General features: G+C 67.7%; 52 protein-coding genes, 1 tRNA gene and 1 pseudogene (1 of these 54 only partly in view). 35 read left to right on the forward strand and 19 right to left on the reverse strand.

Annotated features, from left to right (window positions below):
- Positions 1–629: 629 nt before the first annotated feature.
- Positions 630–1,616 (forward strand): hypothetical protein, encoded by a 987-nt coding sequence (locus AB0M67_RS07640; protein WP_365743735.1) that lies wholly within the window; start codon positions 630–632, stop codon positions 1,614–1,616.
- Between the two features lie 113 nt (positions 1,617–1,729).
- On the opposite strand, the gene AB0M67_RS07645 is transcribed toward AB0M67_RS07640, so the two are convergent.
- The 3 genes from AB0M67_RS07645 to pdhA (AB0M67_RS07655) are packed head-to-tail and all read right to left on the reverse strand — an operon-like array spanning position 1,730 to position 5,363.
- Positions 1,730–3,184, reverse strand: a complete 1,455-nt coding sequence (locus AB0M67_RS07645) for a dihydrolipoamide acetyltransferase family protein (protein WP_365743737.1) — start codon at positions 3,182–3,184, stop codon at positions 1,730–1,732.
- 14 nt (positions 3,185–3,198) lie between these two features.
- Positions 3,199–4,179 (reverse strand): alpha-ketoacid dehydrogenase subunit beta, encoded by a 981-nt coding sequence (locus AB0M67_RS07650; protein WP_365743739.1) that lies wholly within the window; start codon positions 4,177–4,179, stop codon positions 3,199–3,201.
- Positions 4,180–4,181: 2 nt separating this feature from the next.
- A complete protein-coding gene (pdhA, locus tag AB0M67_RS07655) occupies positions 4,182–5,363 on the reverse strand; it encodes a pyruvate dehydrogenase (acetyl-transferring) E1 component subunit alpha (protein ID WP_365743741.1) in 1,182 nt (393 codons plus the stop codon).
- Positions 5,364–5,687: 324 nt separating this feature from the next.
- Here pdhA (AB0M67_RS07655) and AB0M67_RS07660 point away from each other — a divergent pair, with 324 nt between their 5' ends.
- The 3 genes from AB0M67_RS07660 (at position 5,688) to AB0M67_RS07670 (ending at position 8,084) form a co-directional block, all read left to right on the forward strand.
- Complete coding sequence (locus AB0M67_RS07660) at positions 5,688–6,344, forward strand: response regulator transcription factor (protein ID WP_365744445.1); 657 nt, start codon at positions 5,688–5,690, stop codon at positions 6,342–6,344.
- 99 nt (positions 6,345–6,443) lie between these two features.
- Positions 6,444–6,860 carry a pyridoxamine 5'-phosphate oxidase family protein gene (locus AB0M67_RS07665; RefSeq protein ID WP_365743743.1) on the forward strand — a complete coding sequence of 139 codons (417 nt, stop codon included), beginning with the start codon at positions 6,444–6,446 and terminating at the stop codon, positions 6,858–6,860.
- Positions 6,861–7,064: 204 nt separating this feature from the next.
- Positions 7,065–8,084 (forward strand): phosphotransferase, encoded by a 1,020-nt coding sequence (locus tag AB0M67_RS07670; RefSeq protein ID WP_365744447.1) that lies wholly within the window; start codon positions 7,065–7,067, stop codon positions 8,082–8,084.
- Between the two features lie 33 nt (positions 8,085–8,117).
- Here AB0M67_RS07670 and AB0M67_RS07675 read toward each other — a convergent pair whose 3' ends face one another.
- Positions 8,118–9,770: a protein kinase gene (locus AB0M67_RS07675; RefSeq protein ID WP_365743745.1), complete on the reverse strand. Its 1,653-nt coding sequence runs from the start codon at positions 9,768–9,770 to the stop codon at positions 8,118–8,120.
- A 392-nt stretch (positions 9,771–10,162) separates the two neighbouring features.
- On the opposite strand from AB0M67_RS07675, the gene AB0M67_RS07680 reads away from it, so the two are divergent.
- From AB0M67_RS07680 to AB0M67_RS07705, 6 genes are all read left to right on the forward strand, one after another.
- Positions 10,163–11,878: a protein kinase gene (locus AB0M67_RS07680; protein WP_365743747.1), complete on the forward strand. Its 1,716-nt coding sequence runs from the start codon at positions 10,163–10,165 to the stop codon at positions 11,876–11,878.
- Positions 11,879–12,026: 148 nt separating this feature from the next.
- On the forward strand, positions 12,027–12,650 hold the full coding sequence (locus tag AB0M67_RS07685) for a hypothetical protein (RefSeq protein ID WP_365743749.1): 624 nt from the start codon (positions 12,027–12,029) through the stop codon (positions 12,648–12,650).
- A 160-nt stretch (positions 12,651–12,810) separates the two neighbouring features.
- A complete protein-coding gene (locus AB0M67_RS07690) occupies positions 12,811–13,518 on the forward strand; it encodes a PadR family transcriptional regulator (protein ID WP_365743751.1) in 708 nt (235 codons plus the stop codon).
- 290 nt (positions 13,519–13,808) lie between these two features.
- A complete protein-coding gene (locus AB0M67_RS07695; protein ID WP_365744449.1) occupies positions 13,809–14,525 on the forward strand; it encodes an ABC transporter ATP-binding protein in 717 nt (238 codons plus the stop codon).
- Complete coding sequence (locus tag AB0M67_RS07700; RefSeq protein WP_365743753.1) at positions 14,522–17,371, forward strand: ABC transporter permease; 2,850 nt, start codon at positions 14,522–14,524, stop codon at positions 17,369–17,371. Before AB0M67_RS07695 ends, AB0M67_RS07700 begins: the two co-directional genes overlap by 4 nt.
- A 191-nt stretch (positions 17,372–17,562) precedes the next feature.
- Positions 17,563–18,105, forward strand: coding sequence for a bacterial proteasome activator family protein (locus AB0M67_RS07705; RefSeq protein ID WP_030350912.1), 543 nt, complete (start codon positions 17,563–17,565; stop codon positions 18,103–18,105).
- 65 nt (positions 18,106–18,170) lie between these two features.
- Here the strand turns inward: AB0M67_RS07705 and AB0M67_RS07710 are convergent, their stop codons facing one another.
- The 7 genes from AB0M67_RS07710 to pdhA (AB0M67_RS07740) all read right to left on the reverse strand — a co-directional run bounded on the left by AB0M67_RS07710 (position 18,171) and on the right by pdhA (AB0M67_RS07740) (position 26,336).
- Positions 18,171–19,160, reverse strand: a complete 990-nt coding sequence (locus tag AB0M67_RS07710; protein ID WP_365743755.1) for an NAD(P)H-quinone oxidoreductase — start codon at positions 19,158–19,160, stop codon at positions 18,171–18,173.
- A gap of 82 nt (positions 19,161–19,242) precedes the next feature.
- On the reverse strand, positions 19,243–20,298 hold the full coding sequence (locus AB0M67_RS07715; RefSeq protein WP_365743757.1) for a potassium channel family protein: 1,056 nt from the start codon (positions 20,296–20,298) through the stop codon (positions 19,243–19,245).
- 20 nt (positions 20,299–20,318) lie between these two features.
- Positions 20,319–21,701, reverse strand: coding sequence for a molybdopterin molybdotransferase MoeA (locus tag AB0M67_RS07720; protein WP_365743759.1), 1,383 nt, complete (start codon positions 21,699–21,701; stop codon positions 20,319–20,321).
- The gene (locus AB0M67_RS07725) at positions 21,698–22,573 is read right to left on the reverse strand and encodes an NTP transferase domain-containing protein (RefSeq protein ID WP_365743761.1); all 876 of its coding nucleotides are present in this window, start codon (positions 22,571–22,573) and stop codon (positions 21,698–21,700) included. The genes AB0M67_RS07720 and AB0M67_RS07725 overlap by 4 nt, the downstream gene beginning before the upstream one ends.
- Positions 22,574–22,699: 126 nt before the next feature.
- Positions 22,700–24,133 carry a dihydrolipoamide acetyltransferase family protein gene (locus tag AB0M67_RS07730; RefSeq protein WP_365743763.1) on the reverse strand — a complete coding sequence of 478 codons (1,434 nt, stop codon included), beginning with the start codon at positions 24,131–24,133 and terminating at the stop codon, positions 22,700–22,702.
- A complete protein-coding gene (locus tag AB0M67_RS07735; protein ID WP_365743765.1) occupies positions 24,133–25,137 on the reverse strand; it encodes an alpha-ketoacid dehydrogenase subunit beta in 1,005 nt (334 codons plus the stop codon). The genes AB0M67_RS07730 and AB0M67_RS07735 overlap by 1 nt, the downstream gene beginning before the upstream one ends.
- Positions 25,134–26,336, reverse strand: coding sequence for a pyruvate dehydrogenase (acetyl-transferring) E1 component subunit alpha (gene pdhA, locus AB0M67_RS07740; RefSeq protein ID WP_365743767.1), 1,203 nt, complete (start codon positions 26,334–26,336; stop codon positions 25,134–25,136). Before pdhA (AB0M67_RS07740) ends, AB0M67_RS07735 begins: the two co-directional genes overlap by 4 nt.
- A gap of 269 nt (positions 26,337–26,605) precedes the next feature.
- Here pdhA (AB0M67_RS07740) and AB0M67_RS07745 point away from each other — a divergent pair, with 269 nt between their 5' ends.
- Complete coding sequence (locus AB0M67_RS07745; protein ID WP_249951684.1) at positions 26,606–27,064, forward strand: Lrp/AsnC family transcriptional regulator; 459 nt, start codon at positions 26,606–26,608, stop codon at positions 27,062–27,064.
- Positions 27,065–27,165: 101 nt separating this feature from the next.
- On the opposite strand, the gene AB0M67_RS07750 is transcribed toward AB0M67_RS07745, so the two are convergent.
- Together AB0M67_RS07750 and AB0M67_RS07755 are read right to left on the reverse strand one after the other, a co-directional pair.
- Positions 27,166–27,771 carry a TetR/AcrR family transcriptional regulator gene (locus AB0M67_RS07750; RefSeq protein ID WP_365743769.1) on the reverse strand — a complete coding sequence of 202 codons (606 nt, stop codon included), beginning with the start codon at positions 27,769–27,771 and terminating at the stop codon, positions 27,166–27,168.
- The gene (locus AB0M67_RS07755) at positions 27,768–29,288 is read right to left on the reverse strand and encodes a 3-hydroxyacyl-CoA dehydrogenase (RefSeq protein ID WP_365743770.1); all 1,521 of its coding nucleotides are present in this window, start codon (positions 29,286–29,288) and stop codon (positions 27,768–27,770) included. Before AB0M67_RS07755 ends, AB0M67_RS07750 begins: the two co-directional genes overlap by 4 nt.
- 267 nt (positions 29,289–29,555) lie before the next feature.
- Here AB0M67_RS07755 and paaN point away from each other — a divergent pair, with 267 nt between their 5' ends.
- On the forward strand, positions 29,556–31,286 hold the full coding sequence (paaN, locus tag AB0M67_RS07760) for a phenylacetic acid degradation protein PaaN (RefSeq protein ID WP_365743772.1): 1,731 nt from the start codon (positions 29,556–29,558) through the stop codon (positions 31,284–31,286).
- A 101-nt stretch (positions 31,287–31,387) separates the two neighbouring features.
- Here the strand turns inward: paaN and AB0M67_RS07765 are convergent, their stop codons facing one another.
- From AB0M67_RS07765 to AB0M67_RS07775, 3 genes are all read right to left on the reverse strand, one after another.
- Positions 31,388–32,155, reverse strand: coding sequence for a TrmH family RNA methyltransferase (locus AB0M67_RS07765; RefSeq protein ID WP_365743774.1), 768 nt, complete (start codon positions 32,153–32,155; stop codon positions 31,388–31,390).
- Between the two features lie 51 nt (positions 32,156–32,206).
- The gene (locus AB0M67_RS07770) at positions 32,207–33,460 is read right to left on the reverse strand and encodes an HTTM domain-containing protein (RefSeq protein ID WP_365744451.1); all 1,254 of its coding nucleotides are present in this window, start codon (positions 33,458–33,460) and stop codon (positions 32,207–32,209) included.
- A 122-nt stretch (positions 33,461–33,582) separates the two neighbouring features.
- The gene (locus AB0M67_RS07775; protein WP_365743776.1) at positions 33,583–34,290 is read right to left on the reverse strand and encodes a DUF5819 family protein; all 708 of its coding nucleotides are present in this window, start codon (positions 34,288–34,290) and stop codon (positions 33,583–33,585) included.
- 155 nt (positions 34,291–34,445) lie between these two features.
- On the opposite strand from AB0M67_RS07775, the gene paaA reads away from it, so the two are divergent.
- The 5 genes from paaA to AB0M67_RS07800 are packed head-to-tail and all read left to right on the forward strand — an operon-like array spanning position 34,446 to position 38,081.
- Positions 34,446–35,426, forward strand: coding sequence for a 1,2-phenylacetyl-CoA epoxidase subunit PaaA (gene paaA / locus AB0M67_RS07780; RefSeq protein ID WP_365744453.1), 981 nt, complete (start codon positions 34,446–34,448; stop codon positions 35,424–35,426).
- Positions 35,423–35,713 carry a 1,2-phenylacetyl-CoA epoxidase subunit PaaB gene (paaB, locus tag AB0M67_RS07785; protein WP_365743778.1) on the forward strand — a complete coding sequence of 97 codons (291 nt, stop codon included), beginning with the start codon at positions 35,423–35,425 and terminating at the stop codon, positions 35,711–35,713. The genes paaA and paaB overlap by 4 nt, the downstream gene beginning before the upstream one ends.
- Positions 35,710–36,441, forward strand: coding sequence for a 1,2-phenylacetyl-CoA epoxidase subunit PaaC (paaC, locus tag AB0M67_RS07790; RefSeq protein WP_365743780.1), 732 nt, complete (start codon positions 35,710–35,712; stop codon positions 36,439–36,441). The genes paaB and paaC overlap by 4 nt, the downstream gene beginning before the upstream one ends.
- A complete protein-coding gene (gene paaD / locus AB0M67_RS07795; RefSeq protein ID WP_365743782.1) occupies positions 36,435–37,016 on the forward strand; it encodes a 1,2-phenylacetyl-CoA epoxidase subunit PaaD in 582 nt (193 codons plus the stop codon). The genes paaC and paaD overlap by 7 nt, the downstream gene beginning before the upstream one ends.
- Positions 37,017–38,081, forward strand: coding sequence for a 2Fe-2S iron-sulfur cluster-binding protein (locus AB0M67_RS07800; protein WP_365743784.1), 1,065 nt, complete (start codon positions 37,017–37,019; stop codon positions 38,079–38,081).
- 78 nt (positions 38,082–38,159) lie between these two features.
- On the opposite strand, the gene AB0M67_RS07805 is transcribed toward AB0M67_RS07800, so the two are convergent.
- The 3 genes and pseudogenes from AB0M67_RS07805 to AB0M67_RS07815 all read right to left on the reverse strand — a co-directional run.
- Entirely contained in the window at positions 38,160–38,504 is a 345-nt protein-coding gene (locus AB0M67_RS07805; protein WP_365743786.1) for a rhodanese-like domain-containing protein, read from the reverse strand.
- Positions 38,505–38,679: 175 nt separating this feature from the next.
- Positions 38,680–39,537, reverse strand: coding sequence for a J domain-containing protein (locus AB0M67_RS07810; protein WP_365743788.1), 858 nt, complete (start codon positions 39,535–39,537; stop codon positions 38,680–38,682).
- An 82-nt stretch (positions 39,538–39,619) separates the two neighbouring features.
- Positions 39,620–39,979, reverse strand: a pseudogene (locus tag AB0M67_RS07815) (DUF2252 family protein); the annotation flags it as partial.
- Positions 39,980–39,983: 4 nt separating this feature from the next.
- Here AB0M67_RS07815 and AB0M67_RS07820 point away from each other — a divergent pair.
- From AB0M67_RS07820 to AB0M67_RS07905, 18 genes are all read left to right on the forward strand, one after another.
- Positions 39,984–41,741, forward strand: coding sequence for a recombinase family protein (locus AB0M67_RS07820; RefSeq protein WP_365743790.1), 1,758 nt, complete (start codon positions 39,984–39,986; stop codon positions 41,739–41,741).
- A 433-nt stretch (positions 41,742–42,174) separates the two neighbouring features.
- A tRNA-Lys gene (locus tag AB0M67_RS07825) sits at positions 42,175–42,247 on the forward strand.
- Positions 42,248–42,330: 83 nt separating this feature from the next.
- Entirely contained in the window at positions 42,331–42,678 is a 348-nt protein-coding gene (locus AB0M67_RS07830) for an HNH endonuclease signature motif containing protein (RefSeq protein ID WP_365743792.1), read from the forward strand.
- Between the two features lie 201 nt (positions 42,679–42,879).
- Complete coding sequence (locus AB0M67_RS07835) at positions 42,880–43,320, forward strand: phage terminase small subunit P27 family (RefSeq protein WP_365743794.1); 441 nt, start codon at positions 42,880–42,882, stop codon at positions 43,318–43,320.
- Between the two features lie 163 nt (positions 43,321–43,483).
- A complete protein-coding gene (locus tag AB0M67_RS07840) occupies positions 43,484–45,034 on the forward strand; it encodes a terminase large subunit (protein ID WP_365743796.1) in 1,551 nt (516 codons plus the stop codon).
- Between the two features lie 34 nt (positions 45,035–45,068).
- Entirely contained in the window at positions 45,069–46,409 is a 1,341-nt protein-coding gene (locus AB0M67_RS07845) for a phage portal protein (RefSeq protein WP_365743798.1), read from the forward strand.
- Positions 46,402–47,061: an HK97 family phage prohead protease gene (locus AB0M67_RS07850; protein ID WP_365743800.1), complete on the forward strand. Its 660-nt coding sequence runs from the start codon at positions 46,402–46,404 to the stop codon at positions 47,059–47,061. The genes AB0M67_RS07845 and AB0M67_RS07850 overlap by 8 nt, the downstream gene beginning before the upstream one ends.
- The gene (locus AB0M67_RS07855; RefSeq protein ID WP_365743802.1) at positions 47,061–48,263 is read left to right on the forward strand and encodes a phage major capsid protein; all 1,203 of its coding nucleotides are present in this window, start codon (positions 47,061–47,063) and stop codon (positions 48,261–48,263) included. Before AB0M67_RS07850 ends, AB0M67_RS07855 begins: the two co-directional genes overlap by 1 nt.
- A gap of 70 nt (positions 48,264–48,333) precedes the next feature.
- On the forward strand, positions 48,334–48,702 hold the full coding sequence (locus AB0M67_RS07860) for a hypothetical protein (protein ID WP_365743804.1): 369 nt from the start codon (positions 48,334–48,336) through the stop codon (positions 48,700–48,702).
- A gap of 18 nt (positions 48,703–48,720) precedes the next feature.
- A complete protein-coding gene (locus AB0M67_RS07865; protein WP_365743806.1) occupies positions 48,721–49,143 on the forward strand; it encodes a hypothetical protein in 423 nt (140 codons plus the stop codon).
- Positions 49,144–49,157: 14 nt separating this feature from the next.
- On the forward strand, positions 49,158–50,147 hold the full coding sequence (locus AB0M67_RS07870) for a phage tail tube protein (RefSeq protein ID WP_365743808.1): 990 nt from the start codon (positions 49,158–49,160) through the stop codon (positions 50,145–50,147).
- A 442-nt stretch (positions 50,148–50,589) separates the two neighbouring features.
- On the forward strand, positions 50,590–50,865 hold the full coding sequence (locus tag AB0M67_RS07875) for a hypothetical protein (protein WP_365743810.1): 276 nt from the start codon (positions 50,590–50,592) through the stop codon (positions 50,863–50,865).
- Between the two features lie 216 nt (positions 50,866–51,081).
- Positions 51,082–53,271, forward strand: a complete 2,190-nt coding sequence (locus AB0M67_RS07880) for a phage tail tape measure protein (RefSeq protein ID WP_365743812.1) — start codon at positions 51,082–51,084, stop codon at positions 53,269–53,271.
- A gap of 40 nt (positions 53,272–53,311) precedes the next feature.
- Positions 53,312–54,178, forward strand: coding sequence for a hypothetical protein (locus AB0M67_RS07885; RefSeq protein ID WP_365743814.1), 867 nt, complete (start codon positions 53,312–53,314; stop codon positions 54,176–54,178).
- Position 54,179: 1 nt separating this feature from the next.
- Complete coding sequence (locus tag AB0M67_RS07890) at positions 54,180–55,172, forward strand: hypothetical protein (protein WP_365743816.1); 993 nt, start codon at positions 54,180–54,182, stop codon at positions 55,170–55,172.
- A gap of 57 nt (positions 55,173–55,229) precedes the next feature.
- Positions 55,230–56,267 carry a hypothetical protein gene (locus AB0M67_RS07895; protein ID WP_365743817.1) on the forward strand — a complete coding sequence of 346 codons (1,038 nt, stop codon included), beginning with the start codon at positions 55,230–55,232 and terminating at the stop codon, positions 56,265–56,267.
- Positions 56,257–57,072: a hypothetical protein gene (locus AB0M67_RS07900; RefSeq protein WP_365743819.1), complete on the forward strand. Its 816-nt coding sequence runs from the start codon at positions 56,257–56,259 to the stop codon at positions 57,070–57,072. The genes AB0M67_RS07895 and AB0M67_RS07900 overlap by 11 nt, the downstream gene beginning before the upstream one ends.
- Positions 57,073–57,084: 12 nt before the next feature.
- Positions 57,085–57,252 carry the 5' portion of a hypothetical protein gene (locus AB0M67_RS07905; protein ID WP_365743821.1) on the forward strand. Its footprint extends 96 nt past the window's final position, so only the first 168 of its 264 coding nucleotides appear in the window; it begins with the start codon at positions 57,085–57,087; its stop codon lies beyond the right edge, outside the window.

Raw genomic sequence — 57,252 nt, forward strand, 5'->3', positions numbered from 1 at the left:
TGGAGGGTTGGGTGTCCAGGGTGAAGCGAAGCGCAATCGGCGCAGCCGACGCGACGAAGGAGCGCCCTTGACGCCCAACCCGCAACCGCGAAACTGAAACCTAGGGGCGGCCCCCACCCGCCATCAAACCCTCCGGCCCACCCCGGATACCTCTTGGTCCTCACCCGCAGCTGAAGTCGAACCGCCATCAGCGGGGCATGAATCCCAGCCCACCCCCTGACCGTCAGCCGCTTTGCCGGGGCCGGGCCACCCCACTCCACTCCCGCGCAGACCACCCACCGGCCAGCAGGCCGGGGGCGGACCCCCGGCACATGGGAGCTTCCCCGCTCCCCCCCCATCACCACGACGCCGACGCCGACGCCCTCGCCCTCGGTCCGTTCTCGAACGCACGCCCTCCCAATCACCCTATTGGACAACGGTCTTACTCATTGGATTCCCCCAAGAGAAACGGCGCCCAGCCCCTATTTCCCGCACTCGAACTGCGAGCCGAATTCTCGCCGTAGACGGTTCGACGATTACCCCTCCATGTCGGCGTGGCAGTGCCGGTGGCGTGCGCAGGTATGCGTCACTCTGAGCCTTGGGCCGCGAAGATCGTCGGCCATGAGGAACATTCCTGCTGGAGGTAGAGAGTGTCAAGACAGCTTCTACGGCTGAGAGTTCTTGCCGTCGCGGCTCTGGTTCTGTCAGGCCCTTCGGTTGCTCCGGCCGCTGCGGTATCCCCCTGGTCCGTCGGCACGAGCGTCCAGGCGCAGACCGTCCGCACGAGTCCGGCGGCCGACGAGGATCCCGGCTTTGCCAAGAGGCGCCAAGAAGCCCAGGCCAAGGGGCTCATCGACGCCGACGGCAGGGTCCCGGGAAGTCAGCGTCTGGGGATCCGGGCGTGGCCGCACGATGACACCGGATACCGTATCCACCCCCGGGACCTGGCGTTTCTCGGGCTGACGCGGCAGCAAGTCGACTGGTGGCGCCGCTACCAGGCACCCTTGGGGACGACTCCGAAGCAGTTCAAGGACATGTCGTCGTCTCTGTCCAGGGTCCTGTGCTCCGACTGCAAGCGTCCCCAGGACTACGACGTACGGCTCCAGGGATCATGGGCGTTCTTCTTCTCGGGCCGCCACAAGAACTTCCCGACCGAACAGGAATTGGCCGGACAGCCTCTGGCGCTGGAAAGGCTCCGGACGTGGATGGGCTCCACACCTCCCAGCGAGCGACCGGCACGCCGTCCATTCGAAACGTTGTACAAATTGGGGGTGCTCGATGAGAACGGCCGGCCGGCCGGACCCAGCGACGGCGACTTCCAGATCTCATCCGATGTGATGGTGGCCGCGGCCCGGCAGAAATGGGATGAGCTGAGGGACGCGGGAAAGCTCACTGATGAAGATCTCCGAAAGGGGTTCATTCATCAGAAGTACAGTTTCGTGAACCGGACGGCGGTTCGGGAGGCATTCCCGGATCTTGAGAAGTGGGCGACCATGTGGGAGGAACGATTGGGGCGTGGTATCGCGCCTTCACTGTTCCCCAGCTCTGGACCTCCCAACAAGTCGCAGGTGGGGACCGGGGTATCCACTCATTTCCGGGCCTCCGACTGGGTGGTAGCGGTCTCGCCGAAGAGCTGACCCTGGTCCGGGCGATCACGTCCGGTTCGGCGGGAGGCCGCGAGAACCGAGGAGCCCCACGGCCGTGTGCGCGCCGTGGGGCTCCGTCGTCGGGGCGCTCGGGCCCCGTGCTGCTATGCCCAGGTGATCAGGCGCTTCGGCTGTTCCAGGATCGCGGCGATGTCCGCCAGGACCTGGGAGCCCAGTGCGCCGTCGACCAGACGGTGGTCGAAGGAGAGCGCCAGTGTGGTGACCTGGCGGGGCTTCACCTGGCCCTTGTGGACCCACGGCTGGAGCTTGATCGCGCCGACCGCGAGGATCGCGGACTCGCCCGGGTTGAGGATCGGCGTACCGGTGTCGACGCCGAAGACGCCGACGTTGGTGATCGTCACCGTGCCGCCCTGCATGGCCGCCGGAGTCGTCCTCCCCTCACGGGCCGTGGACACCAGCTCCCCCAGCGCTTCGGCCAGTTGAGGCAGCGTCTTGTCGTGCGCGTCCTTGATGTTCGGGACGATCAGCCCGCGCGGGGTCGCCGCCGCGATGCCCAGGTTGACGTAGTGCTTGAGGACGATCTCCTGGTTCGCCTCGTCCCAGGCCGCGTTGACCTCGGGGTTCCGCTTGATCGCGACCAGCAGCGCCTTGACGACGAGGAGCAGCGGGTTGACCCGAAGGCCCGCCATGTCCTTGTCGGACTTCAGCTCCTCGACCAGCTTCATCGTGCGCGTCACATCGACGGTGATGAACTCCGTGACATGCGGCGCGGTGAACGCGCTGCCCACCATGGCCGCCGCCGTGGCCTTCCGTACGCCCTTGATCGGGATACGGGTCTCCCGGCCGGTCGCCGCGCCGGTCGCCTGGGCCGCCGCCGGTTCGGCGACCGGAACCGGAGCGAGAGCCCCCGGAGCCGGAGCCACGACCGCCGGTTCGGTGGCCACAGCGGCGGCCGTCGCCGCGTGGACGTCCTCGCGCGTGATGATCCCGCCCGGACCCGTCGGCGTGATCGCCGCCAGGTCCACACCGAGGTCCTTGGCGAGCTTGCGTACCGGAGGCTTGGCCAGCGGACGGGAGCGCGTGGGCGGAGGCGTGGACGGGGCCGCGTGCCCGTTCATCTCCGCCTGAATGGCCGCGGAGGCCGTCTCCGCGGCCGTCGCCTGACCCGGCACCGAGGCGCCGGGAGCGCCCCTGCGCGCGCGCCGCTTCGTGGACGCCTCGGCGACCCCGTACCCGACGAGGACCGGCGTACGCCCGGCCGGCTCGGCGGGCTCGGCCGGTTCCTCGGCCACGACAGCGGCGGCAGCGGGAGCGTCAGGCGCCGGTTCGGCGCTGCCCGGTGCCACGTCCACCGAGATGATGGACGCGCCGACGTCGACCGTCGTGCCCTCCTCGAAGCGCAGCTCATGCACCACCCCGTTGTACGGAATGGGCAGTTCCACAGCCGCCTTGGCGGTCTCGACCTCGCACACCACCTGGCCGTCGACGACGGAATCGCCCGGCTGTACGTACCACTTGAGGATCTCGGCCTCGGTGAGCCCCTCGCCCACGTCGGGCATCTTGAATTCGCGATAGCGAGTGGAAGTGTCAGCAGTCATGGTCACAGCACTCCTCAGTACGCGAGCGAGCGGTCGACGGCGTCGAGCACCCGGTCCAGGCCCGGGAGGTACTCGTCCTCCAGCCGGGCCGGCGGATACGGCGCGTGGTAGCCGCCGACCCGCAGCACCGGGGCCTCCAGGTGGTAGAAGCACCGCTCCGTGAGGCGCGCGGCGATCTCCGCGCCCGAGCCGTAGAAGACCGGCGCCTCGTGCACCACGACCAGCCGGCGCGTCTTCTCCACCGACGTCTGGATCGTGTCGAAGTCGATCGGGGACATCGAGCGGAGATCGACGACCTCCAGCGACTTGCCCTCCTCCTCGGCCGCCGCGGCGGCCTCCAGACAGACCTTCACCATCGGGCCGTACGCCGCGAGCGTCAGGTCCGTACCCTCCCTGGCGACCCGCGCCCCGTGCAGCGGACCCGGAATGGCCTCGGCGTTGACCTCGCCCTTGTCCCAGTAGCGCCGCTTGGGCTCGAAGAAGATCACCGGGTCGTCGCTCTGGATGGCCTGCTGCATCATCCAGTACGCGTCCGACGCCGTGGACGGCGAGACGATCTTCAGACCCGCGACATGCGCGAAGAGTGCCTCGGGGGACTCGCTGTGGTGCTCGACCGCGCCGATGCCGCCGCCGTACGGGATACGGATCACGACGGGCAGCTTGATCTTGCCCAGCGAACGGGCGTGCATCTTCGCGAGCTGGGTGACGATCTGGTCGTAGGCGGGGAAGACGAAACCGTCGAACTGGATCTCCACCACCGGCCGGTAGCCGCGCAGCGCGAGCCCGATGGCCGTGCCGACGATGCCCGACTCGGCGAGCGGGGTGTCGATGACGCGGTCCTCGCCGAAGTCCTTCTGCAGACCGTCCGTGACCCGGAAGACGCCGCCGAGCTTGCCGACGTCCTCGCCCATGATCAGGACCTTGGGGTCGGTCTCCAGCGCCTTGCGGAGCGACTCGTTGATCGCCTTGGCGATCGGGAGCTTCTGTACGGCCATGGCTACTTGCCCTCCCCGGCGGAACCACTCTGGGTGTCCTCGAACGACGCCTGGTACGCGGCGAACTGCGCGCGCTCCTCGTCGACGAGCGCGTGCCCGTCGGCGTAGACATGGTCGAAGATCGCCATGGGGTCGGGGTCGGGCATGGCCCGTACTACGTCTCGTACCCGCTTTCCGAGGGTCTCGCTCTCCTCGTCCAGAGCCGTGAAGAACGCCTCGTCGGCATGGCCCTCCCGCTCCAGATACCTGCGCAGCCGCAGGATCGGGTCCTTGGCCTCCCAGGCCTCCCGCTCCTCGTCCGCGCGGTACTTGGTCGGGTCGTCGGAGGTGGTGTGCGCGCCCATCCGGTAGGTGAAGGCCTCGACCAGCATGGGCCCCTCGCCCCGGCGGGCCCGCTCCAGCGCGGCACGGGTCACGGCGAGACAGGCCAGTACGTCATTGCCGTCGACCCGTACGCCGGGGAAGCCGTACCCCTGTGCGCGCTGGTAGAGCGGCACCCGGGTCTGCTTCTCGGTCGGCTCGGAGATGGCCCACTGGTTGTTCTGGCAGAAGAAGACCACCGGCGCGTTGTAGACCGCGGCGAAGGTGAACGACTCGGCGACATCGCCCTGGCTGGAGGCGCCGTCCCCGAAGTACGCGATCACGGCCGAGTCCGCGCCGTCCTTGGCGACGCCCATGGCGTAGCCGGTGGCGTGCAGGGTCTGGGAGCCGATGACGATGGTGTAGAGGTGGAAGTTGTTGCTGCTGGGGTCCCAGCCTCCGTTGTTCACACCACGGAACATGCCCAGCAGATTCGTCGGGTCGACGCCGCGGCACCAGGCCACGCCGTGCTCACGGTAGGTGGGGAAGACATAGTCGTCGTCGCGCAGGGCGCGACCCGAGCCGATCTGCGCGGCCTCCTGGCCGAGCAGTGATGCCCACAGTCCCAGCTCGCCCTGGCGCTGGAGCGCCGTGGCCTCGGCGTCGAAGCGGCGGGTCAGGACCATGTCGCGGTACAGCCCGCGCAACTCCTCCGGGGTCAGATCGATCCCGTAGTCCGGGTGCTCGACCCGCTCGCCCTCGGGGCTGAGCAGTTGTACGAGCTGGGGCTCAGAACTCTGGGGCTGCGGCGTCCTTTTGGCGCTTGCGCGCTTGGTGCCGCCGCTGCGTCGCGGTTTGCGAGCGGCAGTGCTCTCCACGGTCACGTGCTTGCTCCTCCGTCTGTCCGGCTCCCGGGATCCGCCGGGTACCAGTGCGGCTCGCCTGTGTCCGCCGCGTGCACGGGGTGGGTGCGACCCGGCCGGGACAGGCGTGACAGGTGCCCCGGCGAGCGCCCTGTCACAGGCACGTTACCCAGTGGGGGGCACTCCTGCGAAACCCCTTCTGACCTGCAATTTTGCTTGGATTTCCAAGTAAATCGCCAAAGCCTGGAACAACCACTGGTCACAGCCTTGCAGGCCGCCGGAACAACGGCACGTTATCCCGCTGATCTGCGGCAGGGAAGGGGTGAATGTGTGAGACTGGATTCTGTGTACAAGGACGGAAAAATTACGGTATTCCTTGTTGATGACCATGAAGTGGTCCGCAGGGGCGTCTTCGAGCTCCTCTCCGTCGAGGACGACATCGAGGTCGTCGGGGAGGCCGGTACGGCGGCGGACGCGACGGCCAGAATCCCGGCGACCCGGCCCGATGTGGCGGTGCTCGATGTCCGGCTGCCGGACGGCAGCGGCGTGGAGGTCTGCCGGGAGATCCGTTCGCGGGACGAGTCCATCAAGTGCCTGATGCTCACCTCATTCGCGGACGACGAGGCGCTTTTCGACGCGATCATGGCCGGGGCCTCGGGTTATGTACTGAAGGCGATCCGCGGCAATGAGCTGCTGACGGCGGTGCGTGACGTGGCGGCGGGGCGGTCGCTGCTCGACCCGGAGGCGACGGCGCGGGTGCTGGAGCGGCTGCGTACGGGCAACACCCCGAAGGACGACAAGCTGGCCGGCCTCACCGACCAGGAGCGCAGGATCCTGAATCTGATCGGCGAGGGCATGACCAACCGCGCGATCGGCGCGGAGCTGCATCTCGCCGAGAAGACGATCAAGAACTATGTCTCCAGCCTGCTCTCCAAGCTGGGGATGGAGCGCCGGTCGCAGGCGGCGGCGTATGTGGCGCGGCTCCAGGCGGAGAAGCCCTGACGTACCGCGTCGGACCCGGTCCTAATCGGGACCTACGTCCCGTTCATCCGGGGCCGCCTCCTCTGTTGGAGGGGTCTTCGGTAACGGACAGTGGACAATATGTTCACCGAGGAACTCCGAGCCATCGATCTGCTCAGCCGGGTGTCATACGGGCGGGTGGCGACGAGTATGCGCGCGATGCCGTTCGTGGCGCCCGCCCGCCATGTCGTGGCCGGCGGATCCGTACTGCTGCGCATGCACGCGGGCCTCGGATACCACCGGGCGTGCGGCGGCGGCGTGGTGGCGTACGGCGCGGACAACTTCAGCAGCGACGAGATGGACCAGTGGTCGGTCGAGTTCACCGGAACCGCCGAGATCGTCGAACCGACGGCCCCTGAGCTTGAACTGTTCGGCACGGGCCCGCACCGCGTGGACGGTGAACCATTCGATCCGGTCTATATACGGCTTACGCCCCAGTTCGCCACCGTACATACGCTCGACTATTCCCTGGAGCGACGAAGCGAACACGTTGCGTGATCTAACATCTGACAAGTGCCGCGCTCATATGAATTCGCCGCACCTGCTGCGACCGCCGTGATCCCCATTCCCGCGCCTGCCGCCGCTCGTGCATCTCGTACCGTGCTTCCCCCCGTACATCCCTCCGCACCACCGCTCCGCTCCGCACCACCGCACCCTTCCGCCCCGCTCCACCCTTCCGCCCCGCCTCACCCCTCCGCCCCACTGCACTCCACCCTTCCGCTCCACGCCCCCGCTCCCCCCGTCCGGACGCTCCTCCGCCACTACCGGGACGCGGGCGAGCCGCTCTCCTGCGAGCCCGTCGCCCAAGGACTCCTCAACCGTGGCTACCGACTCCGCACCACCCGGGGCGCCTACTTCCTCAAGCACCATCTGGACGGCGACCGCGACTCCATCAGCCGCCAGCACCGCGCCACCCAGCGGCTCCAGGCGCTCGGCGTGCCCGTCGCCCCGCCCGTCGAGAACGCCGACGGCGACACCGTCACGGTCCTCGGCGGCCACTGCTACGCCCTGCACCCCTGGATCGACGGACGCCATCGCGACGGCGCGCAGCTGTCCACCAGCGGGTCGGGGCACCTCGGGACGCTCCTCGGGCTCGTGCACACCTGTCTGGAGCGGGTGATGGAGCCGGATCCGCCGACGCTCGCGTATGTCAGCCCCGACCCCGCCGACACCTTCGACCTCATCGATGAACTGCTCGCCCTGGCCCGCGGCCGTACCCGCAGGGACGTCTTCGACGCGCTGGCCGAACACCGCCTGCTGGAACGCCGGGACCTGCTGGAACTCCATGCCCATCGCCGGCCGCCCCCCGGCGCGGAACCGGCCACGGGCTGGGTGCACGGCGACTTCCACCCGCTGAATCTGCTCTACCGGGGCGACGAACCGGTCGCGATCATCGACTGGGACCGGCTCGGTGTACAGCCGCGCGCCGAGGAGGCGGTACGGGCCGCGGCGATCTTCTTCGTCCGGCCGACGGGCGAGCTGGAGCTGACGAAGGTACGGGCGTACGCGCGCGCCTACCGCCGGGCGGCCGGAGCCCGCGCCTCCGAACTCGCAGCGGCCGTGCACCGGGTGTGGTGGGAGCGGCTCAACGACTTCTGGATACTGCGCTGGCGCTACCAGCTGGACGACCGAAGGGCCGACCCGCTGTTCGCAGCGGTGTCGGCCCTCGCGGTGTGGTGGACGCGGGAGTACGAGGCGGTACGCGAGGCCTTCGCCGGCTGATCCCGTCTCAGGGAGCGGCGCACGGCCCGCCGGTCAGGGAGTGGTGCCTCCGCCGGCGCCGGCGGAGGCACCGGTGATGGCGCCGCCGGGGGCGCCATTGCCCGTGGTCGTGCCACCGTCGGCGGCGCCACCCTCGGTCGTGCCACCGTCGGCGGCGCCACCCTCGGTCGTACCGCCGTCGGTCGTGCTCCCGTCCGTCGTACCGCCGTCGGAGGTGCCCCCGTCCGACGTGCCCGTGTTCGTCCCGCTGCTGGAGCCGGTCGAGCCCGTCTCCGAGGGGGGCGTCGACGGGTCACTCGACGATTCGGAGCCGCTCGGCGACTCCGACGGCGTATCACTCGGCTTGTAGCTCGGCCAGTGGTCGTCGCCTCCCGTGGAGGTGTCCGTCTCCGTGGTGTCCTCGCTCGGTGAGTCCGAGGGCGAGGGGGAATCGCTCGGCGTCGACTCGCTCGTGCTGACCGACGGCTTGTTCTCCGACTTGTCGCCGGTGCCCGTTTCGCCGATGCCCTGAAGCGCGTAGGCCACCCCCGCCACGATCGCGATCACCGCGAGCGCCACGAAGAGCCACATCTTGCCGCGGCCCCGGCCGTTCTGGTAGCCGCCGTCGTACCCGCCGTCGTCCGGGTTCTTCGGCGGCAGGATCGGGCCCTGTGAGGTGTCGCCGTGCGGCGGGTGACCCAGCGCGGTCGTCGCGGCCATACCCATCGCCGGGGTGTTGCCGCCCATGTGCGGTTCGACAGCCCCGGTGTTCCACGTGCCCGTATGGCTGCCCTGCTGCTGGAGCATCTGCATGCCGTACTGGATCAGCCCGCGCATCTCCTCGGCACTCTGGAACCGGTCGTCCGGCTCCTTCGCGAGCGCGCGCATGACCAGGCCGTCCAGCTCCGGCGGCGCCACGTCCGAGACCTCGGACGGCGGGACCGGGATGTCCTGGACGTGCTGGTAGACGACCGAGAGCGGGGTCTCGCCGGTGAAGGGGGGCCGCAGCGCGAGCAGTTCGTAGAGCAGACAGCCCGTGGCGTACAGATCGCTGCGGTGGTCGACGGCCTTGCCCAGCGCCTGCTCGGGCGAGAGGTACTGCGGCGTGCCCATGACCATGCCGGTCTGGGTCATCGTCGACTGCGCGCCGTGCAGGGCGCGCGCGATGCCGAAGTCCATCACCTTCACCGCGCCGGCGTCCGTGATGATCACGTTCGCGGGCTTGATGTCCCGGTGCACGATGCCGTGCTGGTGCGAGTAGGCGAGCGCCTCAAGCACCCCGGAGACGATGATCAACGCCTGCTCGGGCGGCGGGGCCTCCGCGCTGACCAGCAGATCGCGGATGGTGCGGCCCTCGACCAGCTCCATCACGATGTACGGCACGGTCTGGCCGTTGACGGTGTCCTCGCCCGAGTCGTACACCGCCACCACCGCGTGGTGGTTCAGCCCGGCGACCGACTGTGCCTCGCGGGTGAAGCGGGCCTTGGAGACCGGGTCCTCGGCGAGATCGGCCCGGAGCAGCTTGACGGCGACGATGCGGCCGAGCCGTACGTCCTCGGCCGCGAACACCTCGGCCATGCCGCCACGGCCCAGACGGTGGGTCAGGCGGTAGCGGCCGTCGCCGACCATTCCGCCGACCAATCCGTTGTCGCCCCAGGAGTCCGCCGCATCCGGCACTCCGCCGCCTGCTTCGGGTTCGGGTGCCATCAGTCCTCGCCGTCGTTTCTGTCCGCGGAGCGACCGCGCGCGCGGTCCGCGGTATGTCTGTGTGTCTCAGGGGATGTCTCAGGAGTGGCTATGCCACATCACGCTACAGCCTCCGTGTGACACGCCGGTCCAGGATGGACCGGTCATGAAACCCGTTCACTTACCGCCCATGCAAATTCCATGCGTTTCCTGTAACGCTTCCGAGACGCTTGTTGTGCGTACGGTCACGGAACGGGCACCCGGCTTGACGTGTCAGTGCCCTGGGGCAGACTTGGCGCGTATTCGCGTAACCGCGAGATCTCCGATAACGCGGGATCTCCGGCAACGGAATCCTGGACAACGGGTCATCGCGTGGCACCACCGCGTCAGCGTGCCGAGGGGGAAGCACAGTCATGAGCCAGGACGGCGCACGGGGCCGCTATGCGGGCGGTTCGGTCGCGGGTGGCCGGTACCAGCTTCGCGACCTGCTCGGCGAAGGCGGCATGGCGTCCGTATATCTGGCGTACGACGTGGCCCTGGACCGTCAGGTCGCGATCAAGACCCTCCACACGGAGCTGGGGCGCGAGCAGTCCTTTCGCGAGCGCTTCCGCCGTGAGGCCCAGGCCGTGGCCAAGCTGTCGCACACCAATATCGTCTCCGTCTTCGACACCGGCGAGGACACGCTTCACGAGAGCGGCTCCGCCGCGGGCTCCGGCGCGCTGATGCCGTACATCGTCATGGAGTACGTCGAGGGGCAGCCGCTCGGCTCCGTACTCCAGGCGGATATCGCGCGGTACGGCGCGATGCCGGCCGACAAGGCGCTGAAGGTGACGGCCGATGTGCTGGCCGCGCTGGAGACCAGCCATGAGATGGGGCTGGTCCACCGGGACATCAAGCCCGGCAACGTGATGATGACCAAGCGCGGCATCGTCAAGGTCATGGACTTCGGCATCGCGCGCGCCATGCAGTCGGGTGTGACGTCGATGACACAGACCGGCATGGTCGTCGGTACGCCGCAGTATCTGTCGCCCGAGCAGGCGCTCGGGCGCGGTGTCGACGCGCGCTCCGACCTCTACTCGGTCGGCATCATGCTCTTCCAGTTGCTGACGGGCCGGCTGCCGTTCGACGCGGACTCGCCGCTGGCGATCGCGTACGCGCATGTGCAGGAGGAGCCGGTCGCTCCGTCCAGCATCAACCGTTCGCTCACCCCCGCGATCGACGCCCTGGTCGCGCGGGCGCTGAAGAAGAACCCGAACGAGCGCTTCCCGAGCGCGGAGGCGATGCGCGACGAATGCGCGCGGGTGCTGCCCGGCGGGCAGGCGGGCGCGCCGGTGATCGTGCAGGGCGTGCCGCCGAACAGCGGCGCGGGCGTGGGCTCCGCGGTCTTCCCGCCGGTGGACCAGCCGCCCCAGGGGGCGCCGAGCGGGCAGGGCGTACAGACGCCGTACCAGCCGGGTGCTTACGGACCGCCGACGCCCGGCCCGGCGCAGCCGCCGATGCAGACGCCCGCGCCGACGCACACACCGGGCCCCGGTACCGACCCCGGCTACGGCTATCCGCAGCCCCCGCAGCCTCCGCAGCCCGCGTACCAGTCCCCGTCGCCGGCTCCGCGGCCGTACACGATCTCACCCCAGCCCCAGACGGCACCCGGTTACGGGGGACATGGCGGGGACGGCCGGCGTGACGGCCGACGCAACACGCCGGTCGTCGTGGGCTCGATCGCGGTCGCGGTCCTCGCGATCGGCGGGCTGCTCCTCGCGCTCTCGATGAACAAGGGCTCGGACGACAACACGAACGCGGATCCGGGCACCAGCGACTCCGCCGCGCCGGTCGCGGGCCACCGGGACCCGGAGCGGAACCGCACCATCGACGCGTCGAAGTGCTCGGACGCCTCGGAGGACGGCCTCGACCCGACCAAGGTGACGGTCCCCGACCTGCGGTACAAGGACATCCTCTCGGTGAAGGACTGCCTCCGCGCGGCGGGCTGGACCTGGTCGGAGCCGAAGAAGCAGAACGACGGCACGCAGGCCGAGGACATCGTGATCGGCCAGTACCCGCGGCCGGGTGCCGCCGTGCTACCCGAGGAGCAGGAGTTCGAGCTGACGATCTCCACGGGCGACCCGGAGTAGTACGCGCTCCGCGGGGGCCAGGAGTAGCAGTCGCTCCGCGGGGACTCGGAGTAGTACTCGCTCCGCTGGGCGACCCGGAGTAGTACTCGCGACGGACGGACCGATCGTCCGGGATGCCGGAGTTGTCCCCCCATGTGACGCTGGATCGGTGACTCCAAGGTTCCGCACCTCTTGCGCGATCGCGGTCGCGTCCCTGTTGCTGACCGCACCAGCCGCGTACGCCGAGGAGTCCGCCCCGCCCCCGCCGCGCGCGTCCATCGCCCCGGAGCCCGATGGTTCCTCGCTGGCCGGGCGTCTCGCCGGGGAAGGGAAGACGCGGCCGGGCAGGCCACCGGAGCCGGATGCCGAGGACGCGACACCCGAGGACGTGGGCCCGAGCGCGAGTGCGGAGAGCCCGCACAGCGCGGACCCCGCGCGGCCCGGCCGACCGTCCTCGCCGGCGAAGCCGCCCGCCCCCTCCCGTAAGCCGTCGCCCTCCTCCGACGCCGCGAAGCCGTCCGCCTCCGCCCCCGCGCGCACGGACGAGGAGGCGGCGGACGAGTGGGACGCGGTCGACGAGCCGGGGGAGGCCCGCCGGCCGCCGGAGGAGCGGGCGGACCCGGGCGAGCCGACGCCGGCCGGCTCCACGCCCCCCAACGACGCCCGCAGGCCGGACGCGACGGCTCTCGACAGATCGACCACGCGGCCGGTTCCCGTACTGACCCTGGGCGCCGGAATCACACTGCTCGGCCTGGGGCTCGGCTTTCTCGGGCTGCGCCTCCGGCGCCGCTGACACCGCGTCGGCGGCTCTCGATGCCTCGCTACGGCGTCTCCGCGATCTCCCGCCCCCGGTGATCCTCCGGCGGTCCTCCGGCGGTCCTCCTTATGGCGTACTTATGAAGTCCGTCTCAGGTCGCTTGCGGGCCAGGACTTACGCGGTATACATACTGAGTATGTCCATTCGCCACGGGCTTCTCGCCCTCCTCGAACGCGGTCCGCGTTACGGCTCTCAGCTCCGTACGGAGTTCGAGTCGCGCACCGGTTCCACCTGGCCGCTCAACGTCGGCCAGGTCTATACGACCCTCAGCCGGCTGGAGCGCGACGGCATGGTCACGCAGGAAGGCGAGGACAAGGCGGGTCACGCGCTCTACGTGATCACGGAGACAGGCCGCGCGGAGCTGCGGTCCTGGTTCCGTACGCCTGTCGACCGCGCGAGCCCGCCCCGGGACGAACTGGCGATCAAGCTCGCCATGGCGGTCGGGGCTCCGGGGGTCGACGTCCGCGAGGTCATCCAGTCGCAGCGGCATCACACCATCCAGGCGATGCAGGACTACACGCGGCTGAAGGCACAGGTTCTGGAGGCTGTCCCGACCGACCGGGACGAGGTGGCCTGGCTCCTCGTCCTGGAACAGCTCATCTTCCAGACCGAGGCCGAGGCCCGCTGGCTCGACCACTGCGAAGTGCGGCTGATCCGGCTCGCGATGGCTTCGGGGCAAAACGGCGAGACCTCGGAGACGCCCTCGGGGAATCCGGACGCCGGGTCCACGCCCGTGTCCGCCCCCGCGACCGCGTCCGCCTCGGCTTCCGCGCCGGCCTCCTCCGCACCGGCTTCCGCACCGGCTTCCGCGTCCGAACGGTCCGCCGGCTCGACGGCCGGCTGACCGCCGTAGCGGAACATCACCGCCCTCGGCTCCGGCCGCCACCCGAATCATCCGGCCGGGGCCCATGGGCCTCCTGGGGCTGACCGCACCATCTCCCGCCCCACCTCACCCGTCATACCGAACCGCTCGTACGTGCGCGTACGCCCAAAGGGGGGACCCTCATGGCTCGCAAATCACATCAGCCACACCAGTCACAGCCGTCACATCGATCGCCGCAGCAGCATCAGTCGTCGCAGCAGCACTCGTTGCAGCAGTCGCAGCAGTCGCAGCAGCAGTCGTCGCGGCGGCCCGTGCTCCAACTCCAGGAGCTGACCCGCGTCCACGGCAGTGGCGCCACCGAGGTGCACGCGCTGCGCGGGATCAACCTCGATGTGTTCCCCGGCGAACTGGTCGCGGTCATGGGCCCGTCCGGCTCCGGCAAGTCCACGCTGCTCACCATCGCGGGCGGCCTCGACAGCCCCACTTCGGGCCGGGTGATCGTCGAGGACACCGACATCACCACCGCCGACCGCAAGAAGCTCGCGGCCCTGCGCCGCCGCAGCATCGGCTATGTCTTCCAGGACTACAACCTGATCCCCGCGCTCACCGCCGCCGAGAACATCGCGCTGCCCCGCGAACTCGACGGCGTCTCCGCGCGCAAGGGACGCGTCGAGGCCCTGGCCGCGCTCCGTGAGATGGGGCTGGAGGAGCTTGCCGACCGGTTCCCCGACGAGATGTCCGGCGGCCAGCAGCAGCGGGTGGCGATCGCCCGCGCCCTGGTCGGCGAACGGCGTCTGGTCCTCGCGGACGAGCCGACCGGCGCCCTGGACTCCGAGACCGGCGAGTCCGTACTCGCGTTGCTGCGCACGCGCTGCGACGCGGGCGCGGCCGGCATCCTCGTCACCCACGAGCCGCGCTTCGCGGCCTGGGCGGACCGCGTGATCTTCCTGCGGGACGGTGCGGTCGTCGACCAGACGCTGCGCAGCGAGGCCGACTCGCTGCTGACGGGCCAGGCGGCCGAGCTGTGAAGAACTGGTTCCACTCCTGGCGCGCCGCGGTACGGATAGCCCGCCGCGACGCCTGGCGCTTCAAGGGACGCAGCTTCCTCGTCCTCGCCATGATCGCGCTGCCCATCCTCGGGGTGAGCGCCTTTGATCTGACCGTGCGCAGCTCGCAACTCTCCACCACGGAGAGCCTGAGCCGCGACATCGGCCGGTCCGACGCGCGGATCACCGACCCCTCGTTCGCCGGTGAGCCCCTCAATCAGGACCCGACGGGCGACCAGTACGCGCCGGTGGGCGATTTCGAGAACAAGCCGTGGCCCGATGGTCCCGCGGACATCGAGAAGGCCATCCCGGCGGGCTCCACGGTCCTGGAGGACACGGTCGGGTCCGGAAAGCTGCACACCACGCACGGGCTGCTGCACACCGAGATCCGTGAGCTCAAGGCGTCGGACCCGATGGCCCGGGGCATCATGCGTCTCCTCGACGGCCGCTTCCCTGAGAGGGGCGGCGAGGTCGCCGCGACCACGCACTTCCTGGAGTCCAGCGGGCTGCGGGTGGGCTCGAAGCTCACCGCCCGGGGGCTCGACGCCGACTACCGGATCGTCGGCGCGTACGAACTCCCCAGCTCCCTCGACACCGACCAGGTCAACGCGCTTCCCGGCGCGTTCCTGGCTCCGCTCGACAAGGCGCTGAAGGCCGACGATCTGCCGGGCACCTCCCCGACCACGACGCAACTGATCAGCGTCTCCGGTGGTTTCACGTGGAACATGGTGCGGGAGGCCAACGCCAAGGGTGTCATCGTCACCTCACGTGCCGTACAGCTGAACCCGCCCGCCGACTCGGACATCCCGCTCTACCAGCAGGAGGGCTGGGAGAGGTACGAGGAGAGCACGGCGGCCAAGACCGCCGCGATGGCCGCGCTCGGCACCGTCGTCGGTCTCGCGATGCTGGAGATCTGTCTGCTGGCGGGGCCCGCCTTCGCGGTCGGCGCCCGTCGCTCGCGCCGTCAGCTCGGCCTGGTCGGGGCGAACGGCGGCGACCGGCGTCATATCCGGGCCATCGTGCTCGCCGGCGGTCTGGTGATCGGTGTCGCCTCGGCCGTCATCGGTACGGTCCTCGGTGTCGCCCTCACCTTCGCCCTGCGTCCGGTACTTGAGGACTACATGGGGCAGCGCTTCGGCGGCTTCGAGATCCGGCCGCTGGAGCTGATCGGTATCGCGGCGCTCGCCGTGGTCACCGGTCTGCTGGCCGCGATCGTGCCGGCGGTCACCGCCTCCCGTCAGACCGTCCTGGCCTCGCTCACCGGCCGGCGCGGGGTGCGCAAGAGCAGCAGGGTGCTGCCGATCCTCGGACTGATCGCGTTCGTGCTCGGTGCCGCGATCGCGCTCTACGGATCGACGATGACCGAACAGTTCGCGATCGTCGCGGGCGGCAGTGCGCTCGCCGAGCTGGGTGTGGTCGCGCTGACACCGGCCCTGGTGGGTCTGTTCGGCCGGATCGGCCGCTGGATGCCGCTCTCACCGCGGCTGGCGCTGCGGGACGCCGTACGCAACCGGGGGCGCACGGCCCCCGCCGTGGCCGCGGTGCTCGCCGCGGTCGCGGGCACGGTCGCGGTCGCCACGTACTCCGCGAGCATCGACGCCCAGGGCCGGGCCGGGTACACGCCTCAGCTGCCCCACGGTGCGGTCTCCGCCATGCTCGACGAGGGCGGCGGCCGGGATGTCCCGACCGTCCGTACGGCCGTCCAGAAGAATCTGCCCACCGAGATACGGGCCGATGTGGACCGGATCTCCGTCGGGAAGCCAGGCTGCTCGATGTTCAGCAGCGGGGAGGGCTGCGGCCGGTACGAGGTGGTCGTACCGAAGGCCAACCAGTGCCCCCTGTGGATGACCAGCGGGACCGAGGACCCCTCGGAGAAGTTCAGCAAGGCCGAGCGGCGCAAGCTCACCAAGGACTGGCGCTGCAAGGAGAACGAGGTCTACCTCAGCGTCGAGGGCGGTGTACTGATCGGGGACGCCAAGCTGCTGGCGGTCCTCGGGATCAAGGACGCGGGCGCCGAGAAGGCGCTGGCGGACGGGCGGATCGTCTCGTTCGACAAGCGGAACGTCGACACGAACGGCAAGATCGGCATCCGCCTGGTCACCGACATCGAGGCTGCCGACGCGGCCATCCAGAAGGGCAAGGATTCGCCGGGCGTCGTCAAGTCCCTCACCGCGCACCAGGTCGCGGGGGCGCCCAACGCGTACGGCGTCTCGATGATCCTGACCCCGGACACGGCGAAGGCGGCGGGCTTCAGCACCGTCCCGCTCGGCGCGTACTACTCGACCAGCGCCATGCCGAGCGACGCCCAGAAGCAGAAGCTGGACGGCGAGCTCGCCAAGACCGGCAGCGATGTGAGTCTCCATATCGAGGGCGGCTACACCAGCGAGAACAACATCGTGCTGCTGGCGCTGACCGTCTTCGCCGGGCTGATCACCATCGGTGCCGCCGGTATCGCCACCGGTCTTGCCCAGGCCGACGCCGAGGCGGACCTCAAGACACTCGCCGCGGTCGGCGCCCCGGCGCGGGTCCGCAGGACGCTCAGCGGGTTCCAGTGCGGGGTGGTGGCCGTGATGGGTGTGGTGCTCGGCTCGGCGGCCGGGGTGCTCCCGGCGATCGGGCTACGGCTGACGGACCGACGCGGCCAGTGGAAGTGGTACCAGCAGGCGCTCGACGAGGGCTGGGGCGCCGTCAGCCCACCGAACGCGCCGATCGTGATCCCCTGGGGGACGCTGGCCGCGCTGCTGATCGCCGTCCCGCTGGGCGCCGCGATCCTGGCGGCGCTGGTCACCCGCTCGCACCGGGTGCTCGGCCGCCGGGCGGCGACGTAACCCCACGGGCTCGCCCGCTGACCGCGTGATCCCCGTATCCGTGGTCCCGGCGCAGGGCCGTGGTCCCCGCGCAGGGCCGTGGTCCCCGCGCAGGGCCGTGATCCCCGTATCCGTGCCCCCGTACGAAGGTCATCCGCCTTCGTACGGGGGCACGCCATGTGGTGACGCACATGTGCGAGACAATGGGCCGCATGGAGATGCCGAGGAACGAACGGTCGCAGGAGAGCCCCCACGTCCTCGTGGTGGGACAGGACGGGATGGCGCTCGGCGGCGGTGGAACCGACGACGGCGCACGCGAGATTCCGGTGACGGAGATGGTCGAGCAGCCCGCGAAGGTCATGCGGATCGGCAGCATGATCAAGCAGCTTCTGGAGGAGGTGCGCGCGGCTCCCCTGGACGAGGCGAGCCGGGTACGGCTCAAGGAGATCCACGCCGGCTCGGTGAAGGAGCTGGAGGACGGCCTCGCCCCCGAACTGGTCGAGGAGCTGGAGCGGCTCTCGCTCCCCTTCACGGACGAGGCCATTCCCTCCGAGGCGGAACTGCGTATCGCGCAGGCACAGCTGGTGGGCTGGCTGGAGGGCCTCTTCCACGGGATCCAGACGGCGCTGTTCGCCCAGCAGATGGCGGCCAGGGCCCAGCTGGAGCAGATGCGCCGCGCGCTGCCGCCGGGGTCGGTCCAGGAGGACGACGGGGAGCAGGGACACGGGGCGATCCGCTCCGGCCCGTATCTGTAAATCTCCGGCTGCCTCTGTCCGGCGCGGCCCGGCGCACCTTGTGGTGTGCCGGGCCGCGGACGTGTTCAGGCGCTCGCTGGTGTGAGCAGCAGGATCTTGCCGATGTGCGTGCTCGCCTCCAGGGCGCGGTGCGCCTCGGCCGCCTCCGGCATCGGCAGCGTGCGGTCCACGATCGGGCGGACCTGCCCGTCGGCGATCAGCGGCCAGACATGCTCCCGTACGGCCGCGACGATCGCCGCCTTCTCGGCGAGCGGCCGGGCGCGCAGCGAGGTCGCCGTAATGGCCCCGCGCTTGCTCAGCAGGGCGCCCAGATTGAGCTCGGCCTTCACTCCGCCCTGGAGACCGATCACCGCCAGCCTGCCGTTCACGGCCAGGGCCCGTACGTTCCGTTCCAGATACTTCGCGCCGACGATATCGAGAATGACATCCGCGCCCGCGCCGTCCGTGGCCTTGCGGATCTCCTCCACGAAGTCCTGCTCGCGGTAGTCGATGAGGATGTCCGCGCCCAGTTCGGCGCAGCGCGCCAGCTTCTCGGGGCCGCCCGCCGTGACCGCGACCCGCGCGCCCACCGCCTTGGCCAGCTGAATCGCCATCGTGCCGATCCCGCTCGCCCCGCCGTGCAGCAGCACCGTCTCGCCCGGCCGCAGATGGGACACCATGAAGACGTTCGACCAGACCGTGCAGGTGACCTCGGGGAGCGCCGCGGCCGTGGTCAGGTCCAGGCCGCGCGGTACGGGAAGCAACTGCCCGGCCGGGACGGCGACTTTCTCCGCGTACCCCCCGCCGGCCAGCAGCGCGCACACCTCGTCGCCGACAGCCCAGCCCGAGACCCCGGCGCCCAGCGCGGCGATCGTGCCCGCACACTCCAGGCCGGGGTACGGGGAGGAGCCTGGCGGGGGATCGTAGAAGCCCTGCCGTTGCAGCAGGTCCGCGCGGTTGACGGCGCTCGCCGCCACCTCGACGAGCACCTCGCCCTCGCCGGGTACGGGATCGGGCACTTCGGCCCATACAAGCGCCTCGGGGCCACCGGGTTCCGGAATCGTGATCGCATGCATGGCCGCGAGGCTACTCCGGCGGGCCGTCGAGCGGGCCGCTGAGCGGGCTGCCACGCGGGGCGCGAGAGGGCCCCGGGTACGGTCAGTTCGAGTTGTCCGGCGCCGAAAAGCTCTGCGCCCGGACGATGGTGATCAGACGGTCGGTCAGCTGGAGCGGGCTGGCGGCGGGGTCGTCGTACCCCATCAGCCGGTGGCCGCGCAGTACGCTCACCACCAGATCTTCCGTCTCCCGTACGTTCCGGCCCACTTCCGCCTTTATGACGGGGCGTTCGATGATGTCGAGACCGCTGCCCTGCTGGATCAGATCCTCCATCACCGTGCCCGCGCTCGGACTGAGCACGGACAGCCCCAGCAGCCGGCCGGCCGCGCTGGCACTGGTGATGACCGCGTCGGCCCCGGACTGGCGCAGGAGCGGTGCGTTCTCCTCCTCGCGCACGGCGGCGACGATCTTCGCGCCACGGTTGAGCTGACGTGCGGTCAGCGCCACCAGCACGGCCGTGTCGTCGCGCTGGGTGGCGATAACTATCTGACGCGCCCGCTGCAACTCGGCGCGGATCAGCACATCGCTCCGGGTCGCGTCGCCGATCACGCCCACGAACCCTTCCGCGTTCGCCGCGTCGATGACCTTGTTGGACGGATCGACGATAACGATCTGTTCCTTCTTGAGACCCGTGGCACAGAGGGTCTGCATCGCCGAGCGTCCCTTGGTGCCGAAGCCGACGATGATGGTGTGGTCACGCAAGTTGGCCCTCCAGCGGTTCAGCCGCCACTCCTCCCGGGTGCGCTCCGTGAGCACTTCGAGAGTGGTACCGACCAGGATGATCAGGAAAAGCACCCGCAACGGGGTCACCAGCAGCACATTGACGAGCCGCGCGCTGTCGCTGTACGGGACGATGTCGCCGTACCCCGTCGTCGAGAGCGTGACGGTCGCGTAGTAGACGGAGTCGAGGAAGTCGACCGATTCATCCGCGTTGTCGTGATAGCCCGTTCTGTCGAAATAGACGATGAAGACCGTCACGGCGAGGACGAACAGCGCCATCAACAGCCGTCTGGTGACCTGACGCAGTGGCTGTACGGCGGTACGGCGCGGAAGCTTCACCCGCGCCGAGACGAGATGTTCGTCGGCATGCCTGGCCATCGCATCATGGCCGGGAAGTTTCACGTGAAACACCCTCCATCGACCGATGCCGCCCACGGCAGGTCGAGAACTTCCAGTTCGTCTCCGGGCCGCGCGCCGCCCGGCGGCACGACCACGAGTCCATCGGCAGCGGCGATACCGCGCAGCATGGCGGGACCGTTGAAGTGCAGCGGTACGAGGCCCTCGTCATGGTGCACGAACGGCACCAGCCGCGTGTCGTACGGATGGCCGTGCACCGCGTCCCGCAGCGGTGCGCGATACGGGGGCCGGAGCGCCCGGCCCGCCAGCGCGTGCAGCAGGGGCTCGGCGAGCGTCAGCAGCCCGGAGACCGCCGCGAGCGGGTTACCGGGCAGCCCGACCAGATGCCCTCCCGATGACAGCCGGGCGAGCAGCATGGGATGCCCGGGCCGTACGGCGACCCCGTCGACCAGCAGCTCGGCGCCCGTCTTGTGGAGCACCGGGTGGACATGGTCGACCGGTCCTGCGGCCGTACCGCCCGTGGTGAGGACGAGATCCGCCGTGGATCCGGTGATCGCGCGGCACAGCGCCCCCGCGTCGTCGCCGATCCGACGGGTGGCGATCACCTCCGCGCCGAGCGTACGGAGCCAGGGGGCGAGCATCGGCCCCAGCGCGTCGCGGATCAGCCCGTCGTGGGGCAGCCCCTCGGTGAGCAGCTCGTCGCCGAGGACGAGTACCTCCACGCGCGGGCGCGGAACGGTGAGGAGCTCGTCATAGCCGGCCGCCGCCGCGAGCCCCAGCACGGCGGGGGTCACCACGGAACCGGCGGGCAGCAGCCGGTCGTCGGTCCGGCACTCCTGGCCACGCGGTCTGATGTCCTGCCCGTGGATCACCTCGCGGTCGGCATGGAGATTGCCGTGGCTGTCCATAACGGCGTGCTCGCTACGGACCACCGCGGTCGTGTCGGCGGGGATACGGGCGCCGGTGGCGATGCGTACGGCCGTGCCGTCCTGGAGCGCCGCCGCCGTCCCCTGCCCGGCCAGAATGCCCAGGTCGTCGGCACCCCGGCTGCCGGGGTCGCCGGCCGTCGCCCCTTCCCGCGGCGAGCCCTGGACAGGGCGCACGGACCAGGGGCCCGGCCCCGAGACCGCCCAGCCGTCCATGGCTGAGGTGTCGAACGACGGCAGATCGGTGAGTGCGGTGAGCGGCTCGGCGAGTGCCCGGCCCACGGCCTGGTCAAGGGGTACGGAGACGGCACGGGCGGCCTGGACCGCCCCCGCGGAGCGGGCCGCGAGGGCGCGGGCAGCTTCCCACGTCTCGGCGTCGTGCCGAGCGGTCATGGCGGAGCCGGTGCCATGGCCCGGCTCCGTGCTGTGCCCTGACTCTCCATGGACCAGAGCCAGGGCGTCGTCGAACCCGTCGACCTCGCGGTCCTGGGCCGTCATCCGGCGTCGGCCCCCTTGGCGTCCGGTCCGTCGGTGCCCTCCGTCTCGTCCGTCCAGCGCACGGCGAGCGCCGCGGCCTTGCGGGCGGCCTCGGCGACCGCTTCGGGACCGTCCCCGCCGGCCTTGGCCGCCGCGTAACCGACCAGGAAGGTCGTCAGCGGCGCGGCGGGCCTGGCGACGCCGTGCGCGGCGTCGCGGGCGAGATCGAGGAGTACATGGGTGTCGACATCCAGCTCGATGCCGAGTTCGTCCTTGACTGCGATGATCCATTCGTCCAGCACGGCTCCATGCTCTCTGATCCTGGCCCGCGCTGTGGAGATGTCTTCCCAGGTGTCGCAGTCGAAGGAGGCGAGCGGATCGGCGTCGAGCCGGGCGAGGTCGAGTTCCCCCACCAGCAGCCGGAGCGGCAGGCCGGGCAGGCTGCCGTACTCGGTGGCGAGAAGGGCCAGTTCACGGCGGAGCGGTTCGGCGCGGTAGGCGGCGACCAGCGGCTGGTCACGGCCTTCGGCGTCGGTGAGCAGCGCCCCCTCCCGGCCGGTTGTGTCCAGCGTCTCGATCAGGCGGCGCACCGTCGGCTCCCCCAGGAACGGCAGATCCGCGGAGAGTACGACCACGGTCTCCGCCTCGGCGCACCGCACCCCCGCGTCGAGCGCGGCGAGGGGCCCGCCGCCGGGCGGATCCTCGCGCGCCCAGCGCACCGGCCGCGCCGTGGGCCGCCTGCCGCCCACGACGACGGTGCGGGCGGCCCCTTCACAGGCCGCGAGCACCCGGTCGAGCAGCGAGCGGCCCCCGACGCGTACCCCTGGCTTGTCGGCGCCGCCGAGCCTCTTGGCGGCACCTCCGGCGAGCACGATGGCGTCATACGCGGTCATGGCTGAAGTATGGGCCGAGACCGGCCGCCCGAAGCACCCGAGGTGGCTTGTTCTTCGGGCGGACACCTCACTACTTCGGGCGGACACCTCGCTGGAGACCGTTGCGGTACTAGGCCCTGTCCGGTTCTAGAGCGTGCGCAGCAGCACCGCCGGCTGTTCGACACAGTCCGCCACGTAACGCAGGAAGCCGCCCGCCGTACCGCCGTCGCAGACGCGGTGGTCGAAGGTGAGCGACAGTTGGACGACCTGACGGACCGCCAGCTCGCCCCCGTGCACCCAGGGCTTGGGCACGATCCTGCCGATCCCGAGCATCGCCGCCTCGGGGTGGTTGATGATCGGCGTCGAACCGTCGACCCCGAACACTCCGTAGTTGTTGAGAGTGAATGTCCCGCCGGTCAGCTCGGCCGGCGTGAGGGTGCCCGCCCTGCCCGCCTCGGTCAGCCGCGCGAACTCGGCGCTCAGCGACTCCGCCGAGCGGGCGTGCGCGTCCCGTACGACGGGGACGACCAGGCCACGGTCGGTCTGTGCGGCGAAGCCGAGATGGACCTCCGGCAGGCGCACGATCTCCCGGGCGGCCATGTCCACGGTGGAGTTCAGCTCGGGGTGGCGGGCGAGGGCCGCCGTGCAGATCCGGGCCATCAGGGCGAGCAGCGAGATCTTGGCCCCGCCGGCCGCGTTCATCGCAGTACGCGCGGCCATCAGCTCCGTCGCGTCCGCGTCGACCCAGCAGGTCGCGTCCGGGATGTCATGACGGCTGCGGGTGAGCTTGTCCGCGACCGCGCCACGTACGCCCCGTAGAGGCACCCTGGTGACGCCGGGCCGCGCGGACGGGGACGCCCCAGCCGGGACCGGATCCGGAGCCATGGTCGGGACCGGAGCCGGAGCCGGGGCTGAGGCCGGTGCCGGGACGGCGGATGGTGCCTGTGTGGCGCCGCGGCTGATCGCCTGCTCGACATCGCACCGCAGGATCAGCCCGTCCCGCCCCGATCCCGTCAGCTCCCGCAGATCGAGGCCGTGCTCCCGGGCCAGTCTGCGTACCAGCGGGGAGACGACCGGCACGGCCCCGGCCGCGCTGTTGACCGGTTCATGAACGGGGGCGGTGACGGCGGAGGACGCGCTCAGCGGCGCCCGGCGGACCCGGCGCCGACGGGCCACCGGCGCGCCCGTGCCGTACCCGACCAGCACATTGCCCGATGTCTCGGTGGAGGCCGAAGCCGGAGTGGCGGCAGGCGCGGAGGCCGCGGCTGGCGCCCGAGCCGGGGCTGGGGCCGGGGCCGGGGCGGCAGCCGTCGTCGGCGCGTCGGCCGGTTCCGACGCTCCGACCGCCACCGTCAGCAGCGGCGCCCCGACCGGCAGCTCCGAGCCCTCTTCGCCGTAGCGCGCCGTCACCACGCCCCCGTAGGGGCAGGGCACCTCCACCATCGCCTTGGCCGTCTCGACCTCGACCACCGGCTGATCGATGGCGACGACATCCCCCACCGACACCAGCCAGCGGACGATCTCGGCCTCGGTCAGCCCTTCCCCGAGGTCCGGCAGTTTGAATTCCAGCACCTGGGCCATCAGCTCTCCGTCTCCCACTGGAGTCGCGCGACCGCGTCCAGCACCCGGTCCACTCCCGGAAGATGGTGCCTCTCCAGCATGGGCGGCGGATAGGGAATGTCGAATCCGGCCACGCGCAGCACCGGCGCCTCCAGGTAGTGGAAGCAGCGCTCGGTGACCCGGGCGGCGATCTCCCCGCCGGGGCCGCCGAAGCCGGTGGACTCGTGGACGACGACCGCGCGCCCGGTGCGGCGTACGGACTCCGCGACCGTCTCGTCGTCGAACGGCACCAGTGAGCGCAGATCGACCACCTCCAGGTCCCAGCCCTCGGCACGGGCCGCCTCCGCCGCCTCCAGACAGACCGGCACGGAAGGACCGTAGGTGATCAGCGTGGCGCTGCTGCCCCGGCGCCGCACGACGGCCCGTCCGATCGGACCGACCTCGGCCGGCTCGTCCGGCGACCACTGGGCCTTCGACCAGTAGAGCCGCTTCGGCTCCAGGAAGATCACCGGATCGTCGGAGGCGATCGCGGCCCGCAGCAGCCCGTACGCGTCGTCGACCGTCGCGGGCGTCACGACATGGAGGCCAGGGGTCGCCATGTAGTACGCCTCCGAGGAGTCGCTGTGGTGCTCGACCCCGCCGATCCCGCCGCCGTACGGCACCCGCACGGTGATCGGCAGCGGCATCGCACCCCGCGTGCGGTTCCGCATCTTCGCCACATGGCTGATCAACTGCTCGAACGACGGATAGGCGAAGGCGTCGAACTGCATCTCCACGACGGGCCGCAGCCCGTACATCGCCATCCCGACGGCCGCCCCCAGGATGCCGGCCTCGGCCAGCGGCGTGTCCGTACAGCGGTCGTCGCCGAACTCGGCCGCGAGCCCGTCGGTGATCCTGAAGACCCCGCCGAGCGTGCCGACGTCCTCACCGAGGACATGGACGGAAGGGTCCGCGGCCATCGCGTCGCGCAGTGCGCGCCGCAGGGCCTCCGCCATGGTGGCGGGCTTCACCGCGACAGTGGTCATCGCGCCTCACCGGATCCTTCCGCGCGTCCTTCCGCGGAGCCTTCCCCGGAGCCTTCCTCGGCCGATGCCTCCAGCTCGGCACGGAGCTGGGCCGCCTGCTCGCGCAGCTGAGCGGTCTGATCGGCGTAGACATGCGCGAAGAGGTCCATGGGATCGAGCACCGGCTCGGCGTTCATCCGGTCACGCAGCCGCGCCGCCATCGTCTCGGCGGCCTCGGCGGCCTCGCTGATGCCGTCCTCGTCGAGCACCCCGCGCGCGGTCAGCTCGTGTTCGAGCAGCCTTACCGGGTCGTGCGCGCGCCAGATCTCGACCTCGTCGCCCGCCCGGTAGCGCGTGGCGTCGTCGGCGTTCGTATGGGCGTCGATGCGGTAGGTCAGAGCCTCCACCAGCGTCGGTCCCTCGCCGCGCCCGGCACGTGCCAGGGCCTCGCCGAGGACCGTGTGCACCGCGACCACGTCATTGCCGTCGACCAGTCGGCCCGGCATGCCGTAACCGACGGCCTTGTGGGCCAGGGAGGGCGCCGCGCTCTGCTTGGCGAGGGGCACGGAGATCGCGAAGCCGTTGTTCTGGACGAGGAAGACGACCGGGACCCGCCACACGGCGGCGAAGTTCAGCGCCTCGTGGAAGTCGCCCTCGCTGGTGCCGCCGTCGCCCACGAGGGCGAGCGCGACCACATCGTCCCCCTTGAGCCTGGCCGCGTGCGCCAGGCCGACGGCGTGCGGCAGCTGCGTGGCCAGCGGTGTCGACAGCGGCGCGATCCGGTGCTCGTGCGGGTCGTAGCCGGTGTGCCAGTCGCCGCGCAGCAGCGTCAGTGCCTGTACGGGGTCCAGCCCGCGCGCCACGGCCGCGAGGGTGTCGCGGTAGCTGGGGAAGAGCCAGTCCTGCTCCCGCAGGACCAGCGCGGCGGCGATCTGGCAGGCCTCCTGGCCGGTGCTCGACGGGTAGACGGCGAGCCTGCCCTGCTTGGTGAGCGCCGTGGCCTGCGTGTTGTACCTGCGCCCGCGGACCAGCTCGGCGTAGAGCCGGAGCAGCAGGGCGGGGTCGGCCCCGGCCGCGGCGTCCGTACCCAGCACGCGGTACGGCTCGGGGTCGGGCAGCAGCGGGGCGGGGTCGGTGAGCGGCCGCCACGCCGGGGGCGGGTGCGGCAGGTGGCCCGCGGCACCGGGCAGTTCCTGGACCGACGTACTGCTCTTCTTCACGCGTGCACCTCCTCGTGGGAGTGGGCGAACGGGTGCCAAAATGTGGCACGCCTCACCTACCGATTGTTCGGTCGTCAGGGCATTTTGGCTACACGCGGCTCCAGCCTGTGGACAAACGGTTCTCCACAGCTTGGGATGGACGCAGGCCGTCCACGGCGCGGAGGCGAGGAGACAGGGGAGCTGAACAAATGGCCGACGGCATCGACCGGGAGATCGACGGGGTGGGGATCAGACCCGGCACCGAAAGAGGCGGCGGCGGTACGGAATCCATGCTTCCGGCGCGTCCGCTGGACGCCATCGACCAAGACATTCTGCGCATCCTGCGGGCCGACGGCCGCGCGTCGATACGGTCGGTCGCCGAGCGCGTCCATGTCTCGCGCGCCAACGCGTACGCCCGGATCAACCGGCTGATCGACGACGGCGTGATCCGCGGTTTCAGCGCCAGCGTCAACCATGAACGCGCAGGCCAGGGCGCGTCCGCGTACATCACGCTGAAGATCGTGCAGAACTCCTGGCGCACCGTGCGCGAACAGCTCCAGGAGCTGCCGGGGGCCACCCATATCGCGCTGGTCAGCGGTGACTTCGACGTACTGCTGCTGGTGCACGCCCCGGACAACCGCTCCCTGCGGGAGCTGGTCCTGACCAGGCTCCAGTCCATCCCCGAGGTGCTCTCGACCCGCACGCTGCTGGTGTTCGAGGAGACGGACCTGAATGGGCCCCCTCCGTAGAAGCCGAACCGGAGATGCCCCTCCGGAGGAGTAGAAAACGGCCCCCTCTTAAAGAGGAGGCCGTTAACGGATAACAGGGTCCGAGGTTCGGAACGGGACCGCTACGGGCCCAGCTGGAGGTCGGTCCGCAGCCCGTCGAAGGCGAGCCGTACGACCGCCTCCGCCACCTGGTCGCGGTCATAGCCGCCGGGCGCGTGCGGCCGGTACCACTCCACCAGCGAGTTGACCATGCCGAAGAGCAGCCGGGTCGCCAGCCTGATGTCCATGTCGGCGCGCAGATCACCGTCCGCGGCGGCGGCCTTCAGCAGATCGGCGACCCGCTGGTCGAATTCGCGGCGCCGCTCCATCGCCCAGCGCTCGGTCTGGGTATTGCCCCTGACCCGCAGCAGCAGCGTCACATACGGCAGCTCCGCGATCAGCACCTCGACCGTACGGCGGGTCACGTACTCCACCCGTCCGATGGCCCGTCCGTGCGTCGCCCCCTCCTCTTCGAGGATCCCGAAGAGGCCGTCCAGGGCACGGCTGACCGCACGGCGCAGCAGCTCCTCCTTGCCCACGACGTGGTGGTATATCGAGGACTTGGAGATCCCGGCCGCCTTGGAGAGATGCTCCATGGAGGTGCCGTCGTACCCGCGCTCGTTGAAGACGCGGACAGCGACGGTCAGCAGGGTCTCGGGCGTGTAGGTGTCACGCTTCGCGGTGGTCATGACGCGTCGTCCTCCTGGGCGGCGGCCAGGCGCCGCAGTGCCTGGGAGGGGGCGTAGCGGCCCGTGGGGTACTCCTCGTGCAGCGCCTCCAGCGTGTCGAGCGCCCATCGCGCGCCGAGCCGGTCGCCCCAGTCGAGGGGGCCGCGCGGGTAGTTGACGCCGAGCCGCATCGCGAGGTCGATGTCCTCCGGGGCCGCCACCTGGCGCGCTGCCGCGTCAAGGGCGATGTCGAAGAGCATCGCGACCGTACGGGCCACGATCAGGCCGGGGATGTCGCCGATCACGCTGACATCCTTGCCCAGCGCCTGGAAGAGGCCGATGGCCTCCTTCAGGGCCGTCCGGGTCACCCCGGCGGCGGGCGCGAGGGCGATCCGCGTCGCGTCCCGGTAGTCCAGCGCCAGATCGAAGTGGATGGCCGGCAGCCCCGCGTCATCGGCGGCCGAGCCGTCCGCCAGGAAGAGACGCGTGCCGTCGGACAGTTCGAGCCAGCCGGGGTAGCCGGGGACGGCGTCGTCCTTACGGGTGACGACGATCCCCGCTTCCTCGATCAGTCCGGGCAGCGCGTCCGCCGCGAACAGCTCGCCCCGCACCGTGACGGACGCGGGCGCCTTCTCGGGCTCCGCCGTGTGCGCGGTGGCCCGCGGCGCGTCCTCGCCGTACGCGTACCACCCCCGGCCCGACTTGCGCCCCAGCCGTCCCGACTCCACCAGCCGGCGCTGTGCGAGCGACGGCGTGAACTTCGGGTCCTGGAAGAAGGACTCCCAGACCGACCGGGTGACAGCCTCGTTGACGTCCTGGCCGATCAGGTCGGTCAGCTCGAAGGGGCCCATCCGGAAGCCGCCGCATTCCCGCAGGACAGCGTCGATGGTCGCGGGGTCGGCGGCCCGCTCCTCGTACACGCGCAGCGCTTCCGCGTAGAAGGGGCGGGCGACGCGGTTGACGATGAAACCGGGGGTGTCGGCGCAGCGCACCGGTGTCTTTCCCCAGGCCAGCGCGGTCGCGTGGGCGCGCTCGGCGGCCGTCTCGTCGGTCGCGAAGCCGCTGACGACCTCCACGAGCGGCAGGAGCGGGGCGGGGTTGAAGAAGTGCAGCCCCACGAAGCGGCCGGGGTGGCGCAGCGCGCCCGCGACCGCCGTGACGGAGAGGGAGGAGGTGTTGGTGGCGAGCAGACAGTCGTCGGCGACGATGTCCTCCAGCGCCGCGAACAGGTCCCGCTTGACGGAGAGTTCCTCCAGGACCGCTTCGACCACGAGCGCGGCGTCCACCAGCTCGGCGAGGTCCTGCGCCGGGTGCAGCCGGGCGCGCGCGGCGTCGCGCGCCGCGGCGTCGAGCCGGCCCTTCTCGACGAGCCGGTCGAGTCGCCCGGCGAGCGTGCTGGCGGCTTGCTCCGCACGGCCGGGCCCGGCGTCGTAAAGCCGCACGGGATGGCCTGCGACCAGCGCCACCTGGGCTATGCCCTGCCCCATGGTGCCGGTGCCGACGACCGCGACGACGCGGCCGGGCTCGATTGCTGTCATGAACGCAATCCTCCCGTATGAGTGAGCCATTGAGTGAGCCGGTTGTCGGAGTGGGCCAGTTGTCCACAGACGAGTTGTCCACGGACGAGTACGGACGAGTCACGGCCGCGTCCGAACGAACGGGTACGTACGAGTACGGACGAGTTATGCACAGGTTCGCCGGACACCCTTGTCCCGACCGATCGTTCGGTTACTCTAACTCTGTCTGCCAGCTCATGTCCCTGTCCGTGTCCCTGATGCTCAGCCCGACCGAGGAGTGGGTCCGTCATGGCCGCCGCCCAGCTCAGTCCCCAGCAGCTCTCCGACAAGCACCGGTCCACGCTCGACCGGGCTCTCGACGCGATCACCACCCGCGCCTACTGGTCCCCGCATCCCGAGCACCCCAAGGGGTACGGGGAGACCGCGCCGGCGGACGGGCTCGCCGCCTTCCAGGCGCTGCGCGGGACCCGCTTCGAGCTGGACCAGCCGGGGACTGACGGCTGGACCGGCGGCGAGATCTCGCCGTACGGCCCGGCGCTGGAGGTCGAGTATCCGCACGCGGACCTGGACGTCCTGCTGCCCGCCATGCGCGCGGGCATGGGCGCGTGGCGCGAGGCGGGGCCCGAGACGCGCGCCCTGGTCTGTCTGGAGATCCTGGCCCGGATCAGCGCCCGTACGCACGAGTTCGCGCACGCGGTGATGCACACCAGCGGGCAGGCCTTCATGATGGCGTTCCAGGCGGGCGGGCCGCATGCTCAGGATCGCGGTCTGGAGGCCGTGGCGTACGCGTATCAGGAGCAGGTCCGTACGCCGGCCGCGGCCGACTGGTCCAAGCCGCAGGGCAAGCGCGACCCTCTTGAGCTGCGGAAGACCTTCACATCGGCGGCGCGCGGGATCTCCCTGCTGGTCGGCTGCAACACCTTCCCGACGTGGAACGGCTACCCGGGCCTGTTCGCCTCCCTGGCCACCGGCAATCCGGTGCTCGTCAAGCCGCATCCGCGGGCGGTCCTGCCGCTCGCGCTGACGGTCCGGGTGGCCCGCGAGGTGCTCGCCGAGGCCGGTTTCGACCCGAATCTGGTCGCCCTGGCCGTGGAGCGGCCGGGCGAGGGCATCGCCAAGACGCTGGCCGTACGGCCCGAGATCCGGATCATCGACTACACCGGCTCCACCGCCTTCGGGGACTGGCTGGAGACCCACGCCCGTCAGGCGCAGGTGTACACGGAGAAGGCCGGCGTCAACACCGTCGTGATCGACTCCACCGACGACTACAAGGGGATGCTCTCCAACCTCGCGTTCTCGCTCTCGCTCTACAGCGGCCAGATGTGCACCACCCCGCAGAATCTACTGATCCCCCGGGACGGCATCACGACGGACGCGGGCGAGAAGTCGTACGACGAGGTGGTGGCCGATCTCGCGGCGTCGGTGAGCGGGCTGCTGGGCGACGACGCCCGCGCCAACGCGCTGCTGGGCGCGCTGGTCAACCCCGAGGTGAAGGCCCGTCTCGACGCGGCGGGCGGGCTCGGGGACGTCGCGCTCGCCTCGCGCGAGATCGCCAACCCGGACTTCCCGGACGCGGTGGTCCGTACCCCCGCGATCGTGAAGGCCGACGGCGCCCGCAAGTCCTGGGAGAAGGCGTGGGAGGGCGAGGCCGAGGGCGGCGCCACCGCCGCGGAGCTGCCGTATCTCGCGGAGTGCTTCGGCCCGGTGTCCTTCGCGGTCGCCGTGGACTCGACGGAGGACGCGCTGGAGCTGCTGCGGCGCACGGTGCGCGACAAGGGCGCGATGACGGTCGGCGCGTACACGACGTCGAGTGAGACGGAGCGCGCGATCGAGGAGGTCTGCCTGGAGGAGTCCGCGCAGCTCTCGCTGAACCTCACGGGCGGGGTCTATGTGAACCAGACGGCGGCCTTCTCGGACTTCCACGGCTCCGGCGGCAACCCGGCGGCGAACGCGGCGCTGTGTGACGCGGCGTTCGTGGCGAACCGCTTCCGGGTGGTGGAGGTACGACGCCAGGCCTGAGGCGCGCTGACGCCCGAGGCCGAGGGCTCACGCCCGAGGGCTGAGTGGCTAAGAGCCAGGCTTCGGCGCCGCCCGCCGGTCAGGGGGGCGGGCGGCGCCGATCACTCCTCCGGGGTCCCGGAGGGGCCTCCCCAGTGGAACAGCGTCATGGCCACGCTGGTGGCGAGGTTGTAGCTGGACACCTGCGGTCGCATCGGGAGCGACAGCAGCTTGGTGGCGCGGCTCCGGACGGCCGCCGAGAGGCCGTGCCGCTCGGAGCCGAAAGCGAGCAGCGCGTCATCGGGGATGGTCATGGACCTGATGTCGTCACCCTCCGGATCCAGCGCGTACAGCGGCCCGGGAGGGAAGTCATCGGGAGAGAGCCGCTCGACGGCGGTGGCGAAGTGGAGCCCGGCGCCGGCGCGCACGGCGTTCGCGTGCCAGGGGTCCATATCGCCGGTCGTGATCACACCAGTCGCCCCGAACCCGGCGGCGAGCCGGACGACGGCCCCGACATTCCCCAGATTGCGAGGGTTGTCGAGGACGACGACGGGTGACGGACGGGGCAGCGCCGACAGCGCGTCCAGATTGGTCCGGCGATCGCGTCTGACCGCCAGAGCCGCGATCTGCGTGGCATGCACGCGCGGCACCAGTTCCCGCAGGACATGGGCCGGTATCTCAACGACTGATTCCTTGATCGCGTCGGTCACGTCGTCGGCGAGTTCGGCCGCCAGAGCCAGCGCGGATTCCTTGTCGCTCGTGACCGCCGACCGTACGTCCGCCCCGAACCGGAGCGCGTGTTTCAGCGCGTGGAAGCCGTCGAGCACCACCAGGTCGGGGCCGGCCTCGCGCCACTGCCGTACGGCGCGGGCGGCCTCAGCGTCGTTCATCGCCTCAGAGTACGGCGTGCCGTGGTGACCAGGCAGTTCGCGGGCCGTCGATCATCCGACGAGGGTCCGGGGCTGGTCAGGGCTGTCGCTCCGTTGCTCCGGCAGCGGTTTGCCCTGTCTGCGGAAGAACCGGTTCCACAGACCCGCGATCCGGTCGCCGAGCCATCGCAGGAAGTTCGTCGGCAGGAACACCGCGTCGGCGGCGATCATCGCGAGCGAGAAGAACGGCAGTCCGAGCAGCACGGCGATGCCCGCGTGCTCCAGCATCATCGCGACCAGCAGCACGTTCTTCACACGGCGGTTGAAGAGCGTGAACGGGAAGGCGACCTGCACGATGACCGTGCCGTAGCTGAGCAGCATCACCATGACGCCGCTGGTGGCGAGCAGCCCGGAGAGCTCCGGCCAGGGCGAGAAATAGTCCAGCTTGAGCGGGTAGTACAGCGCCGTGCCGTCCTGCCAGCGCGAGCCCTGGATCTTGTACCAGCCGGCGGTGGCGTAGACGAGACAGACCTCCGCCATGATCACGGCGAGTCCGGCATTGTGGACGAGGTTGGCGAGGACATCGAGCAGGGCGCGGGGCTCGCCGTCCGGCGCGTACCGGTTCGCCGCCCACCACAGGCCCTGCGCGACCCAGAGGCCCCAGAACAGGATCAGCATCCACAGCTCTGCGTGGACCCGGTCCAGCGATGTGCCGACAAGGAGGAACCCTCCGAGAACGACCCACAGGACCGGTCCGACGCGGTCCGGTACGGCGCGTTTCGCTACGGCGCGTTTCGGTAGGGCACTGTCCAGTACCGCGCTGTCCTCCGCGGGGGCGCCCGGTACGGCACTGCCCGGTACGGCATCGGCCGCCTTGCGGGCGGCACGCGCGGCGCGCCTGGCGTCCAGCGACCAGACCTGACCGCATCGCGTCAGCACCAGATAGATCGCGATCAGATGAATGATGTTGTCGCCGCCGTCGCCCATGAAGATGGAGCGGTTCTGGAGCGACAGCACGCCGAACATGAACACCACGGACATCGTGCGGGTGCGCCAGCCGACCATCAGCAGCGCGCTGGACAGCATGGCTATGGCGAACACGATCTCGAACCACACCGTGCTGTCCGACCACATCAGCCCCGTGAAGGCACCGTTCTTGGCGATCAGCTGCTGGGCGATGTCCCAGCCCCATGGGGCGTCGGGCCCGTACATCTCACGGCGGTGGGGCAGCTCGCGTACGAGGAAGAGCAGCCAGGTGCCGGCGAACCCGATCCGGACGACGGCGCTCTGGTACCGGCCGAGAGGGCGGGCGGTCACGCGCTGGATACCGCCGACGACCCAGCGGTCGAAGGTGACCCGCTTGCCGGTCCGGCCCCCCGGGTGCCTGTCGGGCCGGTCGCCCGGCCGCTCGTCCGGCAGCCCGCCCGGCGGATACTCGAATCGCTCGCTCACTCGCCCGCCTCCGTACGGCCGTTCCGTACGCCGCCCGGAAGATCGGACGCGTTCACCGTCCACCAGGGAAAGACCCGGTAGAACGGTCGCGTATTGACCTTCTCCTTGCTCCAGGAGGGGGCCGCGATGGCGGTCGTGGCGGACCTGAGCTGGAGGCGCTCCACGGAACCGCCCAGATCGTGGTCCTCCAGGCGCAGCATCACTATGCGGCGGATATAGCTCTCGGAGAGCTGCCCGCGCAGACCATTGGGACGGTTCTTGTTGTCTCGCGCCCCGACGAAGAAGTCCCAGCCCCGGCGCAGCTGGTTCTGGTCGACATGGCTGGGCAGAAGGTTGCCGCGGATGGCCGCGCCGTCCTCGGCGGAGAGGTTGATCCAGTCGGTGGTCCTGCGCGCGCCTTCGGGGGTCCCGACCTCGGCGCGCACCTCGACGGCGACGTTCTGCTGGAGCGGGTTGGGCGCGAAGAGCTTCCAGTTCTGTTCGAACTCGGGGTAGATCCACCCGTCGACGGTCTCGCCGTGCTGCTTGGTGAGCGTGTTGGACGGGGCGACATGCAGAAACACCATGGCCACATGAGTGCAGGCCAGCACCCCGATGACCGCCAGGGCGACGGCGGCCACCAGCTGGTAGCGCAAGGAGAGGCCGGCTATCCCCGCGCCCGGCGGTGGCCCGGCCGGCCCACCCTCGTCGTCGTACGAATCCATCCCGCCCCGATCCCCGTTGGTGCCACAGTCAGTTATCCACAGCGGTTGACACCCTACGGGCCGCCGACTCACCATTGAAGTCCATGAACCGAACGATCGGTCGGTAGGGGGTCCGGATGACGGCAGTGACCGCGGGGACAGCTGCGGAGGCGACGATGGGGACGACGGCGGAGGGGTTCGAGGCGGCGTTCGACGCCGCGGTGGCCGCCGATGAGCGCATCGAGCCACGCGACTGGATGCCTGAGGCGTACCGCGCCTCGCTGGTCCGCCAGATCGCGCAGCACGCCCACTCCGAGATCATCGGCATGCAGCCGGAGGCGAACTGGATCTCGCGCGCGCCGTCGCTGCGCCGCAAGGCGATCCTGATGGCGAAGGTGCAGGACGAGGCGGGACACGGGCTGTACCTCTACAGCGCGGCCGAGACGCTGGGCACCGGCCGCGATGAGCTGCTCGACAAGCTCCACGCCGGCCGCCAGAAATACTCCTCGATCTTTAACTATCCAACGCTGACCTGGGCCGATGTCGGCGCGATCGGCTGGCTGGTGGACGGCGCGGCGATCACCAACCAGGTGCCGTTGTGCCGCTGCTCGTACGGCCCGTACGCCCGCGCGATGGTCCGGATCTGCAAAGAGGAGTCCTTCCACCAGCGGCAGGGGTACGAGCTGCTGCTCGCGCTCAGCAACGGGACCCCGGCGCAGCACGAGATGGCGCAGGACGCGGTGAACCGCTGGTGGTGGCCGTCGCTGATGATGTTCGGCCCGCCGGACGACGAGTCGGCCCACTCCGCGCAGTCCATGGCCTGGAAGATCAAGCGGCACTCCAACGACGAGCTGCGCCAGCGTTTCGTGGACATCTGCGTCCCGCAGGCCGAGGCCCTCGGGCTGGCCCTCCCCGACCCGGATCTCCGCTGGAACGAGGAGCGGGGCAGGCATGACTTCGGTGCCATCGACTGGGCCGAGTTCCGCGAGGTCCTCAAGGGGAACGGGCCCTGCAACGAACAGCGCCTCACCCAGCGCCGCCGGGCGCACGAAGAGGGTGCCTGGGTACGGGACGCGGCGGCGGCGTACGCGACGAAGCGCGACACCGGCGGCGTGCCGGGGGACGACGGGGTCCGGATGATGGAGGCGACGGCATGAGCGACTCGACCGACTGGCCGCTGTGGGAGGTATTCGTACGCTCCCGCCGTGGGCTGTCCCACACCCACGCGGGCAGCCTGCACGCGCCGGACGCGGAGATGGCTCTCCGCAACGCCCGCGATCTCTATACCCGGCGTAACGAAGGGGTGTCGATCTGGGTCGTCCCGTCCTCGGCGATCACCGCCTCATCCCCCGACGAGAAGGACCCGTTCTTCGCGTCGGCCGCCGACAAGCCGTACCGGCACCCGACCTTCTACGAGATCCCGGAAGGGGTGAAGCACCTGTGAGCGACGCAACGGTGACAGCCCCGCCCCGGGCCGCGGCCCTCGCGCTCGGCGATGACGCGCTGGTGCTCTCGCACCGGCTGGGGGAGTGGGCGGGACACGCGCCCGTACTGGAAGAGGAGGTGGCGCTCGCCAATATCGCGCTGGATCTGCTCGGACAGGCACGGATCCTGCTCTCCCTCGTCGGGGACGAGGACGAGCTGGCCTATCTGCGCGAGGAGCGGGCCTTCCGCAATCTCCAACTGGTCGAGCAGCCCAATGGCGACTTCGCGCATACGATCGCGCGCCAGCTCTACTTCTCCACCTACCAGCTCTTCCTGTACCAGCGGCTGGCCGCCGGGGACAGCGCGTTCACCGGCCTCGCGGCCAAGGCCGTCAAGGAGGTCGCGTACCACCAGGACCACGCCGAGCACTGGACACTGCGGCTCGGCGACGGCACGGCCGAGAGCCATGAGCGGATGGCGCGGGCCTGCGGGGCGCTGTGGCGGTTCACCGGCGAGATGTTCGAGCCGGTGGAGGGCCTGGACGTCGACTGGCCCGCTCTGGAGGCCAGTTGGCGCGAATCCATCACCGACGTGCTGGAGCGGGCGACGCTGACGCTGCCGGACGGCCCCCGCTCCGGCGCCTGGCGGGCGGGCGCGGGCCGGCAGGGGCTGCACACGGAGCCGTTCGGGCCGATGCTCGCCGAGATGCAGCATCTACACCGCAGCCACCCGGGGGCGTCATGGTGACCGGCACGGGCTCCCGGCCCGCCCCCGTACCCGCCACCCCGGCGGCTTCGGGCACTTCGGCTGCTTCGGGCGCTTCGGGCGGGGCGCACCCGACCGCGCTGGAGACCGAGCTGCGCGCGCTCGCCGGGACGGTGCCCGACCCCGAGCTGCCGGTGCTGACGCTGGAGGAGCTGGGGGTGCTGCGTACGGTCGAGGTGTGGGGCCCCGGCAAGGTCCGGGTCGAGCTGACCCCGACCTATACGGGGTGCCCGGCGATCGAGACGATGTCCGAGGACATCGAGCGCGTGCTGCGGGAACACGGCGTAGCGGACGTCTCGGTCGTGACCGTCCTCTCCCCGGCCTGGTCGACGGATGACATCAGCGCGGAGGGCCGGCGCAAGCTCGCGGAGTTCGGCATAGCCCCGCCCCGCCCTGTCGCCGCGGACGGGCCCATACCGCTCTCGCTCTCGATCCGCTGCCCGCACTGCGGCTCGACCGACACAGAGCTGTTGAGCCGGTTCTCCTCCACCGCGTGCAAGGCGCTGCGCCGCTGCGCGGCCTGCCGTGAACCGTTCGACCACTTCAAGGAGTTGTAGATGTTCCATCCGCTCCGGGTCAGCGAGGTCGAGCCGCTCACGGACGACGCGGTGACCGTCACCTTCGCCGTCCCGCCCGAGCTGCGCGCGTCCTTCCGGCACACCCCCGGCCAGCACATCGCCCTGCGCCGTATCGACGCGCGGGGCGAGGAGATCCGGCGTACGTACTCGATCTGCGCGCCCGCCGGAGCCGATCCCGTACTGCGGGTGGGGATCCGGCTGGTCGAGGGGGGTGAGTTCTCGACGTACGCCCTCAAGGAACTCGCCGTGGGCGACGTGGTCGACGTCATGGAGCCGACAGGCCGTTTCACGCTGGAGCCGCGTGCCGGACACTTCGCGGCGGTCGTCGGCGGCAGCGGCATCACGCCGGTGCTGTCGATCGCGGCCACCCTGCTCGCGCGGGAGCCCGGTGCCCGGTTCTGTCTGGTCCGCAGTGACAGGACCGTCGCGTCCACGATGTTCCTGGAGGAGGTCGCCGACCTCAAGGACCGCTATCCGGACCGGTTTCAGCTGGTCAGCGTGGTCTCCCGGGAGGAGCAGCAGGCCGGGCTGCCGTCCGGCCGGCTGGACCGGGAGCGGCTGACCGGACTACTTCCCGCGCTGCTGCCGGTCGCCGAGGTCGACGGGTGGTTCCTCTGCGGCCCACTGGGTCTGGTGGTCGGCGCCGAACGGGCGCTGCGCGGTCTCGGAGTGGCCCGTGACCGTATCCACCAGGAGATCTTCCATGTCGACGACGCCGTGAGCACGGCCACCGCGGCGCCGGGCACGGCGAGCGCGCAGGTCCCCGCGCACAGCACGCTCACCGCGACCCTCGACGGCCGCTCGGGCAGCTGGCCGGTCAGGGACGGGGATTCCCTGCTGGAGACCGTGCTGCGCAGCCGTGCGGACGCGCCGTACGCGTGCAAGGGCGGGGTCTGCGGGACCTGCCGGGCGTTCCTGGTCTCGGGCGAGGTCAGGATGGACCGCAACTTCGCGCTCGAACCGGAAGAGACGGAAGCGGGCTATGTGCTGGCCTGCCAGTCCCATCCGGCCACCGCGGAAGTGGAGTTGGACTTCGACCGCTGAGCCACCGCTGAGCCACCGGTGACCGGCGAGCCGGTCACCGGGTCGCTCCTGCCCCCTGGAAGCGCCCTGAGGCGGGTCTCAGAGGACGAACGCCGGGCTGCCGTTGTCGGTGACCATCGGACGCCCGGCGCCATCCCAGGCGAGCATCCCGCCGTCCACGTTCACCGCGTCGACGCCCTGCTGGACCAGATACTGGGTGACCTGAGCGGACCGGCCGCCGACCCGGCACATGACATAGGCCCTGCGGCCCTCGGCGACCGCCTCGGTCACCTCTCCGAAGCGGGCCACGAAGTCGCTCATCGGGACATGCAGCGCGCCCTCGACATGACCGGCCGCCCACTCGTCGTTCTCCCGGACGTCCAGCACCAGGCCGTCGGCCGGGACCGCCGCGACATCGACCGAGGGCAGCGGGGCGAAGTTCATGGGTAGTGCCTTCTCTCGTACGTGACCGGCGCGGGCGGAGCTCCGGATCGGGGCCAGGACCAGGACCGGAACCAGACCGGAACCAGACCGGGATCAGGCCTGGGACCGGAACCGGCACCGGGCCGGCGGGATCCCTTCCGGATCAGCGGGCTCCCGACCGGACGCTCCGAAAAACCTACTGCACCAGCCTGGCCAGTTCCGTCTCACGCTCGGAGACCTCCGCGAGCAGCTGCTCGGCGATCTCTTCCAGCAGCCGGTCCGGGTCGTCAGGCGCCATCCTGAGCATCGCGCCGATCGCGCTCTCCTCCAGCTCCTTGGCGACCACCGTCAGCATCTCCTTGCGCTGCGCCAGCCACTCCAGCCGGGCGTAGAGCTCCTCGCTCTCGCTCAGCCGGGGCGCCCGCGTCTCCGGCCCCGCCGCCCATTCCGCGACGAGTTCCTGGAGCAGCGGCTCGTCCCCGCGCCCGTAGGCGGCGTTGACGCGTGTGAGGAACTCCTCACGACGTGCCCGCTCCTTCTCGTCCTGCGCCAGATCCGGATGCGCCTTGCGCACCAGTTCGCGATAGAGCTTGCGTGCCTCGTCGCTCGGCCTGACCCGCTTGGGCGGTCGCACCGGCTGATCCGTCAGCATGGCCGCCGCCTCCGGCGACAGACCGTCGGAGTCGAGCCAGTCGTGGAACAGTTCCTCCACGCCCGGCATCGGCTGCACCAGCGCACGGGCTTCGCGCGCCTTGCGCAGATCCTCGGGATCGCCGGTACGCGCCGCGCGGGCCTCGGCGATCATCGCGTCCAGCTCATCGAGCCGGGCATACATCGGGCCGAGCCGCTGGTGGTGCAGGCGGGAGAAGTTCTCCACCTCGATCCGGAAGGTCTCCAGCGCGATCTCGAACTCGATCAGCGCCTGCTCAGCGGCGCGCACGGCCGTCTCCAGCCGGGCCTCCGGACGCGCCGCCGCCCCCGCGTCCGGCGCGTCTCGTACGTCCTGCTCGTCGTCGTTTCGGATCGTCGGCTCCCCAGGGGCGTCGTGCATCACCCGTCCAGCGTAAGGGCGAACGCGGCGGCCCCCGCGCCGTCCCGGGGTGGGGGTGTGCCGGTTCCCGCCCCGTCCCGGGCCGTCACACCCCCAGCTCGGCCGCTATCCGCCCGCTCCTGACGGCCGCCAGCAGCTCGGCGTGATCCGCCTCCGTACGGTCCGCGTACGCCATGGCGAACGCCGCCACGGCCGCGTCCAGCTCCTCGTTCTTGCCGCAGTACCCGGCGATCAGCCGGGGGCCCACGCTGTGTGCGTGGGCCCTGGCCAGCAGCGCGCCGGTCATCCGGCCGTAGTCGTCTATCTGGTCGGCCGGCAGCGCCGCCGGGTCCACGCTCCCCTTGCGGTTCCTGAACTGCCGCACCTGACAGGGCCTGCCCTGGACCGTCGTCCACCCCAGCAGCCAAAGAGCTACGCAACATAGGTGCCTCTGGGCTAGGATCATGCCCATGCGGACAGACACGTTGGCGACGGCAACTGAGGTTGCCGCCGGAAGGAAACTCATGCGACGAGCCGTGATCTACGCGCGGCAGTCGGAAGCCCGAAAAGACAAGAGCGAAGGCAGCACGATCACTCAGGTTGACGGGGCTACAGCCCTAATCAACAAGAGCGAAGACCTGAAACTCACTGAGATTTACGAAGACATTGACTTTTCCGCCTTCACCGGCGAAGAGCGCCCCGACTTTGAGCGCATGTTGAAAGACGCTCGTGCGGGCTTGATTGATGTTCTCGTTGTCTCGTACGTCAGTCGGCTTTCTCGACTTGAGCCGAAAGACGCGCTTCCGATCATTCTGGAATTGCAGCGTCTCGGCGTTCAGATCATCAGCGTTTACGAAGGTCCCGTAACAGACGACCTGATCGGTCTCGTAACGCTTCTCATGCGCCTTAACGCGGCATGGGAAGAAAGCCGAAACAAGAGCCTTGCCGTCAGTGGCACGAAGCGCACTCTCAAGGCAGCCGGCGGGTTTGTCGGTGGTGTTCCCCCATTCGGTTTTCGCACCGAACCGAAGCGTGAGGGGAAGCTGACTATCCGGGTTCTCATCCCGGAGCCCGAAGAGGTCAAAATCATTCAGGATGTGGTGGCGCGCATCTTGAAGTACAAGGATCACCCGTACGTTCCCGGAAAGCCTCACCCGGGCTCAATCACGGGTGTGTGCGCATGGCTCAACGAAACCGGCGTACCTACGCGCGGAGTCGAATCACACGCTAAGCGCGAGATTGCCGCCCCTTCTTGGAAGGTGACCACGCTCCGCCGTGTGCTCACTGATCCGCGCCTTATGGGGCACCAAACGGAACCCATGTACGAGCGCGTTCCCAAGAAGGACGGCAAGGGGACATGGAAAAAGCGGATCGGGTACCGCAGCGTTCGGGACGAGAAGGGTCGTCCCGTGATCTCACACGACCCGATCATTGACGCCGTTGAGTACCACGCGCTACAGAAGTGCCTTTCCGTCGCGAAGGAAATGAGCGCGCCCAAGGGAACGTCCCTGACGCGCGGTGACTCGCTTCTGTCGGCCCTGGGAGTGCTGTACTGCGAAGGCACGCACACCATGTGCAAGCAAGCCGGAAAAACCCCCCGTGAAACCACGTACATCTGTCAGCGCAAGAAGGGCACGAAGAGCACGCACGAAGGCCGCGTTGGCGTTCTCCGTGACCGGCTGGACGGATACGTTGCCGGACGGATCATGAAGCGGCTCGTGGCGCTGGACTACCACGACCCCGAAGACATTGCCCTGATCGTGGAAGCCACACAGCGCTTCACAGCGACCCACAGCGCCCCGGAAGTGGTGGCGGACAAGCAAGCCGTTGCGGTCGAACGAGCCGACTACAAGGCCGCGCTTGATGAGCTGTGGGACGACTTTGACGCGGGTGTGTACAAGGGGACGACCGGGCGAGACCGGTTCATCAAGAAGCGCGATCAGTACGAAGAGGCCATGTCGCGCTGTGACGAGCGGATCAACGAGCTTGACGCGAAGGTGCCCACACTCATCAGCGTGAACGTCTGGACAGCGAACAAGGGGGACCCGATCGGTAAGGGCTCGTGGTGGCACAGCGCTTCCATGACGGAGCGTCGGGACTTCGTGAAGCTCTTCGTGGACAAGATCGTTGTGGAGAAGGCAGCCAACTTCGGTACGCAGTACGAGCCCGCTCCGATTGAAGAGCGCGTCAAGATCGAATGGGCGAAGCCGGCTGAGGCAGCGGCGTAGCTCAGGACAGCGGGAAGGGGTCCGGTCCACGTGATCGGGCCTCTTTTTGTGCCTTCAAGTCGTTAGTTAGGCTAACTAGTTATGTTCCTGTGACACTCCCCTACATGAGCCCGCGTGAGAATCCCCTTCCTGACCTGGGCTTATGCAGTAGTGCAGTTTTGTACTTGATCTAGGAAACACAATAGAAAACCTATAGAGAAACGGGACGAGCCTGCAAAGCTGCAAACCTGCACCACCCGCTGTCAGCCGGCGGACCACAGCAACCCCCCGCGCGGGAATCCCCTCCGCTCTAGGGAATCCCTTTCGCTCTAGTAGTAGTGAGCCGGAAGAGGTAACGCGCACCCTTCCACATCAGATACGGCGGTCAGAACCCACCGGCTCAAGTGGCCTTGTGTGCTCCCCGGTCTCTCCCCGGGTTGTAGCCCAGGGCTTCGGGTCAGTAGCTCAATTGGTAGAGCACCGGGCTCTTAACCCGGTGGTTGTAGGTTCAAGTCCTACCTGACCCACTCGCATTGCTGCCTACTCTCAAGAGTAGGTAGGGGGGTGCTCACCCATAGGGGGGTACCTACAGAAGGGGGGTGGGTAGCCCATGCGTTCACGGTGTCTTGAGTGTCGAGAGTGGGCTACCCATAGTGGCAGGTGTGCCATACACCATGCCCACTACACAGCACGTAGGTCAGTGCAGTCACACACGAAGAGGCGTGAAGCCATAGCTCGTGGCAACAATGCTGCGGCTCGTCTTCGTAAGGCTGTACGTAAGGCCGTGGCTGGACAGTGCACCACATGTCTTGCTTGGTACCTGCCTTCTCAGGTGGACATTGACCACGTGCTTCCCCTTGCTAAGGGTGGCGAAGATGTGGACACCAATGTTCAGGTCTTGTGCAAGGCGTGTCATAAGACGAAGACGGCAATGGATTTTGGAAAGCGTCCCTTCTGACGGAGGGGAGAGCGGTCCGAAAGTTCAGCCGTATGTCTCTCAGCGATCCCGGCCCCAGCTCGCAAAACGCACGCTAGGTGTAGGGCCGATTTTGGCCGGAGCGTGACCGGCGCTCACCTGGGGTGACACTGGGAATGCCCCACTTTGTACCCGCCACGAAGGCACCCGCTAAGGGGGATGAACGCTCAGTTAGGGGGTGCCATGAGCCACGCTAAGAGCCCTGAGCTACGCACCGGGAACGCCAACTATGCCGCTGAGGCTGAGGCACCGATTGTGTACGAAGGTCGTGCTCCCCGTGCTCCGGGTCACCTGGGGTCCACGGGTAAGGAAGTGTGGCGCGCTGTCTGGCAAGCCGGCTCCGGTGCCTACTCCCCCGACACTGACCGCAACCTGATTCTTCGGTATGCGGAGCTGTACGACCGACGCTCTCAGCTCATGGACGCTGTAGACGCTGACGGTCTCATGACGATTGGCAGCACGGGTCAGCCCGTTGTGCATCCTGCCATGCGGTACGTAGAGAGCACGGAGAAGGAACTTCGCGCTATCGAAACCGTCATTGGATTCACGCCCGAAGCCCGTATGCGGTTGGGGCTCGTGGCTGCCGAAGCCCGCAAGATTCAAGCGGGACCCGAAGACTTCTAGGGGGCGCTGTGGCACGGATGTTGGCGCGCTCTCGCTGGACTCAGAAGCCAAGTTGGTATTGCTGCCACGGCCACGACCCGAACCACTACAGCAAGGGTCAGCAGCGGGCACGAGAACGCCGGCAGTGGCGGAGGGAAGCAGCGGCTGACTGAGGGGGGTGACCGTGAGCAAGATTGATCCGGTCATCTCTCGGCACATTCCCGCTGACGCGCCGTTCCCCAGTGAGGGCTACCGCGTAGCGAAGTGGATTGAAGAGTTCTGCTTTCTCACGGGCTCGTTCGCCGGCCAACCCTTCAAGCTCCTGCCGTGGCAGCGTGAACTACTCGTTGACGCATACCGGCTTGAGCAAGACGCGTTTGGTCAGTGGAAGCGCAAGCATCGTATGGCCGTTGTGTGCATTGCCCGTAAGAACGGGAAGAGCACGATTGCGGCAGCCATCATGCTTTACCACCTGATCGCGGATCGTGCGGACATGCAGCGGCAGGTTATCGCGGCAGCCAATGACCGTAATCAGGCTCGAATGGTTTTCGACGCGGCGAAGCAAATGGTCAACGCGTCCCCGAAGCTCAGCGCCGTGTGCGACGTGCAGCGCGACATTATCCGGTACAAGGACAACACATACCGGGTCGTGAGCGCGGACGCGGGACGGCAACAGGGTTTGAACCCGGTCGCTGTGTCGTTGGATGAGTACGCGTTCAGCAAGAACGCCGACTTGTTCGACGCGCTCACGCTGGGGTCAGCCGCTCGTAACCAACCCATGACTTGGGTGGTATCGACCGCCGGCCCTGATCCTGACGGACCGTTCGCCGCGCTGTGCGAGACCGGTGAGCGCGTGAACTCCGGTGAGGTTACTGACCCCACCTTGTTCTACCGCTCGTGGGGTCCGCGCATCGGTGACACCGTTGACCACCTTGACCCGGAGATTTGGAAGGCGTGTAACCCGTCTTACGAGATCCTGAATGAAGACGACTTCAAGGCAGCCGCTCAGCGGTCAACCGAAGCGTCGTTCAGGATCTACCGCTTGAGTCAGTTCGTCCGTGGCGCGTCCACGTGGCTGCCTCACGGGCTGTGGGACAGCCTTGCGGAGGATGACGACCTTCTACCCGGGCAAGCCGTTGTGTTGGGCTTTGACGGCTCTTGGAAGGGTGACAGCACAGCGCTCGTCGCCTGCCGCGTCGAAGACCTTCGGGTGTTCGTCCTAGGCCACTGGGAAGCGGCTCAGGGGGATGCACATTGGCGCGTGCCCATGCCCGACGTGCGTGAAGCACTGCGTGAAGCACTGGACACGTACAGGGTCGTGAACCTTGTCGCTGACCCGTACCGCTGGGAAGAGACCCTTGAGAATCTTGAGGCTGAGGGTTACCCGGTAGAAGCCTTCCCGACGAACTCACTTGCCCGCATGGTGCCTGCCACTCAGGCCGTGTACGACGCGGCTCGTGACGGTCGGATGAGCCACGACGGTAACCCGTCCCTTGCCCGGCACATCGGTAACGCCGTGATCCGTGAAGACGCACGTGGTGCGCGAATCACGAAAGAGCACGCGTCCAGCCGGCGAAAGATTGACCTTGCCGTTGCCATGATCCTTGCCGTTCACGGCGCTGTGATGTGGCGCGAAGACAACGGGGCGTTCGTCAACACGGCGATTCTGACGACCTGGGAAGACGACTCCGGCACTCACGTGATCGGAGGAGAAGCCGGAATGTTTGACGACTAGCCCACTCTCAAGAGTAGGCAGGAAGGGGGACCCGGTGGGTTTCTGGTCTGACCTGATCCGCCCGAAGGAGACCCCGACCGAAGCGCGGGATTGGGTGCCGTATGACCCAACGCTGTACGGCACCTTGACCGCTGCTTCCGGTGAGCGCGTGACCCCGAACGATGCGCTACAGGTGAGCGCGGTCTTCGGTTGCGTCCGGCTTCTCTCGGAGACGATTGCCACGCTGCCCGTTGCCACGTACACGAAGCGTGGTGGACCACAGCGCGCGATCACGTCCCCCGATTGGCTGGACTACCCGAACGCGGAGCCCGGGGGCATGGGACGGATTGACATCCTGTCTCAGACCGTTCTCAGTCTTCTGCTTGACGGGAACGCCTACCTTGCCGTTCGTTGGCAGGGGCCGAACATCGTGGGTCTTGACGTGCTTGACCCTACGTCCATCATCCCGCACATGGTCATGGTGGACGGTCAGCGTCGCAAGGTCTTTGAGGCGTTCGACATTGACGACGACGGTAACGAAGTCGCTCTTGGGTGGTTCACGCCCCGGGACGTTCTCCATATACCCGGGATGATGCTGCCCGGTGAGTTCGCCGGCTGTTCCCCGATCACGTACGCGCGTGAGTCCATCGGTCTTGCTCTCGCTGCACAGAAGTACGGCAGCAAGTTCTTTGCGAACGGGGCTGTCCCGGGCGCTGTGGTTGAAGTCCCGGGCACCATGTCTGAGGACGGATTGAAGCGCGCGCGTGAAGCGTGGCGCACAGCGAACACGGGCGTTGACAACGCTCACCGCGTCGCGTTGCTCACCGAAGGTGCGAAGTTCTCCAAGGTGGCTATGTCACCGGACGAAGCACAGTTCTTGCAGACGCGACAGTTTCAGGTTCCTGAGATTGCGCGGATCTTCGGCGTTCCCCCGCACCTGATCAGCGACGCTACGAACTCCACTTCGTGGGGCTCCGGTCTCGCTGAACAGAACATCGCATTCAGCATGTTCTCTTTGCGCCCGTGGCTTGAGCGCATTGAGGCAGGGTTCACGCGCCTTCTGTACGCGGAGTCTGCCGACCGCTTCCGGTTCGTCAAGTTCGACCTTGACGAGATCAAGCGTGGCGCTCCGAAGGAACGTATGGAGCTGTACTCACTCGGCTTGCAGAACGGCATTTACAGCATTGACGAAGTCCGTGCTTCGGAAGACCTTCCCCCGCTGCCTGACGGTTTGGGGGAGAGCTACCGCGTGCCCATGAACCTTGCCGAAGTCGGCGTTGAGCCTGAGCCTGAGCCTGCCGTTGAGCCCCCTGCCATCGAACCACCGGCCGAAGACGCGCCGGACGAACAGAAGCCGACCGAAGCGCCGGCTGACGAAGGGGGTACGGATGACTGACCTTGAACGTAGGTTTGCGGTCAGCCCACCGGAAGAGCGCAAGGCGGACAACGGCGAGATCGTCATGCGCGGTTACGCCTACCGCTTCAACGAGCTGAGTCACGACCTGGGCGGGTTCCGAGAGCGGATCGTTCCGGGTGCGGGTGCTCCGTCGCTGCGGCAGAACGACGTACTTGCCACGTTCAACCACAACGTCAACGCCCTTCTTGGGCGGACGGGTGCGGGGACGCTCCGGGTCGGTGAAGACCGTGAGGGCGGGTTCTATGAGATTGACCTTCCCGACACCACGACCGGCCGTGACGTTGCCGCTCTCCTCAAGCGCGGTGACCTTCGCGGTAGCTCCTTCACCTTCCGCGTGCTGGACGGTGGGCAGCGTCGGGCAGACGACGACGACCCTGAGACCGGTCTTCCGGTTCGGGAGATCACTGCCATGGACGTTGCCGAAGTCGGACCGGTGGTGAACCCGGCTTACCCGACTACTCAGGCAGCGCTTCGCTCAGTCGAACAGGCGCTAGGCATTGGGGACTTCGCTCCCCCTCCGCCCGAATCCGAAGAGCGAAACGACCCACCGGCTTCCGACACATCGGAGCCGGTTTCTTATTTCAACGAGCGCGCGCTTCTCCGTGCGCTCAGTAAGGATGGTGCCCAGTAATGGACGCTAAGACCCTGAGCGCCAACTTTGAGGCGCGTGAGCGTGCGACCAACGAGCTTCGCACCCTGACCGACGAGTTCGCCGGCAAGGACATGGGCGCTGAGGCGCGTGAGAAGGAGTCCAACCTTCTGACCGCCATTGCCGACTTTGACGGTCGGATCAAGCGTGGCGTTGACGCTCTTGCCGCAACCGAGAACGTCACCTCTCTCATGCAGGGGCTCAAGGGCACCGGTAGCAAGAAGGCCACTCAGGACAAGCTTGCGGACGCTTCCGCTCAGCTTCGGTCCCTGGGTGGTGCGGACGGCTTCGGCAAGATGCTTGAGTTCCGCGCCGAGACCGGCGACGTTGAGTCCCGCGCTGTGGACCGTCCGGGTAACCCGAACGTTCTGAGCCGGACCCTGTACGGTCAGCTTCTCGCTCAGGCCGTTGAGCGCTCCACCATCATGCGCAACGGTGCGAGCATCGTGACCACGTCCAGCGGTGAGCCGATTGACTTCACTGTTGTCACGGGTCGCGCGTCCGCTGCCATCGTTGGCGAGAACGGGAACATTCCCGAGAGTGCGCCGAGCACCATTCAGGTTTCCGTGGGCGCTTACAAGTACGCGTACGCTTCCACCGTTTCCAGTGAGTTCATTGCCGATCAGGCGCTTGACCTTGTCGGCTTCCTTGTCGGTGACGCGGGTCCGGCCATTGGCGACGGTATGGGTCGGCACTTCCTGACCGGTACCGGTACGGGTCAGCCCAAGGGAATCATCACTTCGGCTCCGGCTGCCACTGCCGCGTTCGCGCTTGACTCGGCTGACGGTGTCGTTGCCGACGCGCTCATTGACCTGTCGTACGAGCTGACTCAGTCGTACCGCCGGGACGCGAAGTACGTGGTTGCCGACAAGACTGCCGCGATCATGCGCAAGCTCAAGGACGCGAACGGTCAGTACCTTTGGGCTTCCGGTCTCGTGGCCGGCGCTCCCGACATGTTCAACGGCAAGCCGGTCCTGACGGATGACGGTGTGCCTGAGACGAAGGTTCTGTTCGGTGACCTGAGCAAGTACCGCGTGCGTCTCGCCGGTCCGCTCCGCGTTGAGCGCTCCGTTGATTACAAGTTCCTGAACGATCAGGTCGTGTACCGGTTCATTCAGCGTGCGGACGGTCTCCTTGTGGACGAGCGTTCCGCGAAGGTTCTGACCATTGGCGCGGGTGCCTAATCCCGCTTGACGGGAAGGGGCTAGCCCACTCTCAAGAGTAGGTTGGCCCCTTCCCCGCTGAGGGGATCACATGGCGTACGCCGACATTGCAGAGCTTCGCGCGCTGGACGGTTTGGAAGATTCCGGCCTGTTCAGTGACGCGCTTCTGTCCGAAGCAATTGACTTCGCGGTTGAAACCGTTGAGGTCTACTGCGGGCAGAAGTGGGACACCGTGGACAACCCCACTCCGGAAATCATCCGGTGGTGCGTGCGCACGATTTCGCGTCAGTACGTGCTTGACACCGTGTCCCGTATTCCTGACCGCGCGCTACAGCTTCAATCCGAATTCGGAAGCATTCAGCTTGCGCAAGCGGGTGGTGCGTTCCGTCCGACTTCGCTGCCGGAAGTGAACGCGAAGCTGAATCTGTTCCGCGCGCGTCTGCCGTTCATCTTCATGTAGGGGGACAGCGTGGCGCTCATGTTTGACACGAAGTCCGCGCTGTTCGACCGGCTCAAGGCTTCGGTTCCGGCCGGAGTTCAGTGCACGTATGCCGAGACCGGTGACAACTCCCGGCGGCAACAGGTGTGGCTAGGCGCGACAACTGACGACGACCTTGCGTCAGCCGGCATGAGGGAAGGCCGGAAGCCCACGAACGTCACGGGCTACGTGGAAGTTCACGCGGTAGTGATCTCCCCGGGCAACCCCATTGACGCTGAACGCGGCGTGTATGTGCTGCGGGACAGCATCACTGAGGCGTGCGCCACGGTGGACAGAACGGCCGTGACGGGGCTCGTGGACCTTCGGCCGGAGTCAGCGTCAGTCGAGACTTCCGAGACGACTGACGGGGCGTTCAGCGCTCTCACAGTCCGCGTCCGCGTTCGTGGTCGCGTTTACCAGTAGAAGGGGGCGCAAGCATGGCGCTTGACGCAAGCATTGGCATTGGGCAGGAGTCCGCTTACGGGACACTGTCCGGCACCGTTGAGGGTTACGAAGGCCACGCCGACTCGTGGAAGACGACCCGTGAGTTCATTGAGTCTGTCGGCTTCCGCGCCGGTATGCAGACCAACCGGGCTGACCGCCGGAACATCGTCAACATGGGCGGTGAAGGTGAGATTGAGATTGACGTTCTCGACGCGGGGGCAGGATCTCTCTTCGCTGCGGCATTCGACAAGTCCACCGTGACGAGCAACGGGGACGGTACGCGCACGTGGGTCTTTGAGACTTCGTCCGACATGCTGTCCCCTTCGTTCTCGGCTCAGATGGTTCGCCCCACCGTGGACGGTACGAAGGTGGCGTACAAGCACCTTGGCTGTGTCGCCACTGAGTGGGAACTGACCGCTGAGACCGAAGAGGCTTCCGTTCTGACGGTCGGCTTTGACTTCCGGGACGTGACCCACTCCAAGCTTCCCGGTGACATTGTCGCGCCCGTGTATCCCGTTGAGGCGTACGCGTACGACTGGACGCGGACGAGCATTGCCCTGACCCGGGACGGCAGCGCGGTACCGATTTACGCGACGAAGCTTGATCTGTCCGGGGACCGTGGCCTGAACGTGGACCGTCGCTTTCTGCGGGGGAACGCGCTCAAGGAGAAGCCCGTTCGCAACGCCATGCCGACTTACGAAGGCAGCCTTGAGGGTGAGTTCTCGGTTGACTCGCTGGGGCTGTACGAAGCCTTCATTGCGGGTGAGCTGTGCGGGCTCGTGGTCAACATGGCCGGTCTGATTCCGAGCACTTCGCTCAAGGTGGAAGCGCCGGCCGTTCAGTTCACGGGTGAGTCCCCGGAAGCGTCCGTTGACGAACTGACCATTCACAACCTGCCGTTCCGCGTGCTTGACCCGGGCAACGGCACTGCGGCAATCAAGGTGACGTACACGGAGCCTGAGCCGGAGTCGGCCACGCCGTAAGGAGTCCGCTCGTGTCCCGTAGCAATTTCACAGTTCAGGTTGACGGTCTCCGTGAGTTTCAGCGGAACGTGAGACAGCTACGGGACAAGGAGCTGAACAAGACGATCCGGGGAGCGAACAAGCAAGCCGGTGAACTCGTCCTTCCCGCTGCTGTACGTGAGTCCCCGGACGGTCACCGGGACGCTAAGTCGTCCAAGAAGTACCGTCCGGGTCGTCTCGACAAGAGCATTAAAATCGTCGCTTCCCAAAAGTCGGTAGCGATCAAAGCGGGCTCAGCGTCCCGTGTTCCCTACGCTGCCGCAATTCACTTCGGTTACCGGAAGCGGAACATTCGCCCGAACCGATTCCTTTACCGCGCTATGGCTCGTAAGTCTCAGGCCGTAAGCGCGACGTATGAGCGGCTGGTTACTCAGATCGTTCGCGACTACTTGGAGAGTTGATTATGCCCGCTCAGAAGCCGAAGCCTGTTGCTGACGACGTTCTGTCTCTCAAGATGGACAGCCTTACCGTTGGCGAGATTTGCGAGATCGAAGAGATCATTGACGGTCCGCTTGACGGTGTCGCGAAGGCCGGTAGCAAGAAGGGCAAGCTCATCCTTGCCATGGCGTACGTGGTCAAGAAGCGCACCAACCCTGACTTCACCCTTGAGGACGCGAAGAACCTTCGCATTGAGTTCAAGGGCAAGGCGAAGGCGGACCCTACCGCGCCCAACGCGTAGTGACGTGCGCGCGTCTCGTTGGCCACTTCAAGGGGCTTTCGTGGCGCGACGTGCAGTCCCTTGAGCTGAGGGATTTTCGCGCGTTGGTGGATCAGATGAACGACGACCTTGAGGCACAAGAGCGCGAGTACAAGAAGTCTTCGCGCGGGGGACGTGGCCGGCCTTCCGGCAGCAATGGGGAGCGCCGTACTCCCGTCATGACGTAGGGGGTGCGCTGTGGCTGATCCCATTCGGATCACACTCATTGGCGACGCGGAAGACCTGTCTCAGACTCTTGACGAAGCCGGTCAGGAAGTCAGCAAGTTCGGTGAGATAGCGGGGGGTCTCGCTCTCGCTGCGGGTGGTGCGATTGCCGCCGGTATCGGCATGGGCATTGCGGACGCGCTAGAACAGGGTGCGAACAACGACCTTCTTGCCGCTCAGTTGGGCGCGACACCCGCTGAGGCTAAGAAGCTGGGTGAGGCTGCCGGAGCCGTGTACTCGTCCGGTTACGGGGAATCCGTGGCTGACGCGAACGACGCGCTCAAGAATCTTTGGCAGCAAGGACTTGTTCCCGCCGGGGCTACCGCTGACGAAATGGCGAACATTTCCAAGCAAGCCATGGACGTTGCAACGGTCCTGGGTGACGAAGTCGGACCGACTTCTAACGCGGTCGGGCAGATGCTCAAGACCGGGTTGGCGAAGAACGCCACTGAGGCTTTCGACATTCTCACGAAGGGTGCTCAGGAAGGCGCGAACAAGTCGGAAGACCTTTTGGACACGTTCAATGAGTACGGCGTTCAGTTCAAGGGGCTAGGTCTCGACGGCAAGACGGCAATGGGTCTCCTGTCTCAGGGGCTCAAGGGTGGCGCTCGTGACGCTGACCTTGTGGCAGACAGCCTCAAGGAGTTCGGTCTTATCGTCAGGGCCGGCGGAGATCAGGTCAACGAGTCGTACGCGAAGATTGGCCTTTCCGGCAAGGACATGACGAAGGCCATTGCGGAGGGTGGTCCGGCTGCCGCTAAGGCGCTTGATCAGACGCTTGACGGTCTCCGCGCTGTCAAGGACCCTGCCGAACGCTCCGCTCTCGCAGTGAAGCTTTTCGGTACTCAGGCTGAGGATATGCAAGACGCGCTTTTCAGTCTTGACCCTTCTAAGGCTGTGGCGGACCTGGGCAAGGTGGACGGAGCGGCGAAGTCAGCCGGCGACACCATGCACGACAACGCGGCAACGAAGCTCAAGGCGTTCAGCCGTGGCCTACAGCAAGACCTTGTTGACTTCCTGGGCGGAACGGTCATCCCGGCGGTTACGGCATTCGCTGACAAGCTCAGTTGGGTCGGCACGGCCATTACAACAACCGCGTCGTTCATCAGTCAGCACAGCACGACCTTCGGGATTATCGCCGGAGTGATCACGACCCTGATTCTCCCCGCGCTGATCGCATGGGGTGTTCAGCAAGTCATCACAGCGGCAACGGTGGTCACGGGTTGGATTACGACGGCAACCGCGTCGGTCACGTCCGCAGCAACTCAGGTGGCAGCGTCGTGGTCAACGATCGGGGGATGGATAGCGGCGGCAGCACGAGCCGTGATCTCCGGTGCCGTGATCGTAGCCACGTGGGTTCTCATGGGGGCTCAGGCGCTTCTACAGGCTGCCCGCATGGCCGCTGCATGGCTGGTCGCTATGGGTCCCATTGCCCTGATCATTGCCGCGATCGTCGCGCTTGCGCTGATCATCTGGCAGAACTGGGACACCATCAAGCAATGGACTCTTGACGCGTTTCAGTGGGTTTGGGATTGGGTCAAGAAGATCTTCGGATGGCTCAAGGATCTCTTCCTGAACTTCACCGGTCCCGGGCTGATCATCAAGCATTGGGACACGATCGTGAACGCCACGAAGACCGCATTCACGACCGTCAAGAACTTCGCGAAGAACGCGCTAGACGCGGTAATCAACTTCGTGACTTCGCTTCCCGGTCGAATCCTGAGCGCGGGTCGTTCCATCCTGAGCGCGGGCAAGTCCATCGGTGGTTACGTCATTGACGGAATCAAGAACGGACTCAGCGCGCTGGGCGGGTTCGCGTCGTCTCTCGCGTCCGCTGTGGGTCGCGCGGCGAAGGGTGCAATCAACGGCGTGATTGACCTTCTCAACTGGGCAATCCCGAACAAGCTGGGTTGGGGCAAGCTCAGCATTGATCTGCCGGACAGCCCCATTCCGAAGATCCGCGCCATGGGCGGACCGGCTTCCGGCGTGGTCCGTGTCGGTGAGCGTGGACCCGAAGAGGTCTTTCTTCCGAACGGTTCCCGCGTCGTCCCGAACCACTCGCTTTCCGGCGGCAGTGGGGTCACGGTCAACGTCCAGACGAACGCCGACCCGTTCGCGATTGGACGTGAAGTCGCATGGGCGCTGCGTACGTCGCCGGCATAGGTCAGCCCACTCTTGAGAGTAGGCAGAAGAGGGGGATGGTATGGCGGAGTTGAACGACTGGACGTGTGAATACAACGGGCTCGTCATGGGGGAACCCGACTCCGCCGTATCCATCGTTGCCGTTGACGGGTTGCTGACCCTGCCGGAGATCCGGTCATCTGACCTGACTCTTGTGCAGCGTCACGGCCTGTTCGCGGGGGACGACTACATGAACGGCCGAACGTTGACCGTGACCCTTGAGGTCTACGGCAGCACGCGTGAGGAGTTCACTCAGGCGCTCGTGAATCTGCAAGCAGCGTTCATGCCCGGGGACATTGAGAAGCCGTTGCGCTTCCGGTTCCCGGGCGTGGCTGCCGATCAGACCGGGTACGTCATGGCGCGTCCACGGAAGCGGAGCGCTCCCCTTGACTTGAACTTCGCCAACATGGTTTGCAACGTGGTCGTTGAGCTGTACTCAACGTCCCCGTACGTGTATGGCGACGCGCCCCGGGAAACGGTGGTGCGGAGTTACGAGCGCGAAGCGGACATGTCCGGGCTCACCTTCCCTGCCGCTGTGCCGTGGCAGGTGCGTGGTTCGGGTGTCGCGCCGGCTGACCCCATTACGTGGCTGACTCAGTACGGGTCGGTGGTCGCTCGTCCCCTTGTCTCCATTACCGCCGGGGCTTCTCCCACGTTGTGGGACGACTCAACGGGTTGGTACTTCGCGGTGGATTACGACGGAGACATTGTCATTGACAGTGCTCAGGAGATCGTGACCACAGCGCAAGGAGACGACATTACGGGGCTCGTCAAGGCGGGTTCCATTTGGCCGGAGTACGGTCCCGGGCTTCACCGGCTGAGGCTCACAAGCCGGGATGAATTCACTTCCGCACGCGCGGTCATTACGTGGTCAGAAAGGTGGGTCTAGCATGGCGGGTTTTGCGTGGTTCCAAGAAGGCGTTACGTACGGCGGTAACGACCTTGCGAACTTCAACAGTCTCAACATTCCGCGTCTCGGCATGACCCACCTGTTCGCGTCTACGTCTGAGTTTCTGATGAACAGTGACCAGACTGCCCGCACGGTGGCCGTGGGCGCTGGGAACGTGCTCGTGGGGCTGAGCGCGGGTGGCGCAACGTGGGCATGGACCCCGGGCGCGACGGTGGCTGTTCCGACTGCCTCAAGCGCGAACCCGCGTAGGGACCTAGTCATTGCCCGGCTTACGTCGCTTGCCGCTGACGGTACGAACGGGTTGGCAATCGAGATCGTTGCCGGTACTCCGGCGGCAACTCCGGTGGCTCCGGCTCGTCCCGCGAACGCCGTTGCGCTGGGTTGGGTGGACGTACCGAAGGCCACGACCACGTTCACGCTGACCGTCACGCGGTATCAGGGTCAGTACCGGGATCAGGCAGCGTTGGCCGGCCGTGGCGCTCTCGCTGTGGATTGGGCGGGACAGCTTCCTACCGCGTCCGCTGTGAGCGTTGGCGCGATCGTTTACGACGTTGGCACTAACCAGCGCTGGACGCGGAAGGGCGACGGTACGTGGTTCACGTCGGACCCGGGTCCGTGGAAGCTGTGCACCCCTCAGAACGTACAGGCGAAGGACGGAACCAACGTCACGGTGACCGGCACGCTGTACGCCCGTGAGGATTCCACGAAGTGGGAACTGAGCGGTCAGCTCACGTTCTCCCCCAGCAAGGACATTGACCAACTGACCGTTCCCGCGCTGATTCCGGCCACCATTTCGCGCCCGACTCAGAACACGTACGGGTCTTCGGGTCAGACGTACGGGACCACGTCAGCGGGTGGTGTCGGTCGTATCGCGCTCATGGCGAACGGCTCCATGGAGTACGGCAACGACGGTGTCATTGCCAACTTGTACGTGAACGAACAGTTCAGTAAGAGCCCGTGGAACACGGCTTGATACCTACTCTCAAGAGTGGGCTAGGGGGATGTAATGCCGGCTGCCCGCTATGAAGTAGTGCAGACAGACGCTCAGACCGGTGGGGTTGTCACGACCCTGCCGGTCACGGGGATTAGCTACACGGAGACCCTGAACGGTGCGGGCTCCGCCACGGTGGCAATCCCCCTCACAGCGCCCGAAGCCGACCCGACGACCCTTTACCCGGGCGCTTCCGGGATAGCCGTTCTGCGGGACGGTGAACCGGTGTGGGGTGGCCTTCTATGGACGGCTTCCGCTGACCTTGCCGGGGGGACGCTCACGCTCAACGCGTCGGGTTACCACTCGTACTACGCGGGCAGGGTGCTGCACGACGGTTACAGCCGGAACGGGGATCAGGCTCACCTTCTCCGCGATTGGTACGAGCTGTGCAACGCGGACAACGGCATTGCGACCGACACGAGCCGGCTGACGACCACCGGGCGTATCCGTAACCGGAAGTGGACTCAGTACGAGTTGAAGAACGTCGCTGAGGCTGTTCAGGAGCTTGCCGAAGACGCGGGGGGATTCAACTTCCGGTACGTCCCTTACTGGGATCAGAACGGGCGTGTCGGCAACCGGATTCTCAAGTCTGGCAAGGGCGAAAACGCAATCCCTTTCGCTCTAGTACACACACAGAACTGCAACGTGACTCAGGTCAGTTACGACAGTGCAGCCATGGCGACGCGCGTCTATGCGGTCGGTGCGGACAACGGCAACGGCACGAAGCTTGTCGGTATCGCTGACAACACGGACCTTGCCGCGCGTATGCCGACTAAGCACATGGTGCAGACGTTCAGCGACGTGAAGACGACTGAAACGCTCCTGAACAAGTCTGCCGCCATTCGTGACGCGGGTCGTGAGCCCGTTGCTATCCCGACGCTGACGTTGTACCCGGGCGCGTTCAACCCGACTGACTTCGTCCCCGGGGACTCCGGCGCTGTGCAAGCCGATTACGGGTACGTCGCTCTCCTGTCTGACTTCGTGATCACGGAGCGGAAGACAGATGTTGACGTGAACGGCACGGAGTCAACTTCCCTGTCTCTCGCTAACAAGGAGCTGTTCACGAGTGCCGACTAACGCCAATGCGCTTCCGCCTTCTCTGGTCACAGAGCTGAGCGAACTCAAGCGCCGTATTGCCGCCATGGAGCGCGCCCCTGACGTTCTCGCGAAGTTCGACCGCTACCCGACGACCGAATGGGCTGCCATCGGACGCGGCAAGGTCAGCGGGAATGCGTGGTCTTCGTGCGGCATTGCCAACGTCACCGGTCTCGTCTATGACCGCATTGAGGCGAAGTTCATTACGGACCGGATCATTACCGGGAAGGCTGAGGCTGAACTTCGGTTCGCGTCTTTCCGGCACTTCGGGAATGCGCAGAAGGAATGCCTGAGCGCTTCCCGATCAATCATCGTGCGCGGTTCCGCCACTCGGCAAATCGGGACGTGCATTTTCCAATGGGTCCACGGAATCCCTTTCGGTTGGGACTACGAAGACGGGGATGCGACGTACACGGTTGAGCTACAGCACCGGTACGTAACGGGGCCGACCGCTGATGTTCCGGACCGTCGTCAGCTCTTCGCCTTCAACAAGGCAGTGAGCACAACCGCGCCCGGTGGTGGCGCTCTCGCCATGCCGAACAACGAGGATTTTGCCACTGCCGTTGTGTCGCAAACGCGCCCCGGTGTGTCTCTTGGGTGGGTCACCGTTTCGGACCCTTCCAACCTTGACCCGTACGACGGCTCTTACAACGTCAGCAACATGCATTACTGCGTTGGCCTTCCCGCTGACCGCGCTCCGAACGCCACAACTGACGGGTGGGGTTGGTACACGGGTGGCACTGCGGAAGGTGGCGACGCGCCCAACATCAATGACCCGTATCTGTAAGGACGCGCGCACATGGAACTTTCAAGCCTAGTTGGGGCTTCGGAAATCGTCGGTGGCGCTGCCCTCTTCCTAATGCTCGTGTACCGGCAGGTGAAGACCGGTGCTAAGGACGCATGGCGCGAAGAGGCTGAGGCACAGACAGCACGGGCCGACCGCCTTGAGAGAGAGCTGAGCCGGCTT

Source organism: Streptomyces sp. NPDC051662, assembly GCF_040681655.1.
GTDB lineage: Bacteria > Actinomycetota > Actinomycetes > Streptomycetales > Streptomycetaceae > Streptomyces.

Coding starts and splice junctions, on each gene's coding strand:
- AB0M67_RS07755 (WP_365743770.1), bottom strand. CDS start 29,288: ATGACAGCAATCGAGCCCGGCCGCGTCGTCGCGGTCGTCGGCACCGGC.
- AB0M67_RS07890 (WP_365743816.1), top strand. CDS start 54,180: ATGGCGGGTTTTGCGTGGTTCCAAGAAGGCGTTACGTACGGCGGTAAC.
- AB0M67_RS07705 (WP_030350912.1), top strand. CDS start 17,563: ATGGAGATGCCGAGGAACGAACGGTCGCAGGAGAGCCCCCACGTCCTC.
- AB0M67_RS07865 (WP_365743806.1), top strand. CDS start 48,721: ATGTTTGACACGAAGTCCGCGCTGTTCGACCGGCTCAAGGCTTCGGTT.
- AB0M67_RS07675 (WP_365743745.1), bottom strand. CDS start 9,770: ATGGCACCCGAACCCGAAGCAGGCGGCGGAGTGCCGGATGCGGCGGAC.
- AB0M67_RS07650 (WP_365743739.1), bottom strand. CDS start 4,179: ATGGCCGTACAGAAGCTCCCGATCGCCAAGGCGATCAACGAGTCGCTC.
- AB0M67_RS07835 (WP_365743794.1), top strand. CDS start 42,880: ATGAGCCACGCTAAGAGCCCTGAGCTACGCACCGGGAACGCCAACTAT.
- AB0M67_RS07715 (WP_365743757.1), bottom strand. CDS start 20,298: ATGGCCAGGCATGCCGACGAACATCTCGTCTCGGCGCGGGTGAAGCTT.
- AB0M67_RS07750 (WP_365743769.1), bottom strand. CDS start 27,771: ATGACCACCGCGAAGCGTGACACCTACACGCCCGAGACCCTGCTGACC.
- AB0M67_RS07850 (WP_365743800.1), top strand. CDS start 46,402: ATGACTGACCTTGAACGTAGGTTTGCGGTCAGCCCACCGGAAGAGCGC.
- AB0M67_RS07680 (WP_365743747.1), top strand. CDS start 10,163: ATGAGCCAGGACGGCGCACGGGGCCGCTATGCGGGCGGTTCGGTCGCG.
- AB0M67_RS07820 (WP_365743790.1), top strand. CDS start 39,984: ATGCGGACAGACACGTTGGCGACGGCAACTGAGGTTGCCGCCGGAAGG.
- AB0M67_RS07730 (WP_365743763.1), bottom strand. CDS start 24,133: ATGGCCCAGGTGCTGGAATTCAAACTGCCGGACCTCGGGGAAGGGCTG.
- AB0M67_RS07855 (WP_365743802.1), top strand. CDS start 47,061: ATGGACGCTAAGACCCTGAGCGCCAACTTTGAGGCGCGTGAGCGTGCG.
- AB0M67_RS07775 (WP_365743776.1), bottom strand. CDS start 34,290: ATGGATTCGTACGACGACGAGGGTGGGCCGGCCGGGCCACCGCCGGGC.
- AB0M67_RS07885 (WP_365743814.1), top strand. CDS start 53,312: ATGGCGGAGTTGAACGACTGGACGTGTGAATACAACGGGCTCGTCATG.
- AB0M67_RS07735 (WP_365743765.1), bottom strand. CDS start 25,137: ATGACCACTGTCGCGGTGAAGCCCGCCACCATGGCGGAGGCCCTGCGG.
- AB0M67_RS07830 (WP_365743792.1), top strand. CDS start 42,331: ATGCGTTCACGGTGTCTTGAGTGTCGAGAGTGGGCTACCCATAGTGGC.
- AB0M67_RS07645 (WP_365743737.1), bottom strand. CDS start 3,184: ATGACTGCTGACACTTCCACTCGCTATCGCGAATTCAAGATGCCCGAC.
- AB0M67_RS07710 (WP_365743755.1), bottom strand. CDS start 19,160: ATGCATGCGATCACGATTCCGGAACCCGGTGGCCCCGAGGCGCTTGTA.
- AB0M67_RS07805 (WP_365743786.1), bottom strand. CDS start 38,504: ATGAACTTCGCCCCGCTGCCCTCGGTCGATGTCGCGGCGGTCCCGGCC.
- paaB (WP_365743778.1), top strand. CDS start 35,423: ATGAGCGACTCGACCGACTGGCCGCTGTGGGAGGTATTCGTACGCTCC.
- AB0M67_RS07665 (WP_365743743.1), top strand. CDS start 6,444: ATGTTCACCGAGGAACTCCGAGCCATCGATCTGCTCAGCCGGGTGTCA.
- AB0M67_RS07690 (WP_365743751.1), top strand. CDS start 12,811: ATGTCCATTCGCCACGGGCTTCTCGCCCTCCTCGAACGCGGTCCGCGT.
- AB0M67_RS07875 (WP_365743810.1), top strand. CDS start 50,590: ATGCCCGCTCAGAAGCCGAAGCCTGTTGCTGACGACGTTCTGTCTCTC.
- AB0M67_RS07720 (WP_365743759.1), bottom strand. CDS start 21,701: ATGACGGCCCAGGACCGCGAGGTCGACGGGTTCGACGACGCCCTGGCT.
- AB0M67_RS07800 (WP_365743784.1), top strand. CDS start 37,017: ATGTTCCATCCGCTCCGGGTCAGCGAGGTCGAGCCGCTCACGGACGAC.
- AB0M67_RS07745 (WP_249951684.1), top strand. CDS start 26,606: ATGCTTCCGGCGCGTCCGCTGGACGCCATCGACCAAGACATTCTGCGC.
- AB0M67_RS07870 (WP_365743808.1), top strand. CDS start 49,158: ATGGCGCTTGACGCAAGCATTGGCATTGGGCAGGAGTCCGCTTACGGG.
- AB0M67_RS07765 (WP_365743774.1), bottom strand. CDS start 32,155: ATGAACGACGCTGAGGCCGCCCGCGCCGTACGGCAGTGGCGCGAGGCC.
- AB0M67_RS07860 (WP_365743804.1), top strand. CDS start 48,334: ATGGCGTACGCCGACATTGCAGAGCTTCGCGCGCTGGACGGTTTGGAA.
- AB0M67_RS07725 (WP_365743761.1), bottom strand. CDS start 22,573: ATGACCGCGTATGACGCCATCGTGCTCGCCGGAGGTGCCGCCAAGAGG.
- paaD (WP_365743782.1), top strand. CDS start 36,435: ATGGTGACCGGCACGGGCTCCCGGCCCGCCCCCGTACCCGCCACCCCG.
- paaA (WP_365744453.1), top strand. CDS start 34,446: ATGGGGACGACGGCGGAGGGGTTCGAGGCGGCGTTCGACGCCGCGGTG.
- paaN (WP_365743772.1), top strand. CDS start 29,556: ATGGCCGCCGCCCAGCTCAGTCCCCAGCAGCTCTCCGACAAGCACCGG.